The sequence below is a fragment of the Mycobacterium sp. NPDC006124 genome, assembly GCF_040614235.1.
Lineage (GTDB): Bacteria > Actinomycetota > Actinomycetes > Mycobacteriales > Mycobacteriaceae > Mycobacterium.
In genome coordinates, this window is sequence record NZ_JBEXUA010000005.1 from 274741 (window position 1) to 331242 (window position 56502).

At 69.1% G+C, this 56502-nt stretch carries 57 protein-coding genes (1 of these 57 only partly in view); 17 read left to right on the top strand and 40 right to left on the bottom strand.

Features of this window, described 5'->3' with window-relative positions; genetic code table 11:
• Positions 1-6: 6 nt before the first annotated feature.
• The 5 genes from metK to mihF all read right to left on the bottom strand — a co-directional run bounded on the left by metK (position 7) and on the right by mihF (position 3871).
• Positions 7-1218 (bottom strand): methionine adenosyltransferase, encoded by a 1212-nt coding sequence (gene metK, locus ABZ195_RS13300; protein WP_355218550.1) that lies wholly within the window; start codon positions 1216-1218, stop codon positions 7-9.
• A gap of 112 nt (positions 1219-1330) precedes the next feature.
• Complete coding sequence (gene coaBC, locus ABZ195_RS13305; RefSeq protein ID WP_355218314.1) at positions 1331-2587, bottom strand: bifunctional phosphopantothenoylcysteine decarboxylase/phosphopantothenate--cysteine ligase CoaBC; 1257 nt, start codon at positions 2585-2587, stop codon at positions 1331-1333.
• A gap of 15 nt (positions 2588-2602) precedes the next feature.
• Positions 2603-2899 carry a DNA-directed RNA polymerase subunit omega gene (gene rpoZ / locus ABZ195_RS13310; RefSeq protein WP_355218316.1) on the bottom strand — a complete coding sequence of 99 codons (297 nt, stop codon included), beginning with the start codon at positions 2897-2899 and terminating at the stop codon, positions 2603-2605.
• 49 nt (positions 2900-2948) lie between these two features.
• Entirely contained in the window at positions 2949-3518 is a 570-nt protein-coding gene (gene gmk / locus ABZ195_RS13315; RefSeq protein WP_355218318.1) for a guanylate kinase, read from the bottom strand.
• 29 nt (positions 3519-3547) lie between these two features.
• Positions 3548-3871 (bottom strand): integration host factor, actinobacterial type, encoded by a 324-nt coding sequence (gene mihF, locus ABZ195_RS13320; protein WP_057165041.1) that lies wholly within the window; start codon positions 3869-3871, stop codon positions 3548-3550.
• Between the two features lie 626 nt (positions 3872-4497).
• Between mihF and ABZ195_RS13325 the strand changes: the two genes are divergently transcribed.
• The gene (locus tag ABZ195_RS13325; RefSeq protein ID WP_355218320.1) at positions 4498-4848 is read left to right on the top strand and encodes a hypothetical protein; all 351 of its coding nucleotides are present in this window, start codon (positions 4498-4500) and stop codon (positions 4846-4848) included.
• Positions 4849-4909: 61 nt separating this feature from the next.
• Here ABZ195_RS13325 and pyrF read toward each other — a convergent pair whose 3' ends face one another.
• From pyrF to pyrR, 7 genes are read right to left on the bottom strand one after another with little or no spacing between them, the layout of a single operon-like run.
• Positions 4910-5725 carry an orotidine-5'-phosphate decarboxylase gene (pyrF, locus tag ABZ195_RS13330; protein ID WP_355218322.1) on the bottom strand — a complete coding sequence of 272 codons (816 nt, stop codon included), beginning with the start codon at positions 5723-5725 and terminating at the stop codon, positions 4910-4912.
• A complete protein-coding gene (carB, locus tag ABZ195_RS13335; RefSeq protein WP_355218324.1) occupies positions 5722-9069 on the bottom strand; it encodes a carbamoyl-phosphate synthase large subunit in 3348 nt (1115 codons plus the stop codon). Before carB ends, pyrF begins: the two co-directional genes overlap by 4 nt.
• Positions 9069-10199, bottom strand: coding sequence for a glutamine-hydrolyzing carbamoyl-phosphate synthase small subunit (gene carA / locus ABZ195_RS13340; RefSeq protein ID WP_355218326.1), 1131 nt, complete (start codon positions 10197-10199; stop codon positions 9069-9071). Before carA ends, carB begins: the two co-directional genes overlap by 1 nt.
• Positions 10196-10696 carry a transporter gene (locus tag ABZ195_RS13345; protein ID WP_355218328.1) on the bottom strand — a complete coding sequence of 167 codons (501 nt, stop codon included), beginning with the start codon at positions 10694-10696 and terminating at the stop codon, positions 10196-10198. The genes carA and ABZ195_RS13345 overlap by 4 nt, the downstream gene beginning before the upstream one ends.
• Positions 10693-12006, bottom strand: coding sequence for a dihydroorotase (locus ABZ195_RS13350; protein WP_355218330.1), 1314 nt, complete (start codon positions 12004-12006; stop codon positions 10693-10695). The genes ABZ195_RS13345 and ABZ195_RS13350 overlap by 4 nt, the downstream gene beginning before the upstream one ends.
• A complete protein-coding gene (locus tag ABZ195_RS13355; RefSeq protein WP_355218332.1) occupies positions 12003-12959 on the bottom strand; it encodes an aspartate carbamoyltransferase catalytic subunit in 957 nt (318 codons plus the stop codon). The genes ABZ195_RS13350 and ABZ195_RS13355 overlap by 4 nt, the downstream gene beginning before the upstream one ends.
• Before the next feature lie 31 nt (positions 12960-12990).
• On the bottom strand, positions 12991-13566 hold the full coding sequence (pyrR, locus tag ABZ195_RS13360) for a bifunctional pyr operon transcriptional regulator/uracil phosphoribosyltransferase PyrR (RefSeq protein ID WP_355218333.1): 576 nt from the start codon (positions 13564-13566) through the stop codon (positions 12991-12993).
• 115 nt (positions 13567-13681) lie between these two features.
• On the opposite strand from pyrR, the gene ABZ195_RS13365 reads away from it, so the two are divergent.
• The gene (locus ABZ195_RS13365) at positions 13682-14890 is read left to right on the top strand and encodes a serine hydrolase domain-containing protein (protein WP_355218335.1); all 1209 of its coding nucleotides are present in this window, start codon (positions 13682-13684) and stop codon (positions 14888-14890) included.
• 10 nt (positions 14891-14900) lie between these two features.
• On the opposite strand, the gene ABZ195_RS13370 is transcribed toward ABZ195_RS13365, so the two are convergent.
• Positions 14901-15593 carry an SDR family NAD(P)-dependent oxidoreductase gene (locus ABZ195_RS13370; RefSeq protein WP_355218337.1) on the bottom strand — a complete coding sequence of 231 codons (693 nt, stop codon included), beginning with the start codon at positions 15591-15593 and terminating at the stop codon, positions 14901-14903.
• 179 nt (positions 15594-15772) lie between these two features.
• Here ABZ195_RS13370 and ABZ195_RS13375 point away from each other — a divergent pair, with 179 nt between their 5' ends.
• Positions 15773-17185, top strand: coding sequence for a DUF222 domain-containing protein (locus ABZ195_RS13375; RefSeq protein ID WP_355218339.1), 1413 nt, complete (start codon positions 15773-15775; stop codon positions 17183-17185).
• 16 nt (positions 17186-17201) lie between these two features.
• Here the strand turns inward: ABZ195_RS13375 and ABZ195_RS13380 are convergent, their stop codons facing one another.
• Genes ABZ195_RS13380 through ABZ195_RS13395 form a run of 4 tightly spaced genes read right to left on the bottom strand, consistent with a single transcriptional unit; the run spans position 17202 to position 19732 of the window.
• On the bottom strand, positions 17202-17507 hold the full coding sequence (locus tag ABZ195_RS13380) for an SDR family NAD(P)-dependent oxidoreductase (protein ID WP_355218341.1): 306 nt from the start codon (positions 17505-17507) through the stop codon (positions 17202-17204).
• Positions 17508-17551: 44 nt separating this feature from the next.
• Positions 17552-18052, bottom strand: coding sequence for a transcription antitermination factor NusB (gene nusB / locus ABZ195_RS13385; RefSeq protein WP_355218343.1), 501 nt, complete (start codon positions 18050-18052; stop codon positions 17552-17554).
• 2 nt (positions 18053-18054) lie between these two features.
• The gene (efp, locus tag ABZ195_RS13390) at positions 18055-18618 is read right to left on the bottom strand and encodes an elongation factor P (protein ID WP_355218345.1); all 564 of its coding nucleotides are present in this window, start codon (positions 18616-18618) and stop codon (positions 18055-18057) included.
• A gap of 22 nt (positions 18619-18640) precedes the next feature.
• The gene (locus ABZ195_RS13395; RefSeq protein ID WP_355218347.1) at positions 18641-19732 is read right to left on the bottom strand and encodes a Xaa-Pro peptidase family protein; all 1092 of its coding nucleotides are present in this window, start codon (positions 19730-19732) and stop codon (positions 18641-18643) included.
• A gap of 33 nt (positions 19733-19765) precedes the next feature.
• Here ABZ195_RS13395 and ABZ195_RS13400 point away from each other — a divergent pair, with 33 nt between their 5' ends.
• Positions 19766-20401, top strand: coding sequence for a B-4DMT family transporter (locus tag ABZ195_RS13400; RefSeq protein WP_355218349.1), 636 nt, complete (start codon positions 19766-19768; stop codon positions 20399-20401).
• On the opposite strand, the gene aroQ is transcribed toward ABZ195_RS13400, so the two are convergent.
• The 11 genes from aroQ to ABZ195_RS13455 form a co-directional block, all read right to left on the bottom strand.
• Entirely contained in the window at positions 20398-20829 is a 432-nt protein-coding gene (gene aroQ, locus ABZ195_RS13405; RefSeq protein ID WP_355218351.1) for a type II 3-dehydroquinate dehydratase, read from the bottom strand. The genes ABZ195_RS13400 and aroQ overlap by 4 nt on opposite strands.
• Positions 20829-21908, bottom strand: coding sequence for a 3-dehydroquinate synthase (aroB, locus tag ABZ195_RS13410; RefSeq protein WP_355218353.1), 1080 nt, complete (start codon positions 21906-21908; stop codon positions 20829-20831). Before aroB ends, aroQ begins: the two co-directional genes overlap by 1 nt.
• Positions 21901-22542 carry a shikimate kinase gene (locus ABZ195_RS13415; RefSeq protein WP_355218355.1) on the bottom strand — a complete coding sequence of 214 codons (642 nt, stop codon included), beginning with the start codon at positions 22540-22542 and terminating at the stop codon, positions 21901-21903. Before ABZ195_RS13415 ends, aroB begins: the two co-directional genes overlap by 8 nt.
• Entirely contained in the window at positions 22542-23738 is a 1197-nt protein-coding gene (gene aroC / locus ABZ195_RS13420; protein WP_355218357.1) for a chorismate synthase, read from the bottom strand. The genes ABZ195_RS13415 and aroC overlap by 1 nt, the downstream gene beginning before the upstream one ends.
• Before the next feature lie 42 nt (positions 23739-23780).
• Entirely contained in the window at positions 23781-24275 is a 495-nt protein-coding gene (locus ABZ195_RS13425; protein WP_355218359.1) for an N-acetyltransferase family protein, read from the bottom strand.
• A gap of 34 nt (positions 24276-24309) precedes the next feature.
• Positions 24310-24741 (bottom strand): A24 family peptidase, encoded by a 432-nt coding sequence (locus tag ABZ195_RS13430; protein WP_355218361.1) that lies wholly within the window; start codon positions 24739-24741, stop codon positions 24310-24312.
• Between the two features lie 9 nt (positions 24742-24750).
• Positions 24751-25542 carry a shikimate dehydrogenase gene (locus tag ABZ195_RS13435; protein WP_355218363.1) on the bottom strand — a complete coding sequence of 264 codons (792 nt, stop codon included), beginning with the start codon at positions 25540-25542 and terminating at the stop codon, positions 24751-24753.
• Positions 25539-26792, bottom strand: a complete 1254-nt coding sequence (gene mltG, locus ABZ195_RS13440; RefSeq protein WP_355218365.1) for an endolytic transglycosylase MltG — start codon at positions 26790-26792, stop codon at positions 25539-25541. The genes ABZ195_RS13435 and mltG overlap by 4 nt, the downstream gene beginning before the upstream one ends.
• Positions 26785-27300, bottom strand: coding sequence for a Holliday junction resolvase RuvX (gene ruvX / locus ABZ195_RS13445; RefSeq protein WP_355218367.1), 516 nt, complete (start codon positions 27298-27300; stop codon positions 26785-26787). The genes mltG and ruvX overlap by 8 nt, the downstream gene beginning before the upstream one ends.
• Positions 27301-27305: 5 nt before the next feature.
• Positions 27306-30002: an alanine--tRNA ligase gene (alaS, locus tag ABZ195_RS13450; RefSeq protein ID WP_355218369.1), complete on the bottom strand. Its 2697-nt coding sequence runs from the start codon at positions 30000-30002 to the stop codon at positions 27306-27308.
• Between the two features lie 97 nt (positions 30003-30099).
• The gene (locus ABZ195_RS13455; protein WP_355218552.1) at positions 30100-30489 is read right to left on the bottom strand and encodes a secondary thiamine-phosphate synthase enzyme YjbQ; all 390 of its coding nucleotides are present in this window, start codon (positions 30487-30489) and stop codon (positions 30100-30102) included.
• 123 nt (positions 30490-30612) lie between these two features.
• Here ABZ195_RS13455 and ABZ195_RS13460 point away from each other — a divergent pair, with 123 nt between their 5' ends.
• Positions 30613-30900 carry a GlsB/YeaQ/YmgE family stress response membrane protein gene (locus ABZ195_RS13460; RefSeq protein ID WP_355218371.1) on the top strand — a complete coding sequence of 96 codons (288 nt, stop codon included), beginning with the start codon at positions 30613-30615 and terminating at the stop codon, positions 30898-30900.
• 63 nt (positions 30901-30963) lie between these two features.
• Here ABZ195_RS13460 and ABZ195_RS13465 read toward each other — a convergent pair whose 3' ends face one another.
• The 3 genes from ABZ195_RS13465 to ABZ195_RS13475 are packed head-to-tail and all read right to left on the bottom strand — an operon-like array spanning position 30964 to position 33599.
• Positions 30964-32292, bottom strand: a complete 1329-nt coding sequence (locus ABZ195_RS13465; protein ID WP_355218554.1) for a replication-associated recombination protein A — start codon at positions 32290-32292, stop codon at positions 30964-30966.
• Positions 32293-32321: 29 nt separating this feature from the next.
• A complete protein-coding gene (locus ABZ195_RS13470; protein WP_355218373.1) occupies positions 32322-32723 on the bottom strand; it encodes a TM2 domain-containing protein in 402 nt (133 codons plus the stop codon).
• A gap of 39 nt (positions 32724-32762) precedes the next feature.
• Entirely contained in the window at positions 32763-33599 is an 837-nt protein-coding gene (locus tag ABZ195_RS13475; RefSeq protein WP_355218375.1) for a DUF3097 family protein, read from the bottom strand.
• A gap of 111 nt (positions 33600-33710) precedes the next feature.
• Between ABZ195_RS13475 and ABZ195_RS13480 the strand changes: the two genes are divergently transcribed.
• Together ABZ195_RS13480 and ABZ195_RS13485 are read left to right on the top strand one after the other, a co-directional pair.
• On the top strand, positions 33711-34193 hold the full coding sequence (locus tag ABZ195_RS13480) for a MerR family transcriptional regulator (protein ID WP_355218377.1): 483 nt from the start codon (positions 33711-33713) through the stop codon (positions 34191-34193).
• Complete coding sequence (locus ABZ195_RS13485; RefSeq protein ID WP_355218379.1) at positions 34186-35211, top strand: aldehyde reductase; 1026 nt, start codon at positions 34186-34188, stop codon at positions 35209-35211. Before ABZ195_RS13480 ends, ABZ195_RS13485 begins: the two co-directional genes overlap by 8 nt.
• Here the strand turns inward: ABZ195_RS13485 and ABZ195_RS13490 are convergent.
• The 5 genes from ABZ195_RS13490 to ABZ195_RS13510 all read right to left on the bottom strand — a co-directional run bounded on the left by ABZ195_RS13490 (position 35208) and on the right by ABZ195_RS13510 (position 44158).
• Positions 35208-36269 carry a putative zinc-binding metallopeptidase gene (locus ABZ195_RS13490; protein WP_355218381.1) on the bottom strand — a complete coding sequence of 354 codons (1062 nt, stop codon included), beginning with the start codon at positions 36267-36269 and terminating at the stop codon, positions 35208-35210. The two genes, ABZ195_RS13485 and ABZ195_RS13490, sit on opposite strands and share 4 nt — an antisense overlap.
• The gene (locus ABZ195_RS13495; protein ID WP_355218383.1) at positions 36262-37173 is read right to left on the bottom strand and encodes a transglutaminase family protein; all 912 of its coding nucleotides are present in this window, start codon (positions 37171-37173) and stop codon (positions 36262-36264) included. The genes ABZ195_RS13490 and ABZ195_RS13495 overlap by 8 nt, the downstream gene beginning before the upstream one ends.
• Entirely contained in the window at positions 37170-39815 is a 2646-nt protein-coding gene (locus ABZ195_RS13500; protein ID WP_355218556.1) for a circularly permuted type 2 ATP-grasp protein, read from the bottom strand. The genes ABZ195_RS13495 and ABZ195_RS13500 overlap by 4 nt, the downstream gene beginning before the upstream one ends.
• A complete protein-coding gene (locus ABZ195_RS13505) occupies positions 39815-43177 on the bottom strand; it encodes a transglutaminase family protein (RefSeq protein ID WP_355218385.1) in 3363 nt (1120 codons plus the stop codon). Before ABZ195_RS13505 ends, ABZ195_RS13500 begins: the two co-directional genes overlap by 1 nt.
• A gap of 75 nt (positions 43178-43252) precedes the next feature.
• A complete protein-coding gene (locus ABZ195_RS13510; protein ID WP_355218387.1) occupies positions 43253-44158 on the bottom strand; it encodes a DUF389 domain-containing protein in 906 nt (301 codons plus the stop codon).
• Positions 44159-44308: 150 nt separating this feature from the next.
• On the opposite strand from ABZ195_RS13510, the gene ABZ195_RS13515 reads away from it, so the two are divergent.
• From ABZ195_RS13515 to ABZ195_RS13550, 8 genes are read left to right on the top strand one after another with little or no spacing between them, the layout of a single operon-like run.
• Positions 44309-45124, top strand: a complete 816-nt coding sequence (locus ABZ195_RS13515) for a DeoR/GlpR family DNA-binding transcription regulator (protein WP_355218389.1) — start codon at positions 44309-44311, stop codon at positions 45122-45124.
• Positions 45125-45135: 11 nt separating this feature from the next.
• Positions 45136-46641 carry an FGGY-family carbohydrate kinase gene (locus tag ABZ195_RS13520; RefSeq protein WP_355218391.1) on the top strand — a complete coding sequence of 502 codons (1506 nt, stop codon included), beginning with the start codon at positions 45136-45138 and terminating at the stop codon, positions 46639-46641.
• Positions 46642-46657: 16 nt separating this feature from the next.
• On the top strand, positions 46658-47974 hold the full coding sequence (locus tag ABZ195_RS13525; RefSeq protein ID WP_355218393.1) for a sugar ABC transporter substrate-binding protein: 1317 nt from the start codon (positions 46658-46660) through the stop codon (positions 47972-47974).
• 44 nt (positions 47975-48018) lie between these two features.
• Positions 48019-48870 (top strand): sugar ABC transporter permease, encoded by an 852-nt coding sequence (locus tag ABZ195_RS13530; protein ID WP_355218395.1) that lies wholly within the window; start codon positions 48019-48021, stop codon positions 48868-48870.
• The gene (locus ABZ195_RS13535; RefSeq protein WP_355218558.1) at positions 48864-49682 is read left to right on the top strand and encodes a carbohydrate ABC transporter permease; all 819 of its coding nucleotides are present in this window, start codon (positions 48864-48866) and stop codon (positions 49680-49682) included. The genes ABZ195_RS13530 and ABZ195_RS13535 overlap by 7 nt, the downstream gene beginning before the upstream one ends.
• Before the next feature lie 22 nt (positions 49683-49704).
• The gene (gene ugpC / locus ABZ195_RS13540; RefSeq protein WP_355218397.1) at positions 49705-50796 is read left to right on the top strand and encodes a sn-glycerol-3-phosphate ABC transporter ATP-binding protein UgpC; all 1092 of its coding nucleotides are present in this window, start codon (positions 49705-49707) and stop codon (positions 50794-50796) included.
• Positions 50793-51566, top strand: a complete 774-nt coding sequence (locus ABZ195_RS13545; RefSeq protein WP_355218399.1) for an SDR family NAD(P)-dependent oxidoreductase — start codon at positions 50793-50795, stop codon at positions 51564-51566. Before ugpC ends, ABZ195_RS13545 begins: the two co-directional genes overlap by 4 nt.
• A 46-nt stretch (positions 51567-51612) precedes the next feature.
• A complete protein-coding gene (locus ABZ195_RS13550; RefSeq protein WP_355218401.1) occupies positions 51613-52434 on the top strand; it encodes a BtpA/SgcQ family protein in 822 nt (273 codons plus the stop codon).
• On the opposite strand, the gene ABZ195_RS13555 is transcribed toward ABZ195_RS13550, so the two are convergent.
• A complete protein-coding gene (locus ABZ195_RS13555) occupies positions 52431-52898 on the bottom strand; it encodes a helix-turn-helix domain-containing protein (RefSeq protein WP_355218403.1) in 468 nt (155 codons plus the stop codon). The two genes, ABZ195_RS13550 and ABZ195_RS13555, sit on opposite strands and share 4 nt — an antisense overlap.
• A gap of 97 nt (positions 52899-52995) precedes the next feature.
• Here ABZ195_RS13555 and ABZ195_RS13560 point away from each other — a divergent pair, with 97 nt between their 5' ends.
• On the top strand, positions 52996-54180 hold the full coding sequence (locus ABZ195_RS13560) for a thiolase family protein (protein WP_355218405.1): 1185 nt from the start codon (positions 52996-52998) through the stop codon (positions 54178-54180).
• Between the two features lie 83 nt (positions 54181-54263).
• On the opposite strand, the gene ABZ195_RS13565 is transcribed toward ABZ195_RS13560, so the two are convergent.
• From ABZ195_RS13565 to ABZ195_RS13575, 3 genes are read right to left on the bottom strand one after another with little or no spacing between them, the layout of a single operon-like run.
• Positions 54264-54626: a hypothetical protein gene (locus tag ABZ195_RS13565; protein ID WP_355218407.1), complete on the bottom strand. Its 363-nt coding sequence runs from the start codon at positions 54624-54626 to the stop codon at positions 54264-54266.
• 52 nt (positions 54627-54678) lie between these two features.
• Complete coding sequence (locus ABZ195_RS13570) at positions 54679-55128, bottom strand: nitroreductase family deazaflavin-dependent oxidoreductase (protein ID WP_355218409.1); 450 nt, start codon at positions 55126-55128, stop codon at positions 54679-54681.
• A 5-nt stretch (positions 55129-55133) separates the two neighbouring features.
• Entirely contained in the window at positions 55134-56084 is a 951-nt protein-coding gene (locus ABZ195_RS13575) for a TIGR03564 family F420-dependent LLM class oxidoreductase (protein WP_355218411.1), read from the bottom strand.
• 90 nt (positions 56085-56174) lie between these two features.
• Here ABZ195_RS13575 and ABZ195_RS13580 point away from each other — a divergent pair, with 90 nt between their 5' ends.
• On the top strand, positions 56175-56502 hold the 5' portion of the coding sequence (locus ABZ195_RS13580; RefSeq protein WP_355218413.1) for a LysR family transcriptional regulator. It continues 584 nt past the right edge of the window; the window shows 328 of its 912 coding nt (coding positions 1-328); its start codon is at positions 56175-56177; its stop codon lies beyond the right edge, outside the window.

Below are 56502 nucleotides of genomic sequence, written 5' to 3' on the forward strand. Positions count from 1 at the left end.
ACGTCGTCAGACGGACGCCTTGAGCTCCTCGACCTTGTTCGTCCGCTCCCACGGCAGGTCGACGTCGGTGCGGCCGAAGTGACCGTAGGCAGCCGTCGGCGCGTAGATCGGGCGCAGCAGGTCCAGATCGCGGACGATCGCCCCGGGGCGAAGGTCGAAGACCGAGGTGATGGCCTTCTCGATGCGGGCGGGGTCGACGGTCTCCGAGCCGAACGTCTCGACGAACAGGCCGACGGGGGCCGCCTTGCCGATGGCGTAGGCGACCTGCACCTCGACGCGCTCGGCCAGGCCGGCCGCGACGACGTTCTTGGCCACCCAGCGCATCGCGTACGCCGCGGAGCGGTCCACCTTCGACGGGTCCTTGCCGGAGAACGCGCCGCCGCCGTGACGGGCCCAGCCGCCGTAGGTGTCGACGATGATCTTGCGACCGGTCAGACCCGCGTCGCCCATGGGGCCACCGAGCACGAACTTGCCGGTCGGGTTGACCAACAGCCGGTAGTCCGAGGTGTCCATCGACTCGTGGTTCAGGTCGGCCAAGACGGTGTTGACGACCTTCTCGCGGATGTCGGGGGTCAGGCCGGCCTCGAGGTCGATGCCGTCCGCGTGCTGGGTGGACAGCACGACCGTGTCCAACCGGACCGGGGTGGTGCCGTCGTACTGCACGGTGACCTGGGTCTTGCCGTCGGGACGCAGATAGTCGAGCACGCCGCTCTTGCGGACCTCGGTCAGCCGGCGCGCCAAGCGGTGTGCGATCGCGATCGGCAGCGGCATCAGCTCGGGCGTGTCCTTGATGGCGTAGCCGAACATGAGCCCCTGATCGCCGGCGCCCTGGGAGTCCAGCGGATCACCGGCACCCTCCACGCGCGCCTCGTGGGCCGTGTCGACGCCCATCGCGATGTCGGGCGACTGCGCGCCGATCCCGATGTTCACGCCACAGGTCTCGCCGTCGAAGCCCTTCTCCGAGGAGTCGTAGCCAATTTCGAGGATGCGCTCGCGCACCGTCTTCGGGATGTCGGCGAACGCCTCCTTGGCCGTGGTGGTGACCTCGCCGACGACGTGCACCTGACCGGTGGTCACCAGGGTCTCCACCGCGACGCGGGACTTCGGATCTTGCGCCAGCAGCGCGTCGAGCACCGAGTCGCTGATCGCGTCGCAGATCTTGTCGGGATGTCCCTCCGTCACCGACTCACTGGTAAACAGCCGACCTTTGCTCACGATGTCATCCCCTTCTAAAGCTTAGTTGTGCGAATCATATCGATACCTTGCTGCAGCCAAGCGTGCGCACCGGAGGGCCGCAACCCTTACGCGCAGGGTGCCTACGACGAGTCCGTCACTCCGCCCGGTCTCCGAGGAACGCAGCGATCGCGTCCACGATACGGCTAGACATCAGCGTCTTCGAACCGTGCTCCAGTGCGACGTCGTTGCCGTCGGCCGCCAGGAGCCATCCGTCGTTGTTGTCGACCTCGAAGGCCTTGCCCTCGCCGACGGCGTTCACGACGAGGAGGTCACAGCCCTTGCGCTGCAGTTTCGCCCGCGCATGGAACAGCACGTCGCCATTCGCGTCGCCGGTCTCCGCGGCGAATCCGACGATGGCGGCCATGTTGGGCAGTTGGCCGTCCGCGCGGGCCCGGACCACACCGGCCAGCACGTCATCGGTCCGGGTCAATTCGATGACGGGCGCCGAGGCGGCACCGGGCTCGTGGGACTTCTTGATCTTGCTGGTCTCGACGTGGGTGGGCCGGAAGTCGGCGACGGCGGCGGCCATGACGAGGACGTGGGCGTCGGGCGCGTGCTTGGAGACCGCGTCCTGGAGTTGGTGGGCCGAACCCACGTGGACGACGGAGACCCCGGCGGGGTCGGCCAGACCGGCGGTGTTACCCGCGATCAAGGTGACCTCGGCGCCGCGCTGAGCGGCGACGCGGGCGACCGCGTACCCCTGCTTGCCCGAGCTCCGATTGCCGATGAATCGGACCGGGTCCAGCGCTTCGCGGGTGCCGCCGGCCGTGACGAGCACCTTGACCCCGGCAAGGTCGTAGGGCAGGGCGTCGGGGCGGTCGAGCAGGAGCTGGGCCAGCGTCGTGATCTCCTCGGGCTCCGGCAGGCGACCGGCGCCGGTGTCGGCTCCGGTGAGGCGGCCGGACGCCGGTTCCAGGACGACGTTTCCTCGGCGGCGCAACGTCTCGACGTTGGCGACCGTGGCGGGGTGGAACCACATCTCGGTGTGCATGGCCGGCGCGAACACCACGGGACATCGGGCGGTCAGCAAGGTGGCCGTGAGGAGGTCGTCGGCGCGACCGGCCACCGCGCGGGCCAGCAGGTCCGCGGTGGCAGGCGCGACGACGACGAGGTCGGCCTCCTGCCCGATGCGAACGTGCGGCACCTCGTCGACGTCTTCGAAGACGCCGGTCCGTACGGGTTGTCCGGAAAGCGCCTCGAAGGTGGCGGCCCCGACGAACCGCAGCGCGGATTCGGTCGGTACCACCCGGACCGAGTGCCCGGCCTCGGAGAGCTGACGGATCACCGTGCATGCCTTGTAGGCGGCGATGCCGCCTGCGACACCCACGACGACCCGTTTGCGCTCGGCCATGTCGAAGCCGGTGACCTAGTGTTCGCCCTCGGTGTGCTCGAGCAGGTCGCCGTGGATCTCGCGCATGGCGATCGACAGCGGCTTCTCCTGCAGACCCGGTTCGACGAGCGGTCCGACGTACTCGAGGATGCCGTCGCCCAACTGGTTGTAGTAGTCGTTGATCTGGCGCGCCCGCTTGGCGGCGTAGATCACCAGTGCGTATTTGCTCGACGCGCGGGACAGCAACTCGTCGATCGGCGGGTTGGTGATGCCCAGCGGCGTGTCGTAGGCGTTGGCGGCGTCGGAGTCGGTGCTCTCGACAGGGATTGTCACGAAGTTATCTCCTGGCGTTTTCGCTGGGGCCGTGCTGTCTGATGACTGGTCACGCCGGATCCGGCGTGTGGCCCATCAGCAAGGATACCAATTCTGAACAGGCAAATTCCAATTGCGCGTTGACCACGACCACGTCGAAGTCGTGCTGGGCGGCCAACTCGTCGCGTGCGGTGGCGAGCCGGCGCTCCCTCACCTCGGGGCTTTCGGTGCCGCGGCCGACCAGTCGGGACTCCAACACCTCCCAGCTCGGCGGAGCCAGGAAGACCGATACGGCCTCCGGCATGGCGGCCTTCACGGAGCGGGCACCGGCGAGGTCGACCTCGATGAGGACGGGTCGGCCGGCGCGGGCGGCGGCACGGACGGGTTCGGCGGGCGTGCCCGATCGGTGCAAGCCACGGTGGATCTCGGCCCACTCCAGGAGCGCGCCGTCGTCGATGAGCTGCTGGAATTGAGGGGCGGTGACGAAGGTGTAGTCCACTCCGTCGACTTCGCCGGGCCGGGGCGACCTCGTCGTCGCCGAGACGCTGAAGTAGAGATTGGGCACCCGATCACGCAGGCACCTGACGACCGTCGACTTGCCGACGGCCGAAGGACCGGACAGCACCACGATTCGACTCATCGCCGACGCCGCCCGGTCCTCCGTCGGCACTAATCTGCCGTGAAGTCGAACTTTTCCAGCAGGGCCTTGCGCTGACGATCGCCCAGACCGCGCAACCGGCGGGTGGGAGCGATCTCGAGCTCGGTCATGATTTCCTGCGCCTTGACCTTGCCGACCTTCGGCAATGCCTCGAGCAAGGCGGAAACCTTCATCTTGCCCAAGACCTCGTCGCTCTCAGCGTCCTTGAGGACCTGCTTGAGGTTGGTGCCGCCACGCTTGAGTCGATCCTTCAGTTCAGCTCGCGCTCGACGTGCGGCGGCAGCCTTCTCCAACGCTGCCGCGCGCTGCTCGTCGGTCAACTGGGGAAGGGCCACGGGTTCCTCCGTCTCTCGCCATCTTCGTACTGGCCATCATCTTCTTGTGTCTTGACTGGTTGGAGAACCAGCCAGCGACGACGACCGTACCCACGGCCGCTGACGAAAGCTAACCCCACCCCCCGGGTCTCCGGGTCAAAAGCGCAGCGTGTAGGGCAATCGGCGGATTTTCGCCGATCCTGGCCGCCGGTCCGGCTCGGCGACCCCGCAGACCGCGTCGTGCCTGTACAGCGGGTGTTTTCGGCCCCGAATCGAGTGTCGCGGGCAAGGGGCGCGGCGGACGCGTCGAACGGGCCGTCGCTCGCCGGTGCCCGATTACTGAGAATTTCCCTGGTCACCGCATGTCGGGCGTGTCGGAGACGTCCCGGCGCCCGCCCGAGCAGACCACGACCGTCACTCGGGTTGCGTCCGCCCCGTACGTCACTCCCCTGCCCGGAAGACGCCCGCCGGACCGGTGTCGGACCCATTGGTCCCGCCATCGCCCCGTGAGCAAACGGTGCTCGACCCGTTACCGAACGCACAGCCCGCGCACACGCTCGCCTGGGATCGCACCCATGTCGGCTTCGTAGCGTCGTGTCCGTGAGTCGAACACGTCTCACGGACACGTGACGAGCAGAGAGATTCTGATGACCTTCAAGCGAACCATCTACGCGTCGACGCTGGCCGCCGGAGTCGGACTGGCCGGGTTGCTCGGCGTCGGCCTCGGAACGGCGTCGGCCGATCCCGGCCAGTGCAACATGCCGGGTCAACCGGCGTGCGGACCCAACCAACACGACAACGGTCGCGGCGGCTACGACAACGACAATCGGGGCCCGAACGGCGGCGGGGCCCCCGTCGACTGGCAGCACCGCGGAGTGGACCAGGGCCGCCAGGACCACCAGCCGTTCAACTGGAACGGTCAGCAGGTCACCCCGATGCCGGCCGGCAACGGACAGGGCTGGGGCTTCTGGTTCGGCCCCGTCTGGATTCCGCTGTAGCCAGCCCGGTTCGACGCGGCGGGTCACCGGCAAACGGTGACCCGCCGCCGTCGTCTGCCGGTCAGCCCGCGAGGTGGGCGACGGCGTCGCGCATGCGCTCCGCGGCCGCGCGCACGGCACCCACGTCGGGTCCGGCCCGGAGCACCTCGCGCGAGACGGCGGGCAGCAGCGTGCCCGGCGCCGCACCACCGAGGCCGCTCAGCGCGTCGGGGCGTCCGCCCTGGGCACCGACGCCGGGCAGCAGCACGGGCCCCCCGAGGCCGCTCAGGTCGGGAACCTCCGTCAGCGTGGCGCCGATCACCACGCCGACCGACCCGGCTCCCGCCGCCCGGTTCTCGGCGCCGACGTCGTCGACGATCGACTGCGCGACCGTCCGACCCTCCGTCATCGCGCGCTGAATGCCCGCGCCCTCGGGGTTGGACGTCGCGGCGAGGACGAACACGCCGCGGTCGTGCCGGGCGGCGGTGTCCATCAGCGGTCGCAGCGATTCGAAGCCGAGATACGGCGAGGCGGTGACGGCGTCGCACGCCAGCGGCGAGTCCCCCGCCCACGCGACCGCGTATGCCGCCATCGTCGTGCCGATGTCACCACGCTTGGCGTCGGCGAGCACCAAGACGCCGGCGTCGCGCAACTCCGCGACCACGGTCTCCAGCACCGAGTAGCCGGCCGCACCGTAGCTCTCGAAGAAGGCGACCTGCGGCTTGACGATCGCAAAGCCCTCGTAGGCCCGCACGCAGACGTCGCAGAACGCGGTGAGCCCGGCCACGTCGACCGGCAGGTCCCAGGCCCGCAGCAGCTCGGGATGCGGGTCGATGCCCAGACACAGGGGGCCGCGATCGGCCATGGCCGAGGCCAGCCGGGCCCCGAAACCGGTCACGTCGCCGTTCCGCCGAGCCGACTGTGCAACTCCTGCAACGACATCACGCCGATGTCGCCGCGGATGCCCGCCTCGATCCCCTGCACCGCCGCGGACGCGCCCTGCACCGTCGTGACGCACGGAATGTTCATCGCGACGGCCGCCGACCGGATCTCGTAACCATCGACGCGTGGACCGGAGTTGCCGTACGGGGTGTTGATCACCATGTCGACCTCACCGGCGCGGATGGCGTCGACGGCGGACGCCGCCGGACGGTCGGGGCTGGGCGTCTCGAAGTGCTTGCGGACCGTGTCGCACGGAATGCCGTTGCGACGCAGCATCTCGGCGGTGCCCTCGGTGGCCAGCACCCGGAATCCGAGGTCGGCGAGCCGTTTGACCGGGAACACCAGCGAGCGCTTGTCGCGGTTGGCCACCGAGACGAACACCGTGCCGGCGGCCGGCAGCGATCCGTAGGCCGCCGTCTGGCTCTTGGCGAACGCGGTCCCGAAGTCCCGGTCGATGCCCATCACCTCGCCGGTGGACTTCATCTCCGGCCCCAGCAGCGAATCGACCTGTGAACCGTCGGCCTTGCGGAACCGGTTGAACGGCAGGACCGCCTCCTTCACCGCGATCGGCGCGTTGGGTGCGACGTCGGCGCCGTCCCCGGTGGCGGCCAGCATGCCCTCCCTGCGCAACTCGGCGATGCTGGTGCCCAGCATGATTCGCGCACACGCCTTGGCCAGCGGCACGGCCGTGGCCTTGGAGACGAACGGTACGGTGCGGCTGGCCCGCGGGTTGGCCTCCAGCACGTAGAGCACGTCGTCCTTGAGCGCGTACTGCACGTTGAGTAGCCCGACGACGCCGATGCCGTGGGCGATCGCCTCGGTCGCGTGACGTACGGCGGCGATGTCCTGCTTGCCGAGCGTCACCGGCGGCAGTGCGCACGCCGAGTCGCCGGAGTGGATGCCCGCCTCCTCGATGTGCTCCATCACGCCGCCGATGTAGACCTCGGACCCGTCGCACAGCGCGTCGACGTCGATCTCGATGGCGTCTTCGAGGAAGCGGTCGACCAGCACGGGATGCTCGGGCGAGAGTTGGGTGGCGCGGGTGATGTAGTCGCGCAACGTCTCGTCGTCGTAGACGATCTCCATGCCGCGGCCACCCAGCACGTAGGACGGGCGTACCAGAACCGGATAGCCGATGTCGGCGGCGATTCGGCGGGCCTGTTCGAAGCTGGTGGCCATGCCGAACCGGGGCGCGGGCAGACCGGCGTTCTTCAGCACCTCGCCGAACTCACCACGGTCCTCGGCCAGGTCGATCGCCTTGGGGCTGGTGCCGACGATCGGTACGCCGGCGTCGGCGAGCCGTTGGGCCAGGCCCAGCGGGGTCTGACCACCCAGTTGCACGATGACTCCGACGACGCCGGGACCGCCGGCGCCGGAGGCGGATTCGGCGTGATAGATCTCGAGAACATCCTCGAAGGTCAGCGGTTCGAAGTAGAGCCGGTCGGCGGTGTCGTAATCGGTGGACACCGTCTCGGGGTTGCAGTTCACCATGACCGTCTCGAAGCCGACCTCACTGAGCGTGGTCGCGGCGTGGACGCAGCTGTAGTCGAACTCGATGCCCTGACCGATCCGGTTGGGCCCCGATCCGAGGATCAGCACCTTCGGCCGGTCGGTCTGCGGAGCGACCTCCGTCTCGGCCGCCGGGTCGATCTCATAGCTGCTGTAGTGGTACGGCGTCTTGGCCTCGAACTCCGCGGCACAGGTGTCGACCGTCTTGTAGACCGGGTGCACGCCCAGTCGCCGACGCAGCGTGCGTACGCCGTCCTCACCGGCGAGTTCGGGTCGCAGGGCCGCGATTTGCCGGTCGGACAGGCCGCTGTGCTTGGCGGTGCGCAGCATGTCCTCGTCGAGAACGGGCGCCGAGCGCAACTCGTCCGCGAGGTGCACCAGGCCGTCGATCTGGTCGACGAACCAGGGGTCGACGCCGGAGGCCTTGGCGACCCGGTCGACCGAGGCGCCCTGCCGGAGGGCTTGCTCGATGTCGTAGAGCCGGCCGTCGGTGGGTGTCCTGAGCCGCTCCAGGAGTTCCTCGACCGACAGCTCGGGGTCGGTGCCGGTCCAGAAGCCGCTGCGGCCCGTCTCCAGTGAGCGCATCACCTTGCCGAGGGCCTCGATGAAGTTGCGGCCCAACGACATCGCCTCACCGACGGACTTCATGGTGGTCGTCAGGGTGGGATCGGCGCCGGGGAACTTCTCGAACGCGAACCGCGGCGCCTTGACCACGACGTAGTCGAGCGTCGGCTCGAAGCAGGCCGGGGTCTCCTTGGTGATGTCGTTGACGATCTCGTCGAGGGTGTAGCCGATGGCCAGCTTCGCGGCGATCTTGGCGATCGGGAAGCCGGTGGCCTTGGAGGCCAGCGCACTCGACCGCGACACGCGCGGGTTCATCTCGATGACGACGAGCCGACCGTCGGCCGGGTCGATCGCGAACTGGATGTTGCAGCCACCGGTGTCGACGCCGACCTCGCGCAGGATCGCGATGCCGAGGTCGCGCATCGTCTGGTACTCGCGGTCGGTGAGCGTCATCGCCGGGGCGACGGTCACCGAGTCGCCGGTGTGCACGCCCATCGGATCGAAGTTCTCGATCGAGCAGACCACCACCACGTTGTCGCGGTGGTCGCGCATGAGTTCGAGCTCGAATTCCTTCCAGCCGAAGATGGATTCCTCGATGAGCACGTTGGCGGTGGGTGATGCGGCGAGCCCGTCACCGGCCATCCGCTCGACGTCCTCGACCGAGTGGGCCATGCCCGAGCCCAGTCCGCCCATCGTGAACGAGGGGCGCACGACCACGGGCAGGCCGAGGTCGGCGACCGTCTCGCGGACCTCGTCCATCGTGTAGCAGACCGCCGACCTGGCCGACTCGCCGCCGACCTTGGCGACGATGTCCTTGAACTTCTGCCGATCCTCACCGCGCTGGATCGCGTCGAAGTCCGCGCCGATCATCTCGACGCCGTACTTCTCCAGTACGCCGCCCTCGTAGAGCTTGACGGCCGTGTTCAGGGCGGTCTGCCCGCCCAGGGTGGCGAGGACCGCGTCGATCTTGTTCCCGCGCGCCTCCTGCTGGGCGAAGATCTTCTCCACGAACGCCGGGGTGATGGGTTCGACGTAGGTGTTGTCGGCGTACTCGGGGTCGGTCATGATCGTCGCCGGGTTGGAGTTGACCAGGGTGACCTGCAGTCCCTCGGCACGCAGCACGCGGCATGCCTGCGTCCCGGAGTAGTCGAATTCGCAGGCCTGTCCGATCACGATCGGCCCCGAGCCGATGACCAGTACGTGCTTGAGGTCCTCGCGACGCGGCATTAGCGCTCCTCCCCTGCCATCAACTCGACGAATTGGTCGAACAGGTATGCGGCGTCGTGCGGTCCCGCCGCCGACTCGGGGTGGTATTGCACCGAGAACGCCCTTCCGTCAACGAGTTTGATGCCTTCGACGACGCCGTCGTTGGCGCAGGTGTGGCTGACGACGGCGCGGCCGAATTGCGTGTCGAACTCCTCGCCAGCCTCACCCTCGAGGGCGAAGCCGTGGTTCTGCGAGGTGATCGCGACCCGCCCGGTGGTGTGGTCGACGACGGGGATGTTGATCCCGCGGTGGCCGAAGGTCATCTTGTAGGTCGAGCGGCCCAGGGCCCGGCCGAGGATCTGATTGCCGAAGCAGATGCCGAACAGCGGGATGCCCGCCTCGAGCACCTTGCGGGTCACCTCGACGACGTGGTCGGCCGTCGCCGGGTCACCGGGGCCGTTGGAGAGGAACACCCCGTCGGGTGCGATCGCGGTGAGTTCGTCGAAGACGGTGTTCGAGGGCAGCACGTGGGTCTCGATGCCCCGCTTGGCGAAGTTGCGCGGTGTGTTGGTCTTGATGCCGAGGTCCAGTGCGGCCACGATGAAACGCCGTTCCCCTTCGGCGGCGACCACGTAGGCCGAGTCGGTGCTCACCTCTCCGGCGAGGTCGGCGCCCAGCATCGACGGCTGGCTGCGCACCCTGGCCAGCAGTTCGTCGACGTCGGCCAGGGCGTCGCCCGAGAACACCCCGGCCTTCGTCGAGCCCACGGTGCGCAGGTGCCGGACGACGGCGCGGGTGTCGATGCCCGCGATCCCGACGACGCCCTGGCGGACGAGTTCGTCGTCGAGGGTGCCGGTGGCCCGCCAATTGGACGCGCGCGGCGAGGGATCGCGTACGGCGTATCCCGCGACCCAGATCTTGTCACCGCGACTCTCGGCGTCCTCGCCGTTCCAGCCCGTGTTGCCGATCTGTGGTGCGGTGGCCACGACGATCTGGCGGTGGTAGCTCGGATCGGTGAGAGTCTCCTGGTAGCCGGACATTCCGGTGGAGAAGACGGCCTCCCCCAGGGTCTGCCCGACCGCGCCGAACGCGGTGCCGGTGAACACCCGTCCGTCGTCGAGCACCAACATGGCCTTGTCCTTCAGCCTCATGCGACCTCCCCGGTCCAGTTCGCGAGTTCGCGGCGGTCGTCGCCGCGGAACCCGGTGTCGATCTCCGTGCCCGAGGGCAGCTGCCAGCGGATGGCGAGAATTCCGTCGTGCGTCAGCGCCTTGCCGGCGATGCCCCGTTCGGTGCGAATCGCGGTGATCGACTCGTCGGGAATCCAGATGGGGCCGGTCCCGCTGCGCTGCAACATGATTCCCTCGGGATAGCGGGTCAGCACCGCCTTGGTCCGGAATCCCAGGTCACCGACGGCGATGCGATTCTGCCAGCTCGGCGCGATCGTGCTGCCGACGTAGAGACCCTTGGTGGGCGGCACGATCGCCGGGCCGACGCTGTCGGGCAGCGGGGGTAGCGCACCGATCATCTCGGCCTGCCGCTGCGCCCGGTGCACCCAGCCGCGCAGCATCTGACGGATGAAGAACGCGATCAGCAGGGCCAGCAGCGCGGCGATGATCAGCAGGGCGATCAGCGTGGGGGTGTTCATGCCGGTGCCGATCCCCCGGTCGCCGGGCTGCTGCCGTCTCGCGCAGTCACCTTGCCGCGCAACGTCGTCAGGGTCACCGTGGCCGGCAGCGTCATCGCCTCGAACGGCGTGTTGTCCGACCGGCTGGCGAGGTCGGCGCCGGTGACGGTCCAGGTCGCGTCGGGGTCGACGACGACCAGGTTGGCCGGCTCCCCCACCTCCAGGGGCCTGCCCTGGTCCGGCAGGCCGACGATGGCCGCCGGGGCCTCGCTCATCACCCGCGCGACGTCGCGCCAGGACAGCAGTCCGGGGCGCACCATGGTCTCGACGACCACCGACAGGGCGGTCTGCAGACCCAGCATGCCGGGCCGGGCGACGGCGAACTCGCACGCCTTCTCGTGGTCGGCGTGCGGCGCGTGGTCGGTGGCCACGCAGTCGATCACGCCGTCGGCCAGTGCTTGACGCAACGCGACCGCGTCGCCGGCCTCGCGCAACGGCGGGTTGACCCGGTTGCGCCCGTCGTAGGATTCCAGCACCCCGTCGTCGAGCAGCAGGTGGTGCGGCGTCACCTCTGCGGTGATCGAGATGCCTTGCTCCTTGGCCCATCTCAGCAACTCGACGGTGCCCGCCGTGGAGGCGTGGCAGATGTGCACCCGCGCCCCGGCGTCGCGGGCCAGGATGGCGTCACGCGCGACGATCGACTCCTCCGCCGAGCGCGGCCAGCCGGTCAACCCGAGTCGGGCCGCGTTCGGCCCCTCGTGGGCGACCGCGTCGACGGTGAGCCGCGGCTCCTCTGCGTGCTGCGCGATGAGCACCCCGATGCCGCTGGCGTACTCCAGCGCCCGCCGCATCACCAGCGGATCATCGACGCAGAGGCCGTCGTCGGAGAACATCCGCACCTTGCCCACGCCGGCGGCCATCAAGCCCATCTCGGTGAGCTGGGCGCCCTTCAGCCCGACGGTGACCGCGCCGACCGGATGCACGTCGACCAGACCGACCTGCTGGCCGCGGTGCCATACGTGATCGGTCACCACGACGCTGTCGGCGACGGGGTCGGTGTTGGCCATCGCGAAGACCGCGGTGTACCCGCCCAGAGCAGCTGCGGCCGAACCGGTTTCGATGTCCTCGGCGTACTCGCGTCCCGGCTCGCGCAGATGGGTGTGCAGGTCGACGAAGCCCGGTAGCAGGATCCTGCCCGCGGCGTCGACCACCTCGGCGTCGTCGGGAATCTCGACGTCGGTGCCGATCTCGGTGATCTGGCCGTCGGCGACGACGACGTCGACGGGATTACCCTCCCCGTAGAGCAGGACGCCCTTGATCACGAGACTCATGCACTCACCTCCGCACCCGCACCTGCGCCGACGAGCAGATGGAACAGCACCGCCATCCGAACGTGAACTCCGTTGGAAACCTGTTGCAGCACCGCCGATTGCGAGGAGTCGGCCACCGACGACGCGATCTCCATGCCCCGCAGCATCGGTCCGGGGTGCAGCACGACCGCGTGCTCGGCGAGGCGGGCCGCCCGCTTCTCGGACAGACCGTAGAGCACCGAGTACTCCCGGGCCGACGGGAAGAACCCGCCCTTCATCCGCTCGGCCTGCACCCGCAGCATGAGTACCGCGTCCGCGCCGGGCAGTTCGGCGTCCAGGTCGTGCGACACCGTCACCGGCCACGTCGAGACGCCGGTCGGCAGGAGCGTGGGCGGCGCGACGAGCACGACCTCCGCGCCCAGGGTGCTCAGCAGTCGCACGTTGGAGCGCGCGACGCGGCTGTGCAGCACGTCGCCCACGATCACGACGCGCTTGCCCTCGACCGAACCCAGCCGCTGGCGGATCGTCAGCGCGTCGAGCAGGGCCTGAGTCGGGTGCTCGTGGGTTCCGTCTCCGGCGTTGATCACCGAGGGGCCCGAGTCGTGGGGTTCGGCCGTCCACTCCGCAAGTCGTTGCGCCGCACCGGAAGCCGGATGCCGGATGATCAGGGCGTCGGCGCCGGCGGCACGCAGCGTCAACGCGGTGTCGCGCAGCGACTCACCCTTGGCCACCGACGAGCCCGAGGAGCTGACGTTGATGACGTCGGCGCTCATCCACTTGCCGGCCACCTCGAACGACACCCTCGTCCGGGTCGAGTTCTCGTAGAACATCGTGATGACGGTGCGGCCTCGTAGCGTCGGCAGCTTCTTGACCTCGCGACCCAGCAGTGCGTTGCTGAACCGGTCGGCGTCGTCGAGGATCGCTGTCGCCTCCTCGCGTGTGAGGTCGTCGGCGCTGAGTAGGTGCCTGGTCATCGCTGAAACTCTCTGCTCTTCGCGCGAGCGCTCATCGCTGGGGCCCTCCGTACGGTGCGATGGACACCCCGTCGACGCCGCCGTCGTCCTCGGCCAGCCGCACCTTGACGTTCTCGTGTCGCGAGGTCGGCACGTTCTTGCCCGCGTAATCGGCGCGCAACGGAAGCTCTCGGTGTCCGCGGTCGACCAGAACGGCCAACTGCACCGCTCTCGGGCGACCGATGTCGCGAAGTGCGTCCAGGGAAGCCCGCGCCGAGCGACCGGTGTAGAGCACGTCGTCGACGAGGATCACCAGAGCGCCGTCGACGCCACCCTCGGGGATCGAGGTCTCACCGAGCGGGCGTGGCGGCTTACCCGCCAGGTCGTCGCGGTAGAGCGTGATGTCCAGGGCACCCTGGGGCACTGTCACACCGCAGAATTCGTGCACCTTCTCAGCCAGGCGGGCGGCGAGGGTGACACCGCGGGTGGGAATGCCGAGCAAGATCACGCGAGGCGCGTCGGCGCCGTCGAGTGCGGTCTTTTCGATGATCTGGTGCGCGATGCGCGAAATCGTCCGGCTCACGTCCGCGGCGGACATCAATTCCCGGTCGGAGCTGGCGGCAGCCATGACTGACCCGGACCTCCTTCTCCGCCTCTCGGGACGGATCGTTAAAGGACGTCGAACTTCCGCGGCAGCTTAACACCCACCGGGCTTCCACATCTTGGCTGGTTAGGCTGGCCAGGTGAATCTCGACGGCAATCAGGCGTCCATCCGCGAGGCGATCGACGCCGGCCTGCTAGCCGGTGCCGTCACGCTGGTCTGGCAGGCCGGCAAGATCCTGCAGGTCAACGAACTCGGCCACCGCGACGTCGACGCGGGATTGCCGATGCAGCGCGACACGATCTTCCGGATCGCCTCCATGACCAAGCCGGTGACGGTGGCCGCGGCCATGTCGATGATCGAGGACGGCAAGCTTGCCCTGACCGATTCGGTGGACCGGTGGCTGCCGGAATTGGCCGACGCGCGGGTGATGGCCGATCCGGCGGGGCCGCTGGAGGCGACGGTGCCGCTGCGACGCCCCATCACCGTCGACGATTTGATGACGCACCGCAGCGGCCTGGCCTACGCGTTCTCGGTGGGGCCTCCACTGTCGCGGGCGTACGGCAAGCTGATGTTCCGCCAAGACCAGGACCGCTGGCTGGCCGAATTGGCGAAGCTGCCGTTGGCCCACCAACCCGGTGAACGATTGACCTACAGCCACTCCACCGACGTGCTGGGCATCGCGCTGTCGCGGATCGAGGGCAAGCCGCTGGCCGACGTGCTCGCCGAGCGCATCCTGGACCCACTTGGGATGTCCGACACGGGGTTCAAGGTCAGCGCCGAAGGCCGCCGGCGCGCGGCCACGATGTATCAACTCGACGAGAACGGTCGGCTGCGCGACGACGTGATGGGTCCGGCGCCGGTGACGCTGCCGACGTTCTGCACCGGCGGTGCGGGGCTGTGGTCGACCGCGGACGACTATCTCGCCTTCGCCCGCATGTTGCTCGCCGGCGGCACGGTGGACGGCGTGCGGGTGCTGTCCGAGGAGTCGGTCCGGTCGATGCGCACCGATCGACTGACCGACCAGCAGAAGACCTATCCCTTTCTGGGCATGCCCTTTTGGCGCGGTCGAGGTTTCGGACTGAACCTCTCGGTGGTGACCGACGCAGCGCAGTCCCGCCAGCTCTACGGTCCGGGCGGGCTCGGCACCTTCAGTTGGCCGGGCGCCTACGGCACGTGGTGGCAGGCAGACCCGTCGGCGGACCTGATCATGTTGTATCTGATCCAGAACCTGCCCGACCTGAGTTCGGAGGCTGCCGCCGCCGCGGTGGCGGGCAACACCTCACTGGCGAAGTTGCAGGCCGCCCAGCCGCGATTCGTCCGGCGGACGTATCAGGCGCTGGAGTCCTGAGTCGGGTCGCTCACCAGGGGACGACGGCGTTCTCGTAGTCGAGGAACTGCAGTCCACCGTCACCGGCATGGGCGATGAGGACGTCGACGACGCCGGGGACGGTGTCGTCCACGGTGAGCTTGGCGCCCGCTCCGCCGAGTTCGGTCTGAACGTGGCCGGGATTGATCAGCAGCAGCGTCCTCGGGTCGCCGGCATGGCGTGCGGCGAAGCTGCGGAAGAGTTGATTGAGCGCCGACTTGCTGGCCCGGTACACCTCGTGCCCACCCCGGGTGTTGAGCGAGATGCTGCCCTGCCGCGACGACATGACGCCTATCGTGCCCGTCTCGGGCACCAGGTCCTTCACGGCCTCGACGACCCGCAGGGGGCTGAGTGCGTTGGTGACCATGACGTCGACGAAGCTCTCCGTGCTCACCTCGGCGACCGGAACGTCGTCGTGCGCGATCCCGGCGTTGACGAACAACAGATCGAGACGCCGACCGGTCAGCCGTTCGCGCAGTCCCGCGATCTGCTCGGCGACGGTGACGTCGAGTGTCTCGATCTCGAGGCGCCCGGACCCGTCGAGTTCGTGGAGCGCGGTCGGATTCTCACCACGGACGGTGGCGATCACGTGCCAGTCGCGCCGGAGGAACTCGGCCACCATCGCAAGCCCGAGGCCCTTCGACGCTCCGACGATGAGTGCGGTGTGGATGTGGTTGTCAGCCATGTCGATGTTCAGCGGTGATCCGCGTCGATTTCATTCCCCGCGTGTGAACGTGTGGCGGCTCTAGCATGCGCCCCCGACATTCCTGATGCCGTTGGCGGGGTTGTCCACAGTCTGGTGTTCATCCACAGAACGCTTGTAGCAGAACGACTTTCGTCAGACGTGCGCCATAGACTGGACTCATGTTCGATCAGTTGGTGGACGCCACGACCGGCACCCGCGGTGCCGGAACCCTGTCGGCGTGGGCCCGGGTGGAGAACGCCGCCTGCGCCCGCCGCGTCGCTGCGATGGCCGCCATGCTCGACGAGGCGCACGCACTGTCCGGGGCGGCTGATCGGGACCAGTGGTGTCTGGACAATTTCGACGCCGTCGCCGCGCATGTCGGCGCCGCACAGAGAATCACGTCTGGTGCGGCCAGTCACCAGCTATTGGTCGCGGTCGCGCTGCACGAACGGTTCCCCAGGGTGGCCGACGTCTTCGCCGACGGGCTCATCACCTACCAACTGGTCCGCACCGTGGTGACACGGGCCGCCCTGGTCGTCGACCCCGACGCCCTGAGGGCTCTGGACGCATCGTTGGCCGATGCCTTTGGTTCGTGGGAGCCGATGTCGGTGGACAAGACCGAGAAGACGATCGACGCGCTGGTGGCGCAGGTCGACCCGCAAGCGGTCCGGCGGACCGAGACCAAGGCGCGGAGTCGATCGGTGGAGATCACCATCGACGAGGACGGCAGCGGCCTTGCCACCCTGTACGCCACCCTCTTCGCCCACGACGCCAAGACGTTGCAGGCCCGACTGCGAGCCCTGGCCGCCACCGTGTGCCCCGCCGACCCGCGGACCGCTGATCAACTCCGCGCCGACGCCTTCGGCGCTGGCGGGAACGACCGCATGGCCTGCCTGTGCGGCACCGACGACTGCCCGGCCGCGCAGAACCCACCGGCCACCGGGGTGGTGGTCTACGTGATCGCGTCAGAGGACACGATCAGCGGCCCGGCACCCGAACCCGAGACGCCCGCACCGACACCCGAGACCCCCGCACCGACACACAAGACCCCGCCCCCCGACGAGCGCGCCGCCCTCGACGGCGACCACCCACCCCTGTTCGACAAGCCGCTACGCGACCTCACCCTGACCGCGGCCCTCACCCCGACACCCGGCGCGCTGGCCAACCTGCGCCCCGCAGCGATGATGGGCGGCCAGTTCCTCCCCGGCTGCCGCATGCCCGCCACCCAGACCGACATAGACCACACCATCCCGTGGCCGCATGGTCCGACCGCGGCATCCAACCTCAAATGCCCATGCCGTCGACATCACTTGCTCAAGACGTTCTGGGGTGGCGAGAATGGTTGGCGCGACAGACAACTCGACGACGGCACCGTTCTGTGGACTGCGCCGGATGGCCGTGAACACCTCACCACACCGGGCAGCCGACTGCTCTTCCCCGAACTGTCCGCACCCACCACCACGGTCACGATCACGGGCAGACCCACACCGCACACCACCGGCCTCACCATGCCCCGCCGTAGAACCACCCGCGCCCACGACCGGACCGACCGCGTCCACCGCGAACGCATGATGAACGACACGGAGGGCTAGCAGACCGTCGGACGGCTCAAGCGACGGCGCGGACCGTCGAGGCCTCGGCCCGGACGATGGTGTCCATGACCCCGAACCGCTCGGTGACCCGCTGCACGATCCGCGCCCACTGCCGATGATCGGCAACGTCGCCCACGATCGCCAACACCCGCTGGGCAGGATGACCGTGCGTCACGCGGACCAGACTCTCGGCGTGGTGACCAATGACCGCCACACGGCATCCCTCGGCGAGCAACCTGCAAGCGAGCTGATTGCCGGCGTGGGTGTCCCCGTCCAGAACGACGACGACAGTGCCTGCACGAGAGGTGATTTCGCGACTCATGTGCTCAGTCAACGCCACGAGCCTAGGTCTCAGATGTGCGTGACCTACGGAACGTCGGTGCGTTCCTGCGCGGCCTCGGGCTCGGCCCGTACCGCAGCGGCCGCCGCCCGGATCTGCGGCGTCACCAGCATGACCTGACCCAGCACACCGTTGACGAAGGCCGGCGACTCGTCGGTCGACAGGCTCTTGGCCAGCTCCACGGCCTCGTCGACCGCGACCGGCTCCGGCACGTCGTCGGCGTACAGGAGCTCCCACACCGCGACCCGCAGCACGGCCCGGTCCACCGCGGGCAGCCGATCCAGCGTCCACCCCTGCAAATGCGCGGAGATCAGGTCGTCGACGTGGGCGGCGTGCTCGGTCACACCGTTCGCCACCGTGACGGTGTAGGGGTTCAGGGTCGACATCTCGGCGTCGCCCTCGGCCATCGTGGCCCGGCCCTCGGCGATCTCGGAGGCAGTCAGCCCACGCGCCTCGGCCTCGAACAGCAGATCCACCGCACGCTTGCGCGCCTGATGGCGACCCCTGTCCCCACGACGGTCAGGCATGGTCAGCCATTCACTCGGCCCAGGTAACTGCCGTCGCGCGAGTCCACCTTCAGCTTGTCGCCGGTGTTGATGAACAGCGGCACCTGGATCTCCGCACCGGTCTCCATGGTGGCCGGCTTGGTGCCCGCACTGGAGCGGTCGCCCTGCAGGCCCGGCTCGGTGCTGGCGACGAGCAGTTCGACGGTCACGGGCAATTCCAGGTACAGCGGCACGCCGTCGTGGAAGGCGATCTGCACCGGCATGCTCTCCAGCAGGTAGTTGGCGTTGTTGCCCACCAGCGTCTCGGGCAGCGGGTGCTGCTCGTAGTCCTCGGAGTCCATGAAGACGAAGTCGCTGCCGTCGCGGTACAGGTAGGTGGCGTCGCGGCGGTCGACGGTCGCGGTCTCGACCTTGACGCCCGCGTTGTAGGTCTTGTCGACGACCTTGCCGGACAGCACGTTCTTGAGCTTGGTACGCACGAACGCGGGGCCCTTGCCCGGCTTGACGTGCTGGAACTCGGTGATCTGCCACAGCTGGCCATCGATCTGCAGGACGAGCCCATTCTTGAAGTCGGCGGTCGATGCCACGGCGGTACTACTCCTAGCCTCTTTAGAGAATTGCCAGTTCCTTGGGGAACCGGGTCAGCAACTCGGGGGTGGGTTTGTCGTCACTGCCCACGACCAGCGTGTCCTCGATGCGGACACCGCCACGGCCGGGCAGATAGACCCCGGGCTCCACGGTGACCGCAGAGCCAGCAAGCAGTGTACCGGCGGATGACGCACTGATTCCCGGCGCTTCGTGGATCTGCAACCCGACCCCGTGCCCCAGACCGTGCCCGAACTGCTCGGCGAACCCGGCGTCCGCGATTACCTGCCGCGACGCCCCGTCCACGCCGGACAGCGACACGCCCGGGGCCAAGGCCTCCCGACCGTGGCGTTGAGCCGTCGCGACCAGGTCGTAGACGTCGAGCTGCCACTGGGCCACCGGCGACAACACGAAGGTCCGCGTCATGTCCGAGTGGTAGCCGCCCACCAACGCGCCGAAGTCGATCTTGACGAAGTCGCCCGCCGCGAGCACGGCGTCTGTCGGTCGGTGATGCGGAATCGCCGAATTGGCACCCGCGGCGACGATCGTCTCGAAGGACACTCCGTCGGCGGCGCGGTCGAGCATGCGCGACTCCAGATCACGCCCCACCTCCCTCTCGGTGCGCCCGGCCCGCAAGCCGCCCGCGGCGACCAGGTCGGTCAGCGCGGCGTCGGCGGCCTCGCAGGCCAACCGCAGAAGGGCGATCTCCCCCGCGTCCTTGACCTCGCGCAGCGCCTCCACGGCGCCGGCGGCACGCACCAACTCGACCTCACCGGCGGCCTTCACCAACACGGCGTGGTTGTCGACCGTCACGACGTGGCTCTCGAAGCCGAGCCGTCGCACCCCCAGCCCAACCGCCGCGGCCGCCAGATGCGGCGCACACGCACGTTCGATGACGACTTCGGCGTCTGGCGACTGCTGCGCGGCCTGCGTGATGTACCGACCGTCGGTTGCGAGCAGCGGAACCTCGTCGTCGGCGCGGACCAATAAGGCGGCGTTCGAACCGGTGAATCCAGACAGGTATCGGACGTTCACCAGGTCCGTTACCAACATCGCGTCCAAATTTGCGGCGGCCAGTCGGCGACGCAGGCGCGCCCTGCGCTGGGAAATCGTCACAGCGCCTGACGGTACTCGCTACGCTGTGCCCCCATGAGTAAGTGGTTGCTGCGCGGACTGGTGTTCGCCGCCCTGATGGTCATCGTCCGCTTGCTCCAGGGAGCCCTGATCAATCTGATGGAGAGTCAGGCACTCTGGATCAGCATTCTGCTGGTCTCCGTGTTCGCCATCGCCGCATTCGTGTGGGGTCTGACCGACGGTCGCGCCGACGCACGCGCCAACCCAGACCCCGACCGCCGGGGCGACTTGGCGATGACCTGGCTGCTGGGCGGACTCTTCGCCGGCATCGTCAGCGGCTTCGTGGCGTGGTTCATCTCACTGTTCTACGAGAACCTCTACGCCCAGGGTCTGATCAACGAGGTCACCACGTTCGCGGCGTTCACTGCGCTGCTGATGTTCGTCTTCGCACTCGCCGGCGTGGCGCTGGGACGCGCCCTCGTCGACCGCAAGGCCCCGCCCGTACAGCGCCGTGGCGAGGACGGCGACCGCGCCGACACCGACGTCTTCGCGGCGGTCAACGCGGGCAACCACCCCGACGACGACCGGTCCGCGTCGGCCGAGGGCACCGAGGCGGTGCGGACCGAGAGCCTCACCTCGACCGTCACCGAGCCACGCGAACACGAAGCGTCCTCCGAGGCCACGACCGAGCGCGGCCGCGAGCAGTCCTAGTCGCTGCCGGCCAGGTACCGCAGGGCCAGCGCGTAGCCCTGCACCCCCAGACCGACGATGACGCCGGTGGCCACGCCACTGAGATACGAGTGGTGCCGAAACTCCTCGCGCGCGTGCACGTTGGAGATGTGCACCTCGATCAGCGGGGCCGTCAGCTCCGCACACGCATCGCGTAGCGCCACCGACGTGTGGGTCAGCGCTCCGGCGTTGAGCACGACGGGTTCCTTCGCGTCGGCGGCGTCGTGCACCCAGCCCAGCAGTTCGGCCTCGCTGTTGGTCTGCCGGACGACGACGTCGAGGCCGAGCTCGGCGGCTTCCCGCTCGATGAGTGCGACGAGGTCGTCGTGGGTGGTGCTGCCGTAGACCTCGGGTTGCCGCTTGCCCAGCCGACCAAGGTTGGGACCGTTGAACACGTTGACCTTGGCCATCAGCGGGTTCCGATCTCGGAGTAGGCGGCCGCCAGCAACGCCGGGTCGGGACCCTCCAGTCGGCCCGGCTTGGCCAGCCCCTCGAGCACCACGAAGCGCAGCACCCCCGACCGGGTCTTCTTGTCCCCGGCCATGTACTCCAGCAGCTGCGGCAGCGCATCCGCGTCGTAGGTCACCGGCAGCCCCAGCGCCGTCAGGATCGACCGGTGACGGTCGGCGGTCTCGTCGTCGAGGCGTCCTGCGAGCCTGCCCAATTCGGCGGCGAACGCCAACCCGACCGACACGGCGGCACCATGGCGCCAGCGGTAGCGCTCACGCCGCTCGATGGCGTGAGCCAGCGTGTGGCCGTAGTTGAGGATCTCGCGTAGCGCGGACTCCTTCTCGTCGGCCGCGACGACCTCCGCCTTGACCGCCACGGAGCGGCGGATCAGTTCGGGCAGAACCGAACCCGTCGGATCAAGCGCCGCCTCGGGATCGGCTTCGATCAGGTCGAGGATCTTCGGGTCGGCGATGAAGCCGGCCTTCACGATCTCGGCCATCCCGGCCACGATCTCGTTGCGTGGCAACGACTCCAGGGTGGCGAGATCGACCAGCACCGCAAGCGGCTGATGGAACGAGCCGACCAGGTTCTTGCCGGCCTCGGTGTTGATGCCGGTCTTGCCGCCGACGGCCGCGTCGACCATCGCGAGCAAGGTCGTCGGCACGTGCACCACGTCGACGCCGCGCAGCCAGGTGGCCGCCGCGAACCCGCTGACGTCGGTGGCCGCGCCGCCGCCGAGGCTCACGATGGCATCCTGGCGCCCCACGCCGATGCGGCCCAGCACGTCCCAGATGAAGCCGACGACCGGCAGTTCCTTGCCATCCTCGGCGTCCGGGATCTCGATGCGATGCGCGTCGATCCCCTTCTCCGCCAAATGGTTTCGGATCGACTCCGCGGTCGCGTTCAACACCGGCTGGTGCAGGATCGCGACCCGGTGCCGACCCTCGAGGACCCGGCCGAGGTCCTCGAGCAACCCCGTTCCGATGATCACCGGGTACGGCCGGTCGACGAGGACGTCGACGGTCACGGGTTCAGTCATTACGCGCCTCTGCTCGACGGGCCAGCGCCGCGGGACTGGGCGGCGCTTCGGTGGTGGGTGCTGGGTTCAGGACGGTGGGCAGCCGGCGCCACGCCGACCGACGCCGGCGCCGCTGTTGACGCTCGCCACCGGCCGACTCCATCCGCTGCACGATCTGGCGGACGACGGCACCGGGGTTGCGACGGTTGGTGTTGATGCGCAAAGTGGCCGCCTGGCGGTACAGCGGCACCCGCTGGGTCATGAGTTCGCGGAAGCGCTCGCCGGCGTCGGCACCGGCCAGCAGCGGCCGGGTGGTGCCGCCGGAGGTACGCCGAACGCCTTCGGCCGCACTGATTTCCAGGTAGACCACGGTGTGTCCGGCCAACGCCTCGCGCACGCGTGGTGTGGTGATCGCACCGCCACCGAGGGAGACGACGCCGTCATGCTCGGCGAGCGCCGCGCACACCACGTCGGCCTCGATGCGACGGAACTCCGGCTCACCGTCGCGGAAGATGTCGGCGATGGCGCGGCCGGTGGTCTCCACGATCTTGGCGTCGGTGTCCAGCAGCGGCACGTCCAACGCCTTGGCCAGGCGGCGCCCGATGGTGGACTTGCCCGAGCCAGGCATGCCCACCAGCACGGCCACCGGCGCCATCAGCCCGACGCCCGAGCCTGGTCTCGGGCGGAGATGGACGCCAGGTAGGCGTCGACGTTGGCCATGGTCTCGGCCAGCGAGTCGCCGCCGAACTTCTCCAGGGCGGCCCGCGCCAGGATCAGCGCCACCATCGACTCCACCACGACACCGGCTGCTGGGACGGCGCACACGTCGGAGCGCTGGTGGATCGCGACGGCTTCTTCGCCGGTGGACATGTCGACCGTCGCCAACGCCCTCGGCACCGTCGAGATGGGCTTCATCGCGGCGCGCACCCGCAGCGGCTGACCGTTGGTCATGCCGCCCTCGAGACCGCCGGCACGGTTGGTCGAGCGGACCGCGCCGTCGGGACCGGGGTAGATCTCGTCGTGCGCCACACTGCCGCGCCGGCGCGCAGTCTCGAAGCCGTCACCGATCTCGACGCCCTTGATGGCCTGAATGCCCATCACGGCCGCCGCGAGCTGGCTGTCGAGACGGTTGTCGCCGCTGGTGAACGAGCCCAGACCGATCGGCAAGCCCTGCACGACCACCTCGACGACACCGCCGAGGGTGTCGCCGTCCTTCTTGGCGGCCTCGATCTCGGCGATCATCGCCTTCTCGTAGGCCTCGTCGAACGCGCGCACCGGGCTGTCGTCGATGCGAGCCAGGTCAGCCGGTTGCGGAGGCGGTCCCTGATAGGGCGCCGACGCACCGATCGAGACGACGTGGGAGAGCACCTCCACCCCGAGCGCCTGGCGCAGGAACGCCCGCGCGACGGTGCCGGCGGCCACCCGGGCGGCGGTCTCGCGGGCGCTGGCTCGCTCCAGTACTGGGCGGGCGTCGTCGAAACCGTACTTGAGCATGCCCGCGTAGTCGGCGTGCCCGGGACGCGGCCGCGTCAGCGGCGCGTTGCGCGCCCCGTCGAGATCGGACTGGTCGACCGGGTCGGGGGCCATCACCGTCTCCCACTTGGGCCATTCGGTGTTGCCGATCTCCACGGCGATGGGGCCGCCCAGGGTCACGCCGTGGCGCACGCCCGTCAGCACCGTCACGGCATCGGCCTCGAACTTCATCCGCGCGCCTCGGCCGTAGCCGAGTCGGCGCCGCTTCAGTTCGGCGGCGATGTCGGCCGTCGTGACCTCCACGCCGGCCACCATGCCCTCGACCATCGCCACGAGTGCTCGGCCGTGTGATTCACCAGCTGTGGTCCATCGCAACACGCGTCCCATCTTCCCACGGCCCCCCCGACCTGAGGTAATCCGTCATGCGAGGCCGAGCTGCAGCAACACCGTGTCGACCCGTCGACCGTGCTTGACGCCGACGCCCACGAGGCGGCCGGCGTCGGCGAAGCCGAACCGCCGATGCAGTTCCACCGAGGCGGGATTGCCGGTGTCGGCGATCACCGCGATGACCTCGCGGAGCCCCGCGGCGCGACAGGCGTCGAGGAGGTCGCCGAGCAGCTCGGTGCCGCAGCCCCGCCCGACCGACGACGGCGAGACGTAGACGGAATCCTCGACGGTGCCGGCGTAGGCGGGTCTGGTCTTCCACGGCGCGCAATAGGCGTACCCGGCGACCAGGTCGTCGCGTTCGGTGACCAGGAACGGCAGCCCCGCATCGACGATCGCGTCGAAGCGGCGCCGCCACTCGACGTCGTCGGGGGGCTCGAGTTCGAAGGTCGCGACGCTGGTCCGCACGTAATGGGCGTAGATCTCGGCGACTGCGACCAGGTCGTCGGGTGTCGCGGCGCGGGTCGGCATCGCTTCACGGTAGGGCCTCGGATCGGGTGCGGGTTCAGACGATCACCAACGCCACCGCGGCCGCCGTCGCCACGCACATCGACGGCCCGTGCGGCACCGTGACCCGCGCCCCGTGCCGCGGAAGCACCACCAGTCCCCAGGCCGCGGTCAGCAGCGGCGCCGCCACTGCGGCGAGCACCCAGGCGTCCACGCCGAACGCACCGCTCAGCCCGCCGACGCCGAGGGCCAATTTCACGTCCCCGGCACCCATGGCGGCCGGGACGATCAGATGCACGATCAGGTACGAAGCGGCCAACGCCAGCGCCCCGAGCAGTGCCGCCTGCCCGCGGCCCTCGACCGCCGCGCCGGCCAGCACCGCCACCGCACCGGGCAGGGTGAGGGCATTGGGCAGCCGCCGCTGCGTCACGTCGTAGAACGTCAGCGCCGTCAACCACGACAGCGCCAGCACCACCGCGGCCTCCCCCACTCGACGAGCCTAAGGTCGTCCCAACGCCGCGGTCATCGCCTCTTTTGGCGCAGGCAGGCCGGTGAACCGCTCCACTTGCGCGAAGGCCTGATTCAGCAGCATCTGCAGACCGTTGACGACGTGGCCGCCCTCGGCCGCGACGGCCACGGCGAGCGGCGTCGGCCACGGGTCGTAGATCGCGTCGAGCAGCACCGGGGCCGCGGCAACGGTGTGGACGAAGCGGGCGGCCACGTCGGCGGGAATCGTGTTGACCACGACGTCGACGGCGGGCAACGGCTGGCCCAGCTCGACCCAGCGCGTCGCCATGCCGCATTTCGTACCGAGCTCGACGAGCGGGGCGGCCCGCTCGGAACTACGGGCGACGACGGCGACCTCGCGGGCGCCCAGCTCGGCCAAGGCCACCAGCGCGGCCGGCGCGGTGCCGCCCGATCCGAGCACCGCGGCCGTCGACGGCGCCGAAAGTCCGCCCAACGCGCCGATCACACCGTCGACGTCGGTGTTGTCGGCCAGCCAGCCCGACGCGGTCCGGACCAAGGTGTTGGCGGAGCCGACGAGATCGGCGCGGGCGGTCCGCTCGTCGGCGAACCGCAGCGCGGCGAACTTCCCCGGCATCGTGACCGACAGGCCAACCCACTCGGGTCCCATCCCGCCCACCAGGGCGGGCAATCGATCGGCGGTGCACTCGATGCGCTCATAGGTCCAATCGAGCAGTCCGAGCGCGCGGTAGGCCGCCAGGTGCAGCTGCGGTGAGCGGGAGTGCGCGATCGGCGAGCCCAGCACCGCCGCGCGGCGGGCCGTCATCGCGAGCTGTCGAGCACACCGTTGCGTCGGGCCACTTCGATGTTGGCCAGGTGCTGCTGGTAGTCGCGTGTGAACAACGTGGTGCCCTGCATGTCGACGGTGACGAAGTACAGCCAGTCCCCCGGCTCCGGGCTCTCGGCCGCAGCGAGTGCGGGCTGGCCCGGTGCGCAGATCGGCGTGGCCGGAAGACCTTCGCGCACATAGGTGTTCCAGGGCGTGTCCCTGCCCCGATCGGCGTCGGTGGTGGCGATCTCCTGGCGGTCCAGTGAGTAGTTGACCGTGGAGTCGAACTCCAGGCGGCGGTGGTCGGGGGCGATCAGCCGGTTGTAGATGACCCTGGCGACCTTGGCGAAGTCCTGCGGCTTGGACTCGCGTTGCACCAGCGAGGCGACGATCAGGACCTGATACGGCGAGAGATTCTCGGCGTTGCCGGCGGCCAGCAGACCGTTCTGCTCGTACTGCGTTGCGCTGGCACCGATCAGCGTGGCCAGGATGCTCGTGGCCGGTGCCGACGGGTCGATGTTCCAGGTGCCCGGTGCGATCAAGCCTTCGAGGCGCCGGTGGTCGGCACCCATCGCCTTGACGGGGTCAAGGGCCCAGGCGGGGACGGTCAGCGCGGCGAGCTCGGCGGCGCCCGCCGCGTCTTTCAGCGCGTCGGCGTTCACGCCGCAGGTCCTGTCGCCGTCCAGGTCCACGCAGGTGGCGTCGGCGATCAGCGAGAAGACACCCTTGGTGACGGCACCGGACTTCACGTCGGCGATGTCGTCGAGTTGGCGGCCCTCGGGGATGGTCAGCCGGCCGACGCGATTCTCGGGATCGACGAGCCGGGTGACGGCGTTGGCGGCGGGAATCTCGGTGCGCATCTTGTAGAACCCCGGCTGAATGGCCGAGATGGACGAATTGCCCGCCGCCGCGTCGACGAAGGCCTGTGACGTCGCCACCACGCCGCCGTCCTGCAGGGTCTTGCCGATGGCCGTGGTGGTGTCACCGTTGTGCACCTGCACCACGACGTCCTTGACCCCGTCACCGGAGTAGTCGTTGGGCGTACCGACTATTCCGTGCCACACCTTGGAGCCCAGGACCCCGACGCCGACGACCACGGCGACGAGCACCACGACCGACAGCACGGTGAGGTTGCGGCGCCGCCGGCGGTTGCGGTTGGCCCGCGCCCGCTCGGTGCGACTCATCGTCCGGCGGGGCCGTCCCACCGCTTCGGGCGCCGGCCGGTCGCGGCTCCAGTCGTCAGGCATCGGATGCTCCGCTGCTCTTTGCGAGGACGTCTCGCCGTTGGTCCAACCAGGTCTGCAGGATGCCGACGGCGGCCACCTGGTCGATCATCGATTTCTGTCCCTTCGCGCGGACGCCGGCCTCTCGCAGCGACCTCTGGGCGGTGACGGTGGTGAGTCGCTCGTCGGACAGTCGCACCGGGATCGGGGCGATCTTGGCGGCGAGGGCGTCGGCGACGGCGATGGCATCCAGCGCCGAGGGACCGGTGCGGTCGGCGAGGGTGCGGGGCAGGCCGACGACGACTTCCACCGCGGCCAGTTCGTCGGTCAGTTGGGCGAGCCGGCGAATGTGCCTGCCGGTCACGTCCCGTCGGTCCCGGGCCACCGTTTCCACGGGCGTCGCCAGGATCCCGTCGGGATCGCTGGTGGCGACGCCGATCCGCACCGTGCCCACGTCGACGCCGAGCCGTCGTCCTCGTCCGGGGTCGTCACCACCTGGCCGGTCGGGCTGACGGTGGTCGGTGTCGGTCAACCGAGTCAGCTCCGGGCGATCTCGGCGAGCAACGCCGACAGTGCCGCGTCGACGTCGGCCGCCCCGCTGCCCGAGCCTTGGGCCAGGTCGGCCTTACCGCCGCCTCGGCCGTCGACCGTGGAGCTCAGTACCTTCACGAGGTCGTTGGCGCTGAGACCGAGATCCTGCGCGGCGGCGTTGACCGCGACGACGTACGGCACGGCCCCGCCGGTGTCGGCCGGATCGGCGATCAGGGCCACCACACCCGGTTCGGAGCCGAGCTTGCCCTTGACGTCACCGACGAGGCTGCGCAGGTCCGCGGCCGAGACGCCGCCGGCGATGCGCTGTGCCACGACCCGCACCCTACCCACCTGTTCCGCCCCGGCTGCGGCGTCTGCCGCGGCCGCACGGGCCCCGGCGAGCCGGGCCCGGTCGAGTTCCCGTTCGGCGACCTTGAGGCGTTCGACGAGGGTGGCGACGCGGGCGGGCACTTCCTCGGACGGCACCTTCAGTGACGACGCCAGGCCCGCGAGCAGCGCGCGCTCCTTCGCCAGGTACCTGAAGGAGTCGAGGCCGACGTAGGCCTCGACGCGTCGGACGCCCGATCCGACCGAGGACTCGCCGAGGATCGTCACCGGTCCGATCTGAGCGGAGTTGTGTACGTGGGTGCCACCGCAGAGTTCGAGGGAGAACGGCCCGCCGATCTCGACGAGGCGGACGTCCTCGGGGTAGGCCTCGCCGAACAGCGCCATCGCGCCCATGGCCTTGGCCTTCTCGAGCTTGGTGTACATGGTGTTGACCGCGTAGTCGGCTTGGACGGCCTCGTTGGTGACGACCTCGATCTGCTCGCGTTGGTCGTCGCTGAGTGCGCCCTGCCAGTTGAAGTCGAAGCGCAGGTAGCCCGGCCGGTTCAGCGATCCGGCCTGAACGGCGTTGGGACCCAACACCTGTCGCAGTGCGGCGTGCACCATGTGGGTGCCGGAGTGGCCCTGGGTGGCACCGTGGCGCCACGACGGGTCGACGCTGGCGACGATCGCGTCACCCTCGACGAATTCGCCGGACTCCACGTTGACGCGGTGCACGAACAGCGTCTTGGCGATCTTCTGCACGTCGGTGACGGCGGCCTTCGCCGCAGCGCTCGAACCCGTCCCGGTGATCGACCCCACGTCGGCGATCTGCCCGCCGGACTCGGCGTAGAGCGGAGTGCGGTCCAAGACCAGCTCGACGCGCTCGGCGGACGCTCCGTCGTGGGCGACGACGGGCACTCGCCTTCCGTCGACGAAGATGCCGAGAATCCGTGCCTCGGAGGACAATTCGTCGAAGCCGGTGAACTCGGTGGCACCGGCGTCGACGAGCTCGCGGTACGCGGACAGGTCGGCGTGGGCGTGCTTGCGGGCGGCGGCGTCGGCCTTGGCGCGCTGACGCTGTTCGGCCATCAGGCCGCGGAAGCCCTCCTCGTCGACGGTCAGCCCCGTCTCGGCGGCCATCTCCAGGGTCAGTTCGATCGGGAAGCCGTAGGTGTCGTGCAGCGCGAACGCGTCGGCGCCGGAGAGCACGGAGGCCCCGGATGCCTTGGTGGACGCGGCCGCATCCTCGAACAGTCGTGACCCGGAGGTCAGCGTGCGGTTGAACGCCGTCTCCTCGGCGATGGCGATCCGGTTGATCCGGTCGAAGTCGCTGACGAGTTCCGGATAGGACGGTCCCATCGAGTCGCGGACGCACGCCATCAGCTCGCCGATGACCGGGGTGTCGATGCCGAGCAGCTTGGCCGAGCGGATGACCCGGCGCAGCAGCCGGCGCAGCACGTACCCGCGGCCGTCGTTGCCGGGGGTGACGCCGTCACCGATGATGATCGCCGCGGTGCGGCTGTGGTCAGCGATGATGCGGTATCGGACGTCGTCTTCGTGGTTGCCGGCGCCATAGGGCCGAGGCGCGCGGACCGACACGAGGTCGATGACGGGCCGCATCAGATCGGTCTCGTAGACGTTGTCCACGCCTTGCAGCAGGCACGCGACGCGCTCCACGCCCATGCCGGTGTCGATGTTCTGGCGCGGCAGAGGGCCAAGGATCTCGAAGTCGGACTTGCCCGTGCCCTCGCCCCGCTCGTTCTGCATGAAGACGAGATTCCAGATCTCGATGTAGCGGTCCTCGTTGGCCTCTGGGCCGCCGTCGACGCCGTACTCGGGTCCGCGGTCGACGTAGATCTCCGAGGACGGACCGCACGGACCGGGAATGCCCATGGACCAGTAGTTGTCGGCCATGCCACGACGCTGGATGCGATCCAGTGGCAGCCCCGCCACTTCCTGCCAGAGGGTGATCGCCTCGTCGTCGTCGAGATAGACCGTCGCCCATAGCGTTTCGGGGTCGAAGCCGTACCCGCCCTGATCCTGCGGGTTGGTCAGCAGGGTCCAGGCGAACTCGATGGCGCCCTTCTTGAAGTAGTCGCCGAAGGAGAAGTTGCCGGCCATCTGGAAGAAGGTGTTGTGGCGAGTGGTGATGCCGACTTCGTCGATGTCGGGGGTGCGGATGCACTTCTGCACGCTGGTCGCACGATCCCACGGCGGCTTCTGCTGACCCAGGAAGTAGGGCACGAACTGGACCATGCCTGCGTTGACGAACAGCAGGTTCGGATCGTCGAGGATCACCGATGCGCTCGGCACCTCGGTGTGGCCCGCGTTCACGAAGTGATCGAGGAAGCGCTTCCTGATCTCGTGTGTCTGCACGTGCTGCCGTCCTTGATCACTCGGTGTCTGCCCCTGCGCCGATTCTCGACCGCATCACACTACCGGCCCATCACGATCAACCCGGCAAGGGCGCGGCTCAGCCCTGCACGAAGCTGATGCGCACCGAGCGCCGCGGGTTGTCCACGTTCAGGTCGACCAGCACGACGCTCTGCCAGGTGCCGAGCAGCGGCTCACCGCGCTGGACCGGAATCGTCACCGACGGCGCGACCAGACCCGGCAGCACGTGGTCGGCGCCGTGCCCCGGCGAGCCGTGCGCATGGCGGTAGCGGTCGTCGCGAGGCAGCAGTCGCTCGAGGGCGTCCACGAAGTCGGCGTCCGAGCCGGCACCGGTCTCGAGGATCGCGACACCGGCCGTGGCATGCGGGACGAAGACGTTGCACAGGCCGTCACCGCGCGAGGCGCAGAACGACCGGACGGCATCGGTGAGGTCCACGGTGCGGCGACGGGAGGTGTCGACGTCGATCACTTTCGAGTTCACGACCCGAGATTACGTGGCACGGTAATTCACGGCGACGTTTATTGACGCCCCTCGGGGGTACTTCTGTTCCAGCTCAACGCACCTCGCACCCCTCGACGGAAGTGACCTCCCATGACACCCACAGGCATCATCACCGCAATCGTCATCGGCGCCATCATCGGCCTGCTTGGACGACTGGTCCTGCCCGGCAAGCAGCCCATCGGGTTGCTCGTCACGATCGTCGTCGGCATCCTCTCGGCGCTGATCGGCACCTGGCTGGCCCGCCAGCTCGGAATCCCGACCGCCACCAACGGCGTCGACTGGATGGAACTGCTCGTCCAGGTCATCGTCGCCGCGGTCGGCGTGGCCCTGGTGGCCGGCCTCATGGGCCGTCGCCGCACGGGCACGTTGCGCCGCTAGTCCCCCAGAAGACCACTCAGGGCTGCGATCCTCGGATCGCAGCCCTGAGTGCGTGTCGAGGGCCTACCGCCGTCGGCGAAGAATGGCCCGCAGCTTGTCGAGGCGCCCGGCGATGTCGCGCTCGGCGCCGTGGGTGGTCGGCCGGTAGTAGTCGACACCTACCAGTTCGTCGGGCGCATACTGTTGCGGCACAATGCCATCCGGGTCGCCGTGGGGGTAGACGTAGCCCTGGGCATTGCCCAGGGCCGCGGCCCCCGAGTAGTGACCGTCGCGAAGGTGCGGCGGGACCAACCCCGCCTTGCCCGCCTTGATGTCGCCCATCGCCGCCGACAGGGCGGTGGTCACGGCGTTGGACTTCGGGCAGGTCGCCAGGTGCACGGTGGCATGGGCGAGCGTGAGCTGCGCCTCCGGCATGCCGATCAGGGCCACGGTCTGCGCGGCGGCAACGGCCGTCAGCAGCGCCGTCGGATCGGCCATCCCGACGTCCTCGCTGGCGAGGATCGTCAGCCGTCGGGCGATGAAGCGCGGGTCCTCGCCCGCGGTCAGCATGCGAGCCAGGTAGTGCAGGGCCGCGTCGACGTCGGAGCCGCGGACCGACTTGATGAACGCGCTGACGACGTCGTAGTGCTGGTCTCCGTCGCGGTCGTAGCGCACGGCAGCCTTGTCCAGTGACTGTTCGACCACCTCGACGGTCACCGAACCCGCCACTCCCGCCGTCTCGGACGCGACCTCCAGCGCGGTCAGCGCCCGGCGGGCGTCGCCCGCGGCCAGCTGCACCAGCAGTTCGACCGCGTCGGGTTCGACGGTCACCGAGCCGTCGAGGCCCCGCGGGTCGGCGACGGCGCGCTCGACGACCGTGCGCACCGCGTCGGCGCCCAGGGGTTGCAGCTGCAGGATCAGCGACCGCGACAGCAGCGGTGCCACCACGGAGAACGACGGGTTCTCGGTGGTCGCCGCCACCAGCAGGACGACGCGGTTCTCCACGGCCGCCAGCAAGGCGTCCTGCTGGGTCTTGGAGAAGCGGTGCACCTCGTCGATGAAGAGGACGGTCTGCTTGCCGTGCACGGCCGCCCGACGGGCGACGTCGATCACCGCGCGCACGTCCTTCACCCCCGCCGAGAGCGCCGACAACGCCTCGAATCGGCGCCCGGTGGCCTGGGATATCAGAGACGCCAGCGTCGTCTTCCCGGTGCCCGGTGGGCCGTAGAGGATGACCGATGCTGCGCCGGAACCGTCGACCAGCCGGCGCAGGGGCGAGCCGTCGCGCAGCAGGTGGTCCTGTCCGACCACCTCCTCGAGGCTGGCGGGACGCATCCGCACGGCGAGCGGAGACGACGGTCCCCCACCCGGAATGCCCTCACCGTCACCCGGCTCGGGCGTCACGTCGAACAGACCATCAGCCACGGGACAGGCTTACCACTTCACTCGCGCAAGGGACGTCCGCTGGGGTCCTGCACCTTGCCGATCAGGATGAGGATGCCGTCGACGAACGGCCAGATCGCACCGATGCCACAGGTCAGCAGGCTCACGGCGAGCTGGGCGATGGCAATGCCGTTGTAGCCCAGATAGAACCGTCCGATGCCGAAGGTGCCCAGGAACAGCTGCAGCAGTCCGGCCACCAGCTTGCTCTTGTCCGACAGTGGCCGGCCCCACGCGTCCACCCCGTACTGGCCGAGGTACGGCGGCGGATAAGCCCCGTACGGCGGAGGAGGCGGTGGCGCGCCGTAGTCACCGACGGGCGGCGGCAGGGACGGATCAGCACCGTACGGAGGCGGCGGATACGCAGGATTGGAGTCGGACGGCGGTGGCGGAGGCACGGACATGCCACGGATGATGGCCCATGAACGGGTCGGCGTCCACCACTATCCCGTGGTGACGAAGTCGATGAGTTCCTCGACGCGGCCGATCAGCGCGGGCTCCAGGTCGTTCCAGTCGCGGACCGTGCCGCGGATGCGGCGCCACGCCGCGGCGATGTCGGCCTGGGTGGCATGCGGCCAACCCAGCGCGTCGCAGATCCCGTGCTTCCACTCGACGTCGCGGGGAATGACCGGCCACCGTCGAAGTCCCAGCCGGGCGGGCTTCACCGCTTGCCACACGTCGACGTAGGGGTGACCGACCACCAGGGTCTGCTCACCACCGCGGCCGCGCCGGACGGCCTCGGCGATGCGGGCCTCCTTCGAACCGGCGACGAGGTGGTCGACGAGCACGCCGAGCCGGCGACCGGGGCCGGGATCGAAGTCCGCGACGATGGCGGCGAGATCGTCGACGCCGCCCAGGTATTCGACGACGACGCCCTCGATGCGGAGGTCGGCGCCCCACACCTGCTCGACGAGTTCGGCGTCGTGGCGACCCTCGACGTAGATGCGGCTGGCGCGGGCGGTGCGCGCGCGGGCGTGCGCGACGGCGACCGAGCCGGACGCCGTGCGGGTGGGTGCGGCGGGCGCCGTGGCCTTGGGCGGGGTCAGGATCACCGGCTTGCCGTCGACGAGGTATCCAGGTCCGACCGTGAAGGGTCGTCGGTGACCGTCGAAGTCCTCCAGCACCATCCGGCCGTACTCGACGGCCACGATGGCTCCGACGTAGCCGGTTTCGACGTCTTCGACGACCAGGCCGACGTCGGCCGCCATCTCGGTGGAGCGCACCCGCCGCGCAGCATGCGGATCTCGGGACAGGATGTCGGAGCCGTATCTGTCGTTCACGGAGCCGAGCCTAGGAATGATGCCGGCCTCCGGGGGCTGCCGCGCCGACGCCGTAACCGATCGGTGACCGAGACTTGACTTGAAGCGCTTCAAGTTCGGCAGAGTGGAGCCATGACCACCGACGCCGTCGCGACTGCCGATCGCGACCTGACCATTCAGCAAGTCTCGCGCCGCACCGGCCTGGCCGAGTCCACCCTGCGGTACTACGAACGCATCGGTCTCATCGAGGCCGTGCCCAGGGACCCCAGCAGCGGCCACCGGCGCTACCCCGCCGACCTGGTCGGCGCCGTCGAATCGCTGAGTTGCCTACGCGGAAGCGGCATGTCGGTCGCCGACATCCGGCGCTACGTGGCCAACACGCGTCGCGGCTCCGAGGCCATCGCCGATCAGCGCGCGCTGTTCGAGGCGCACGCCGCGAGATTGCGCGACGAGATCGCCCGGCTGCGCCTGCGGGAGCGCTACGTCGAGGCCAAGGCGCAGATGTGGGCGGCGAGGGAGACCGGCGACGTGGCCGCCGAACGAGAGATCATCGAGACGGTCCTCGACCTCGGGGCCCGCTTGCTGGCCGACGAGGGGGCGGGCAGCGATGTCTGAGCGTCGCGGGCTGGTCCTGGTCACCGGCGGCTCGGGATTCCTCGGCGGACACGTCATCCAGCGCCTGCTGGCAGGTGGGTACCGCGTGCGCACGACGGTCCGGTCCCCCGGCCGGGAATCGTCCGTACGAAAGGCGCTGGGCCTGGCGCCCGACGACGGCTCGCTCGAATTCGCCGTCGCCGACCTGACCGCCGACGACGGCTGGGCGTCAGCCGTCGATGGTTGCGAAGCAGTGCTGCACGTCGCGTCGCCGTTCCCGGCCCGCCAGCCGGAGAACGAGGACGACGTCATCGTGCCGGCCCGCGACGGCACCCTGCGGGTGCTACGCGCCGCGAAGGCCGCCGGGATCCGCCGGGTCGTCCTCACGTCGTCGTTCGCAGCCGTCGGTTACAGCCCCAAGTCGTCGGGGGCACCGTACGACGAGAGCGACTGGACCGACGCCGCAGCGCCCAACTCTCCCTACGTGAAGTCCAAGACGCTCGCCGAGCGCGACGCGTGGGAGTTCGCCGCCACCCACGACCTGCAGCTGACGGTGGTCAACCCCGTGGGCATCTTCGGACCGGTGCTCGGTACGGATCTGGCGACGTCGGTGCAGATCGTCAAGGGACTCCTGCAGGGACGGCCGCCGCTGCTGCCCCACGCGTCCTTCGCCGTGGTCGACGTCCGCGACGTCGCCGATCTCCACGTCATGGCGCTGGAGGATCCGCGGGCGATCGGCGAACGATTCCTGGCCGCGGCCGGCCAGCCCGTGTCGTTTCCCGAGACCGCCGCGACGTTGCGGTCCCGACTAGGTCCCGCGGGGCGCCGAGTGCCCCGGCTGACGGCGCCCGACTGGCTGGTGCGGGTGGGCGCCCGATTCGTCCCCGCGTTGCGCGAACTTGCCGGGCTGCTCGGCGAGCCGAAGCGCATCTCGGCGACCAAGGCCACCGAACTGCTCGGCTGGCACCCCCGTCCGGTGGCCGACACATTGGTCGACACGGGCCGGAGCCTGCTGGAGGGCGGGCTGGTCGACCGCTAGGCCGTGCCCCTGGCGGCGGCCAACTTGGCCGGGTCGGAGGTGATCTCGTCGATCACGGTGTGGATGAAGCGCATCTTCTCGAGCACCTTCGCCGGCAGCACGAACGGGTAGAGGTCGTCGTGTCCCATCGACCTGTTGACCATGTTCAGCGCCCACGACAGCGGCAGCCACAGATCGATGATCGAGTCGAATCCGCTGGGGCCCAGGTTCCTCCGTTCGAACGTCGCCCCGGCCGGGGCGAAGCTGAACGCCGCGGCGGTGTCCAGGGTGTCGCGGATGTGGAGGTAGTGCGCGAAGGTCTCAGCCCAATCCTCGGCCGGGTGCATCGTGGCGTAGGACGACACGAAGTCGCGTTCCCATCCGGGGGGCGCGCCCTCGCCGTAGTGGCGGTCCAGGGCGGCCTGGTAGTCGGATTCGGCGTCGCCGAACAACTCTCGAGCCCGCTGCTGGTATTCGGAGGCGACACCGACCAGTCGGTAATAGTAGTAATGCCCGATCTCGTGGCGAAAGTGCCCGAGAAGCGTCCGGTACGGCTCGGCCATCGCGATCCGCAACTGCTCGCGATGCACGTCGTCGCCCTCGGCGAGGTCGAGGGTGATGACGCCGTTCTCGTGTCCGGTGAACACCTTCTCGAACTCGCTGGACAACAGGTCGAAGGCCAGGCCGTAGTTGGGGTCGAGGTCGCGCCCGACGATGGGCAGCTTGAGGTCGACCAGTTCGACGATCAGCCGGCGTTTTGCCTTCTCGGCGACCGCGAAGGCCGTCATCGCCGGCTTGTCGGCGTCGTTGGGTCGCATCCGAGTCAGCGCGCACGAGGTGCACAGCTGCGGCACGGGTGCCACCTTGACCAGCCAGTTGCATTCGGCGGCATGGAGATTGGCGCACAGCCGGTACTCGCTGGCGTCGACTGCGCCGCCGTGTTCGCTGCCCTCACCGGTGGCGATCACCAGGAAGGCCATGTCGTCCAGGGAGAACCCCAGCCGGCTGCGGCACGACAGACACACCGAGTTCTCGAAGGCCAGATGCTGTCCGCAGTTGGGACAGATGAAGTCACGCACCGGTGGCACCGCCGGTCAGCGGAGCCACGTCGACCGACACGTCGATCTTGCTGCTCTCCGAGTCGGTGTAGATGATGCCGCGCAGTGGTGGTACATCGACGTAGTCACGACCGAAACCCGCGACCACGTAGCGCTCGTCGACCAGTGCGTCGTTGGTGGGGTCGAACCCGAACCATTGATTCTGCGGTGTCCACACCGACGCCCAGGCGTGCGTCGCGTCGATCCCGACCATGCGTTCCCTTCCAGGAGGTGGGTCCGTCGCGAGATAGCCGGAGACGTAGCTGGCGGCGAGACCGTTGGAGCGCAGGCACGCGATCGCGAGCCTGGCGAAGTCCTGACATACCCCCTCGCGTGCCACCAAAACTTCGGCGACCCTGGTGGACACCGTCGTCGACCCCGAGCGGTAGGTGAAGTCGTGGTTGATCCGGGCGTTGAGGTCACGCAGCACGTCGACGAGGGGACGGCCGGGCTCGAAACTGGGCGCGGCGTAATCGCGGACGGCGTCGGTGATCTCGGGCTGCTGCAGATCCAGGGTGAATTCGACCGCCAGAGCACCCTCGGTGCCGACGGGACGGGAGATCTCCCACGGCGCGAGTGCCGAGCCGCCTTCGTACAACCCGGGCGGCGGCGGGTCGACCTCGACCACCGAGCGGCTGGTGATGGTCAGCGCCCGGTGGCGTTCGGTGACGTGAAAGTACGAGCTGACGTTTCCGAAGGCGTCGCGGCTGGTAGAACTGTCGGCCGCCTCGGGGTCGATCTGCAGCTCGTGCGACAGACACCGCTGCCTGGTCGAATTACGCGGGGTCAAGAAGCCCCGACCGTAGGAGCTCGTCACGTCGTCGGAGTAGTGGTACATGGTCCGATGGGTGATCTCGTAGGCCCGGGTGCCCACCGTCGCGGTCACGGCATGACCCGTCGCTGGTCCGGGCCCCAGATCGGTTGCATTCCGCCGGGCAGCGAGAGGTGGGTCGCGGTGATGCGACGGGACAGCTCGCGAAGATCGTCGTGGATGCCGCCGAGCAGGCCGTCGAGTTCGGGCCTCGTGCCGTCGGTCACGTCCTCGAGGTCGGCGGGGTCGAGCCGACGCAGCCGGGCGGCCACCTCGTCGACGAGGCGTTCGGGGCCGGTGGATCCCGAGGAGGACGGCAGCGCCTTGAGGTTCATCCGCAGCCGGTCGAACTGGTAGGCCAGGGAGCGCGGATTCTCGCCGTCGAAGAGCAACAGGTCGGCCACCGCCGCGACGCTGACCTTGCCGAGGGTGCGTCGGCGGTAGATGACCGACGATTCGCACGCCACCAACGTCGACTCGGTGATGGTCTGCTCGGCCCCGCGACTGCGCACCGTCGTCAGCGTGGCCCGCATGAGGGCCGCCAGCCAGATGCCGCGCTCGATGCGCTTGCCGATGTCCATCATGGTCCAGCCGACGTCGCGGACCATCGACTCCGACGCCACGCCGGACATCGCCAGCATCCCGGCCAGGGTCTGGCTGTGCGCGGTGGCCAGATAACCGTCGCCTTCGGCCAGGGAGTCCGGTGGCGTCGTCGAATGCCGAAGCACGGCACGGTCGACGGCGGCGAGCACCATCCACGTGTCGTTGGACATCTGGTCGCGAACCGCGCGGGCGGAGGACCCGAGCCGCTCGACCGATTGAGCCAGAGATCCGGCGCGGCGGCGGTCCGCGGTCAGCGACCAGAGCGTCGTCGGCGCGATGGCGATCATCTCGGCGGCGTCGCCGGCGGCACCGGTGTCGGTGCCGGTGATGAGCCCGAGTGCGGTCAGCAGCACGGGTACGCATTCACTGCCGGGAATGTCCTGGCGGTAGCGGAATTCGTGGTACCGCTCGCGGGTGACGCCGAGCAGACGCGCCATGTTCTCGGCGCGCTCGCCGTAGCGGCCGAGCCAGAACAGATCCGACAGCACGCGCGGCGAACTGACCGCGCGGGTCGGGCTCGGGTTGATGGCAGGTAGGTCGACCGAGGGGGCGGGCGTCCGTTCCGCGGTCACCCGTGTCGGCGAGCGCACCCAGACGTCCTTGGCGGCAAGGGTGTTCATCCGGTAGGCCGCGTCGCCCTGTTCCAGGAGGTAACCCAGTCCGCCCTCCATCGGGGCGTACCCGCCGCGCTGTGCCACGGTGAACAACCGCATGCCGGTGCTTCCCGGGGACAGCCCGTTGGGCGAGTGCGCAGTGGGCGCGGAGGAGAACTGCGGCAACTCCTGGCCGACCCACTGCCACGGGGTCGCGCCGATCCGCGCCGCCAGGTCGTCGAGATCCCCGCTGGACAGCGTGGGTCCGACGATGGGTTCGCCGCCGGTGACCGGCCGGATCAGCAGCGTCGCCAGGTGGCTCAGCAGATGCGAACGCTCCACGTCGATACCGCCCCAGTACATCGGCGCTGCGGCCAATTGCGGTGTCTCACCGACGAGGAGTTCGGCCAGCTCCGGCAGGAAGCGTTGCAGCCCGGGGCTTTCCAGGATTCCACTGCCGAGGGTGTTGACCACGGTGACCGCGCCGCGTCGCAGCACCTCGACCAATCCGACGACGCCGAGACGTGAATCGGCCCGCAGATCCAGCGGGTCGGCGTAGGCGGCGTCGACGCGGCGCAGCACCACGTCGACGCGCTTGAGCGTGCCGAGGGACCGCATCCACAGCTTGCCGTCGCGGACCACCAGGTCGGCGCTCTCCACGAGGGGGAAGCCGAGAACGCTTGCGAGGTAGGCCTGGTCGAAGGCCGTCTCGGAGTGGGTGCCCGGGCTGAGCACGACCACCACGGGCTCCTCGGCGGCCTCCGGAGCGGAGTCGATGAGGGCGAGCCTCAGCGCCTGGGCCCACGGTGAGGCCGGTCGGGGTGCGATGCGTTCGTAGAGTTCGGGAAACGCGTGCGCGACCACCCGGCGGTCGGCCAGGGCGTACCCGGCCCCGGACGGCGCCTGGGTCCAGTCGGCGTTGACGCGGAACTCGCCGGATTCGTCGCGGCTGACGTCGACCCCGTGGATGAAGAGCTGATGTCGCCCGGGCACCTCGATGCCGCGGGCGGCGCGGACGTACCCGGGGTGGGCGAAGAGAAGCTGCGGGGGCAGGACCCCGCTGGTGATCGACCGGCGCGCACCGTAGAGGTCGGTCAGCACGGCGTCCATCAGTCGCGAGCGTTGAACCAGACCGGCTTCCAGGGTCTCCCAGTCCGACGAGGAGACGACGACGGGCAGCGGGTCCAGGAGCCAGGGGCCGGGAACCTGGGTGCCGTCGCCGTGGGTGACGGCGTCACCCACGGCGGCGGGATCCACCTGAACGAAGGTGATGCCGTCGTCGTCGACGAGGCTGCTGACCACCGACCGCAACCGTTCCAGGCCGTAGGGGCCGCGCTCGGCGACGCACTCGGCCAGTTCGCGCCAGGCCGGCCGGACCGTGCCGGACGGGTCGACGAACTCGTCGTAACCGTTGCCGGCGCGCTCGTCGAACAGCGAGTCCTGCGGCCGGGCGTCGCGGTACTTCGCGAGCAGGCTGACGGCGGGTGTGGGCTCCGGGGGGCCGCTGATGCGTAGGACCATCACCGCAGCACGGTACGTACCCGACGCAGATCCAGGATGCCCGGCGCGCCCGCATCGGTGGACTGACGGGCCTGCTTCTCCCGGATGTCGGAGACGTCCACCTGACCCGGGGTGAATCCGGTGGCCTCGAATCGCCGACCGCGGCGCGATTCCGCTTCGACGGCGTTCACGGGAGGGTTGTCATATGACCGGCCGCCGGGGTGGCTGACGTGGTAGGTGCAGCCGCCGCGCGAGGTCCCGGTCGCGACGTCGACGAGCTCGAAGCGCAGCGGGTCGTCCACGGTGATGGTGGGGTGCAGCGCGCTGGGGGGCTGCCAGGCCCGGTAGCGCACCCCGCCAACCTGCACGTCGCCACTGTTGGTCGCGAGCAGCGGTATCGGATGGCCGTTGGCGGTGACGACGTAGCGGTCGCGGTCGGCCCCGATGAGTCGGACCTGGAGGCGCTCGACGGAGGAGTCGACGTAGCGGGCGGTGCCGCCCGCGGTGGACTCCTCCCCCAGGACGTTCCACGGCTCGATCGCGCCGCGCAACTCGATCTCCACGCCGTCGAACACCGCGGTGCCCACGCGCGGGAAGCGGAATTCGGTGAAGGGGTCGAGCCAGCTGGTGTCGAAGGCGAGACCGTGCGCCCGAAGGTCGGCCGCAACCTCGGCGATGTCCTGGATGATGAAGTGCGGCAACAGGTATCGACCGTGCAGATTGGCACCGTGGCGGATCAGCGGCGCGCGAAGCGGCTGATCCCAGAACAGCGACACCAGGGAGCGCACCAGCAGCGACTGGACCATGGCCATCTGGAAGTGCGGCGGCATCTCGAAGCCGCGAAGCTCCAACAATCCCAACCGCCCGCGCGCGCTGTCGGGGCTGTAGAGCTTGTCGATGCAGAACTCCGCGCGGTGGGTGTTGCCGGTGATGTCGGTGAGGAGGTGGCGCAGGGCTCGGTCGACGATCCACGGAGCGGAGCCTCCGGAGCGACCCTGTTCCGGAGCAGAGCCCGCCTCGTCCTCGGACGGCTCGACTTCCCTTGTCAGACGGTCGATCTCGGCGAAGGCGATCTCGAGTTCGTAGAGTGCCTCGGTGCGCCCCTCGTCGACCCGGGGCGCCTGGGAGGTGGTGCCGATGAAGCGGCCGGAGAACAGATACGACAGGGCGGGATGACGCTGCCAATAGGTGAGCATCGACACCAACACGTCGGGGCGTCGCAACATCGGCGACTCGGCGGGCGTGATACCGCCAAGGGTGATGTGGTTGCCGCCGCCGGTGCCGCCGTGGGTGCCGTCGACGTCGAAGGACTCCGTCGACAGGCGGGCGAGTCGTGCTTGCTCGTAGAGGGTTTCGAGCTGCTGGCGCTGTTCGGCGAAACTGGCGGTCGGGGCGACGTTGACCTCGATGACACCCGGGTCGGGTGTCACCGACATCGACGTCAGCCGTGCGTCGGCCGGGGGTCCGTACCCCTCCAGCACCAGCGCGCAGTTGGCCGCGGCGGCGGCCGCCTCCAGCCGGGTCACCACGTCGACGAAGTGCTCGAGCTCCTCGGTCGGAGGCAGGAAGACGTACAGCACGCCGTCGCGGACCTCGGCGACCATCGCGGTGATCGGCGCGCCGCTGGCCTCCTCGATCTCGGCGCCCTCGTCCTCGGAATCCTCGGGCAGTTCGCCGCGGGCGGCGAGCGGGTCGGCGTCGAGCGTCGCCCGGGGTGGCTTCCAGCTGATGGCGTCCAGCGGCAGGCGCAGGCCGGCTGGCGAGTCGCCGGACAACAGCACGATGCGGCCGCGCCGGAGTTGCCAGTCCGCGCTGGCCCAGCCGGTGTCGTCCTCGCGACGATGCAGCGGCAGCACGTAGGCGCTCGGCTCGGTGACCGACTCGTCGAGCCGGGTCAGCAGGTTCGTTCTGGCCTCGGGCGTGTCGGTGACCAGGTCGTCGCCGGCGGCGACGGGTTCCCCGGCCGGCTGCCGAACCGCGGTGGCCAACTTGGCCAGGGCGTCCTCGTAGGCGGGGCGCACCTGGGTCTCGGGCAGACCGAGTCCGGCGGCGATCGCGTCCAGGACACGCCGTCCCGAATCGGGTGGGACGGGGTCGGCGGGAGACTCCGCCCACGGGTCGGCCAGCAACGCCGCGTCGTTCCACAGCGGCTTTCCGTCGGCGCGCCAGTGCAGCATGATCTGCCAGCGCGGCAGGGGCTCTCCCGGATACCACTTGCCCTGCGAGCGCTGCACCACGCCCTCTGGGGCCCAGATCTCCTTGAGCCGCGCGGCCAGCGCCGAAGCCCGTTGGCGTTTGTGCGGCCCGTCGGCGTCGGTCGTCCACTCGGGGTCGACTTGGTTGTCGATCGAGACGAAGGTCGGCTCGCCGCCCATGGTCAGCCGGACGTCGGCCGCGGCCATCCGCGCGTCGACCGCGGCTCCCAGGTCGACGATCGACTCCCAGGCGGCCGGGGTGTAGGGCAGCGTCACGCGGGGGTCTTCGTGCACCCGCGTCACCAGGTTGGAGAAGTCGAGGGTCACCCCACACGGGTCGGTGGCCCCCGTGATCGGCGCCGCCGAGGCCGGGTGCGGCGTCGCCGACAGCGGGATGTGGCCCTCACCCGCGAACAGGGCCGAGGTCGGGTCCAGTCCGATCCAGCCCGCACCCGGGATGTACACCTCGGTCCAGGCATGCAGGTCGGTGAAGTCCGCGGCCGGTCCCGACGGACCGTCGAGCGCCTTGACGTCGGAGGTCAGCTGGACCAGGTACCCGGAGACGAATCGAGCGGCCAGACCCATCTGACGCAACACCGAGACCATCAGCCAGGCTGAGTCCCGGCAGGATCCGATGGCGGTCTGCAGGGTGTGATCTGGTGTTTGCACACCGGCTTCCATGCGGACGCTGTAGCCGACGTCGGCGTTGATCGCCCCGTTGAGGGCGACCAGGAAGTCGATGGTGCGGGTGCCCGGGCGCACGTGGAAGTTCCGCACCCAGTCGCGCGTCAGCTCACCGGGCCCGGAACCCTCGCCGTCCTCGTCGACCGGCCGCAGGTACGGCTTGAGATCCTCGAGCAGCGCCTTCGGGTACTCGAACGGCCAGGTCTCGGCGAATTCCTCGATGAAGAAGTCGAAGGGGTTGATGACCTTGAGGTCGGCGATCAGGCCGACCGTGATGGTCAATTCCCGCGTGCGGTTGGGAAACACCAGCCGGGCCAGGAAGTTGCCGAACGCGTCCTGCTGCCAGTTGACGAAGTGGTCGGCGGGCTCGACCTGCAGCGAATACGCCTCGATCGGAGTGCGCGAATGTGGCGCCGGACGCAGACGGACGACGTGTGGATGGACTTTCACCAGCCGGTCGAACGTGTAACTGGTGCGATGCTCCAGCCCCACCTTGATTCCCATAGGCGTTGATCCCACCACACCCGGCTGGGGGGTGCATCGCCGAAGGGGTCGGCCACGTTCGCCGTCCGCGCGAGGTCAGGGTGCCTTGGGGCGCAAAACCAGAACGAGGACGCCGGCGACGACGATGCCGACCAGGTTGACCACGAGCTGCAGCGCCGACTTCGCGGCGACGTCCCAGTCCCCGAGAATGGCTGCCACGGCGGCGAATCCGGCCGCCGGCACGGTGGTGACGGAGATGAACACGCCGACGAGTGCCGAGGACTTGGCGGACACCAGCGACAGCATGCCTGCGGCACCCGCGAGCAGCGCGACCACCAGCGAGACGGGTCCGACCTGGAAGATGAAGTCCACCTCGGTGAGTCGTCTCACGGTGTCGAGGCTGACCCAACCGAGGGCTTCACCGGCCAGGGTCCCGAGCGCGGTGATGCCGACCGCGATCGGAAACCCGACCACGAGGGCGAGGAGAGCACGCCGCGCCAGGTCCCAGCGCCTCTGGACGATGGCCACCGCCACCGCGGCGAGCGGCCCGAACTCGGGGCCCAGGACCATGGCACCGACCACGGTGACGGTGGAGTCGGTGACGGCGCCGATGGCCGCGATGAGACACGCCAGGGTCAGGAAGAGCACGAACGTGAAGGACAGCGTGGCTTCCTCGCGGGTACGTCCGATCAACTCGTCCCACACCAGCGCGTCGGCGGGATCGCCCGCCGCGTCGTCCTCGGCCCGGTGGGCCCGGGTGGACAGCACCGTGTCGAGCACTTCGAGGGTGATGGCGCCCCGGTGCTGCACGTCGAGCGCCTTGAGCTGACGGATCAGTCCGTTGGCGCATTCGCGCGCCACGTCGGCGGTGATCTCGTCGCCGGCGGGGTCGAGCGCCGCCCCGGGGTGCAGCAGCAGGTTCGCGACGCCGACTTCGCCGCGGAGGATGCCGATCACGTCGTCACGGAGGTCCTCGGGCGCGATGACGCGCAAGTGCAGCACGAGCGCACGGTAACGCGATCCGGAGAATTCCGAATCGACTGCCGCGAAATGTGGGCACTCCACACGAACCTGTTGTAAATTCACAGAACCAAGGGGATCTGACCCGTCGACATCCAAATCGGAGACATTTGCTGTGAATTTTCCACAGGCGTGGGTCTGATCGTGGACGCCAAGGCACGTCGGCGCCGCATCGAGGAACGGGTCCGCGCCGAACGCGAGGTCGGATACGCCGACCTCGCCACCGACTTCGACGTCTCCGAGATGACGATCCGCCGCGACATGGAGGCGCTCGAGACCCTCGGCGTGGTTCGCCGGGTGGTCGGCGGCGCGATCGCCTTGAAGGGCAAGGACACCGAACCCGCCTTCGAGACCAGGGTGGCCGACGCCGCGGTCGAGAAGCGCCACATCGCCGACGCGGTCGCCGACCTCGTCAGCCGCGGCGAGACCTTGATCCTCGACTCGGGCAGCACCGCCTTGGCCGTCGCACAGTCACTGCGGGGGCGCCAGCTCGGCTTGACGGTGTTGACGCCCAGCGTGCTGGCGGCGCTGGAACTCGTCGACGAGGAGGACACCACCGTCGTCCTGACCGGCGGCGAACTGCGCCCCGGCGAACTCAGCCTCATCGGCCCGGCTGCCGAGGACACCCTGTCCAACTACAACTGCGACACGTTCGTCATGGGGGTGGCGGGCATCGACGCGCTTCGCGGCATCTCCGACTACCACCAGGCCGACAGCCGGGTGAAGCGCGCGGCGAGCAATCGTGCCGACCGCGTCATCGTCGCGGCCGACCAGAGCAAGCTGGGCCGGGTCACCTTCACCAGCATCGCGGCGCTGGCCGAGATCGACGTCATCATCACCGACGGCGATCCCCAGCATCCGGCCCTCGTCGCCGCGCGCGCGGCCGGCGTCGACGTGATCTGCGTGGCCGGGGTCGACGTCGAGACGGGACGGGCCGAATCCCTGTGATCCGAAGAGCGATGAGCACCCACACCATTGGCGTCGACGTCGGAACCACCGGTACGAAGACCGTGCTGTTCGACACCCAGCGCGGCATCGTCGCCCAAGCCGTCCGCGACACCACCCTGCACTCACCCGGTCCCGGCTTCGCCGAGGCCGACACCGGTCAGTGGCATGCCAACGTCGTCGAATCCATTCGAGAGGTGTTGCAGTCCAGTGGCATTCAGCGCGAGTCGGTGGTCGCGGTCGCGGTGTCCGGCATGGTCCCGGCCGTGGTCGCACTCGACGCCAACCGCCGCCCCCTGCGCCGCGCGATCCTGCAGAACGACGCCCGGGCCACCCGCGAGGTCGGTGAACTCGCGCGGCTGCTGTCCGACGTCGACCTGGTGACCATGACCGGGTCGGCCCTGACCCAGCAGTCCGTGGCACCCACCACGGCGTGGCTACGCACCCACGAACCGGAGGTCTACGCCCGCACGGCGCACTACGTCGGCTCCTACGACTGGGTGCTGACCGCCCTGGGATCCGATGTACACGTCGAACGGAACTGGGCCCTGGAATCGGGGCTCTACACCGTCGACGGCGACGTCGCAGAACCCGTGTTGCGCGCAGCAGACCTGGAGCGCACCGTTCTGCCTCCGGTGCACGCCCCGGGCACCAAGGTCGGCGAGTTGAGTACCGCCGCAGCGGATTCGACCGGGCTGGCGGCTGGTACCGCGCTGGTCGTCGGCGGGGCCGACCACGTGCTGTCGGCCTTTGCGGCGGGGGTGAACGGGCCCGGTGACGCCCTGGTCAAGCTCGGCGGCGCCGGTGACATCCTGGTCGCCAGTGACACCCGCGTGGTCGACGAGCGCCTCTATCTCGACGCCCATCCCGTGCCAGGGCACTGGTTGCCCAACGGCTGCATGGCCACCAGCGGCAGCCTGATCCGCTGGTTTCAGGCCTTGATCGGTGGCGCCGGAACCGTGCCGCTGACCACCCTCGACGAGGAGGCCACCGGGACCGCTCCGGCCGAGGTGCTGTGCCTGCCGTACTTCCTCGGCGAGAAGAGCCCGCTGCACGACCCCGAGCTGCGTGGCGTCTTCGCTGGCATGCACCTCGGCCACGGCCGCGCCGACCTGTACCGCTCGGTGCTGGAGGCCATCGCGTTCGGCTTCCGCCACCACGTGGACGTGTTCACCGAGATCGGAATTCCGCCACGCCGGGTGATGATCACCAACGGAGGATCCAAGTCCACCCTGTGGAAGCAGATCCACGCCGACGTCCTCGGACTCGAGATGCGCCCCGTGCGAGGACATCCCGGTGCGTCGCTCGGGGCCGCGGTCATCGCGGCGATCGGCGTCGGCGCACTCGACGACTGGTCGGATGCCGCGCGTTTCGTCACCCTCGAAGCGCCGATCGTGCCCGACCCGACGCGACGGGCGATCTACGACGACGCCTATCAGACCTGGCGGGACCTCGGCGCCGCAATGACCCCGATCTCCCACCAGATGGCACGACGCGTTCGACAGGAGTCCGACAAGTGAAGGGAACGTGCGGTACATGACGACGATGGAGAAGAAGACCAGGCGGCGGCGGTTAGCGCCGCCGATGGTGGCGGTATGTGCAGCGCTCACACTGGTTCTCAGTGCTTGCGCAGGCAGCGGAGGACCCGAACAGACCCAGGCGACCGGCACCGGCGAGGTGGCCAAGGACGTCTCCGGCACCGTGCGGATCCTGATGGAGAACGTGCCGGACACCGACGTCGTCAAGTCGATGGTGCCCGAGTTCAACAAGGACTATCCGAACGTCAAGGTCGACATCGAGACGCTGACCTACGACCAGATGCGCGACAAGCTCGTGTCGTCGTTCCAGTCGTCCTCGCCCACCTACGACCTGATCATCGTGGACAACCCGTGGATGGTCGACTTCGCCAAGGCGAACTTCCTGCAGCCGTTGGACTCTCGCATCGACAGCACCCCCGGCTACGACGACGCGGACTTCTTCAAGCCGCTGACCGACATCGCGACCGTCGACGGCAAGAAGTACGGCGTGCCGTTCTACAACTACGCGCTGGGCTACCTGTACGACACCGACGACCTGGCCACGGCGAAGCTGCCCGTGCCCACCACGCTCGACGAGTTGGTCAGCACGTCCAAGGCGCTGAAGGTCGGCGACCGCGCCGGTATCGCGATGCAGCCGCAGCGCGGTTACAAGATCTTCGAGGAGTGGGGCAACTGGCTCTTCGCCGCGGGTGGTTCGATCTACGGGCCCGACGGCAAGCCGACGCTGAACACCCCGCAGGCCAAGCAGGCGCTCAACGCCTACATCGACACCTACAAGACCGCCGCGCCGCCCAACAGTCTCAACTGGGCCTTCGACGAGGCGTTCCGGTCGGTGTCGAGCGACCAGGCCGCCTCCATGATCAGCTACAACTGGAATCTGCCCGCGCTCAACGCGCCGGGCTCCGGACCGTCGGCCGGCAAGTTCAAGCTCGCGGAGATCCCCGGCGGCAAGCAGGTCCTGGGCTCGTGGAGCTGGGCCATCCCCGCCAACTCCGGATCGTCGGACGCCGCTTGGGCGTTCGCGTCGTGGCTGACCTCCAAGGCACACGACGTCGAACGCACCGAGAAGGGTGGCGCCGCGATCCGCCAGAGCACGCTGAAGGATCCGGCCGTCCTCAAGGGGCCGTTGGGCGCGGAGTACTACCAGACCGTCGAGAAGATGCTGGGCAACGCCGCACCCCTGAGCCAGGGACCCAGCGGCGAGGAGATGATCCAGGCCGTCGGCACCGAGCTCAACGAGGCCGTCGCGGGCACCAAGAGCGTCGACGACGCCTTGGCCGCCGCGCAGGCCGCCGCCGAGAAGATCCAGGGCTAGCCCCGCATGGAACCGACCACCCCGAGAAGGGAGCGATGCGAGTCATGACGTTCAAGCACGGCATGGTCGCGCCCCTCGTCGCGCTCTTCATCGGGGTGGTCGGCTTCCCCCTGGGATATGCGTTCTACCTCAGCGTCACCGACTACAAGCTGACCAGCCGCGGGGCGCCGCGGATCGTCGGCGCGGACAACTACGTGGCCACCTTCGGCGGCGCCGCGTTCTGGCAGTCCTTCGGCACCACCGCACTGTTCGTCTCGGTGGCGGTGGGACTGGAACTGCTCATCGGGCTGGCCATCGCGCTGGCACTGCAAAAGCAGCGCTGGGCAAGCGATCTCACCCGCTCGATGCTGCTGGCGCCGATGTTCATCACCCCGATCGCGGTCGGGCTGATCTTCCGGTTCCTGCTCAACGACCAGATTGGGGCCATCCCCCGGTTGTTGCAGACCGTGGGCCTGGACTACGACTTCTTCGGGCCGGGCAAGGCGATCTTCACGCTGGCGTTCATCGACGTCTGGCAGTGGACGCCGTTCATGGTGCTGCTACTGCTGGCCGGTCTGGAGTCCATTCCCAAGCAGCCGTTGGAGGCGGCCAGGGTCGACGGCGCCAGCGGCTTCTACGTGTTGCGCCGCGTGACGTTGCCCTTGCTCGCCCCGGTCCTCGTCGTGGCGATCCTGCTGCGGTGCCTGGACGCGATGAAGGTCTTCGAATACGTCTTCGCCACCACCCGCGGCGGCCCCGGCACCGAGACCCAGACGCTGCAGTACTTCGTGTACCAGACCGGGATTCAGTTCTTCCGCCTCGGATCTGCGTCGTCGATGGCGTTCGTCGTGCTCGTGGTCGTGCTGACCGTGATCGTCGTCGCGTTCCGCCGGATGGAGAGGGCCAAGCGATCGTGAAGAATTCGCCCGTCCTCACCGTCTGCCGGGTGGCCTTACTGTGGGCCGCGGCCATCTGCGTGCTGTTTCCGGTGGTCTGGATCGCGCTGGCCAGCGTCAAGAGTCCCGAGCAGCTCAACGAACCGTTCCTCCTGACCTTCTCGCCCACCCTGGACGCGTGGCGCAACGTGCTGGACTCCGGGATCCTGGAGGCCGCCGGGCGCAGCGCGATCGTCGCGCTCACCACCGTCGGCATCAGCATCGTCGTGGGCAGCATGGGCGCCTACGCCATCGCCCGCTTCCGGGCCGGCGGCACGGCCACCCGATTCGGCATGCTCGCCGCGCAGGTTCTCCCGCCGGCCGTGTTGGTGTTCCCGTTCCTCACCATGGCCTACGCCCTGCGGCTCAACGACACTCTGGTCCCGGTGATCTTCGCCCACCTGAGTTTCGTTCTGCCCGTGGTGACCTGGTTCCTGATCGGGTTCTTCGAGGCCGTTCCCCGGTCCCTGGAGGAGCAGGCGCAGGTCGACGGCTTCACGCGCTTCGCCGCGTTCCGGTTGGTGGTGCTCCCGCAGGTGTTCCCCGGCATGGGGGCCGCCGCGATCTTCGGCTTCACCCTGTCGTGGAACGACCTGTTCTACGGCCTGATCCTGGCGCCGGGCAAGGCCGCCATCCTGCCGGTGGCCATCGCCGGCTTCAACACGTTCCGTGGCGTTCAGATCGGCTCCATGAGTGCCGCCATCCTGATCGCCGTCGTCCCCGTCGTCATCGCGAGCTTCTTCATCCAGCGCAGGCTGGTGCAGGGCATCAGCGGTGGCGCGGTGAAGTTCTAGCAGATAGGTCACCCGACTCCTCATGGCAACCGTGCGCTTCGAACGACTCACCAAGTCCTACGGAACGATTCCCGTGGTCACCGACCTCGACCTCGAACTGCCCGACGGGTCGTTCACCGTCCTGGTCGGCCCGTCCGGCTGCGGCAAGTCGACCTCGCTGCGGATGCTCGCCGGCCTGGAATCGGTCACCTCGGGCACCATCCGCATCGGCGACCGCGACGTCACCAATCTGCAACCGCGCGACCGCGACATCGCGATGGTGTTCCAGAACTACGCGCTCTACCCCCACCTGACCGTGCGGGAGAACATCGCCTTCCCGCTGCGGGCGGTGAAGGTGCCCCGCGCCGAGGCACTCGCCAAGGCCGACGCGGTCGCGGAGTCACTCGGTCTCTCGGCGATGTCGGGGCGCAAGCCCAAGGACCTCAGCGGCGGCCAGCAGCAGCGAGTCGCCATCGGGCGCGCCATCATTCGCGAACCGAAGGTGTTCCTGTTCGACGAACCGCTGAGCAACCTCGACGCCAAGCTCAGGGTCGAGACCCGCACCGAGCTACTGCAGATCCAGCGTCGGCTCGGCATCACCTGCCTCTACGTCACCCACGACCAGGAGGAGGCGATGACGCTGTCGGACCGCATGGTCGTGATGCGCGACGGTCGCGCCGCGCAGGTCGGCACGCCGCTGGAGGTCTACGACACTCCGGTCGACACGTTCGTCGCCTCGTTCGTCGGCAGCCCGAAGATGAATCTGGTCGACGGCGAGCTCACCGACGACGGCTTCACACTGGCAGGCGGTTTCGTGCTGTCGGTCTCGCAACGGATCAGCCGGGGCCACGTGACACTCGGCGTGCGGCCCGACGACCTGGTGCCCACCGCCAGCCCGGATGGCCACGCCACCGTGAAACTCGTCGAACTGCTGGGACCACGCGCGATCGTCACCGTGGACGCCGGTGGCACCGAGATGACGTGCGTCGTCGAAACCGCACGGATGGCGGGGATCTCGGAGGGCGCCCGGGTCGACCTGTCGGCCCGACCGGGCGCCGCCCACGTGTTCGACGCAAAGACCGGCCGACGCGTCGTCGGCGATCAGATGACGAAGGGGAACGAACTCCACCCATGACCAAGACAGTCGTAATTACCGGAGCGGGCAGCGGAATCGGCCGGGCCATCGCGATCCTGCTCGCCGAACGCTCGTGGCGCGTCGTGGTCACCGACGTGAACGGCACCGCGGCCAAGGACGTCGCCGATGCGCTGCCGGCCGACGACGGCGTCCGGCACGAATCGGCGGTGCTCGACGTCAGCTCACCCGAGGCCGCGGCGGCGATCGCGACGAACGTGACCGACCGGCTCGGCCTGGACGCCTGGGTGAGCAACGCGGGCATCTCCTTCATGCACGGCTTCCTCGACGCGCCCATCGCGCGCTACGACCAGACCATGGACGTCAACCTCAAGGGGGTCTTCGTCTGTGGGCAGGCCGCGGCCCGGGCGATGGTGCGCAGCGGCACACGGGGGGCGATCGTCAACACCGCCTCGATGGCCGGCAAACAAGGCCGGGTGCCGTTCCTCGCCGACTACGTCGCATCGAAGTTCGGCGTCGTCGGACTCACCCAGGCCATGGCCTACGAACTCGGCGAACACGGCATCACCGTCAACTGCGTGTGCCCCGGGTACGTCGAAACTCCAATGCAGTCAAGGGAATTGGAGTGGGAGGCGCAGTTGCGCGGCTCCACTCCCGACGGTGTCCGCGCGATGATGATCCGTGACACGCCCCTGCAGCGGCTGGAACGACCCGAGGACGTGGCCCGTTCGGTGGCGTTCCTGCTCTCAGAGGACGCACGCTTCATCACCGGCGAGGCGCTGGCCGTCAACGGCGGCGCCTACATGGACTAGCCGAACACTTCATTCACAGCACGACACCACCGAGAAAGGCACCCACGTGACCACCACCTGGCTCGACGAGGTCTTCACCGTCAGAAAGCCCGTCATCGCCATGCTCCACCTGTCCGCACTGCCCGGCGATCCTGCCTACGACAGCACCGGCGGCATCGCCGCCGTCGTCGCCCGAGCCCGCGAGGAACTCGAAGCCCTGCAGGCCGGCGGCGTGGACGGCGTGATGGTGTCCAACGAGTTCAGCCTGCCGTATCTGACCAAGACCGAGCCGATCACCGCCATCACGATGGCCAGGATCATCGGAGAGCTGTTGCCCCACTTCCGGGTTCCCCACGGAGTGAACGTGCTCTGGGACGGCCGGGCGTCGATCGACCTCGCCGTCGCCACCGGCGCGAAGTTCGTCCGCGAGATCTTCACGGGCGTGTACGCCAGCGACTTCGGCCTGTGGGACACCAACGTCGGCGAGGTGGCCCGGCATCGGGCCCGTGTCGGTGGCGCCGACGTCAAGCTCTTCTTCAACATCGTCCCCGAGTCCGCGACCTACCTCGCCGACCGCGACCTGGCCGCCATCACGCGTACGACCGTGTTCGCGACGCTGCCGGACGCGATCTGCGTGTCCGGTGCCACCGCGGGCGCCCCGACCGACGCCGAGGCCCTGCGGGTGGTGAAGTCCGCCGCGGGCGCGGTGCCCGTGTTCGTGAACACCGGCGTGCGGGCCGAGAACGTCGGCGACCAACTCGACATCGCCGACGGCGCGATCGTGGGAACCTACTTCAAGAAGGACGGGGTGTTCGAGAACCGAGCCGACCAGGCGCGGGTCGAGGAACTCATGGGCCAGGCCCGCGCCTACCGCGAACAACTCGTCTAGCGTCTCGCGACACGCACCGCCAGCTCCTCCGGTGGCACGTGGTGGCCGTCGGCACAACGGATTTCGACGGTCACCTCCGCCCCGCAATCCTGGTGCGACAGCCTCAAGGACGTGTCTCCGAAGTAGTTTCGACCCCATTCGAACATGGCCCACACCACGGGCATGAACGCCGTCCCCTGCTCGGTGAGGACGTATTCGTCGCGGCTGCGCTGGCCGGGTTCCCGATAGGGCTGCTTGGCCAGCAGTCCGGCGTCGACCAGTTCGGTGAGTCTGGCGCTGGTCGCCGCCTTGGTGATGCCGACACGGCGGGCGAAGTCGTCGAAGCGCGTGGTGCCGTAGTAGGCCTCGCGCATGATGAGCATCGCCGACTTGGTGCCCACCAGGCCCATCGTCTTCTCGACCGGGCAGCGACCCACCGGCGACCACGAATCGCGGTCGGCGAGTCCGCCTTGCAGGACTGTCATAGACGTCACTCCCTAGCTGGGTTGTTCGTGCTATACCGAGGTGTTACACCTAAGTATAGATAGTAGTACTCAGCGACGAGTCATCGAGGAGAACAACATGGCTGCATACTCGGATCGCGACGCCGTCATCGTCGGCGCCGTGCGTACCCCCGTCGGCAAGGGCAAGGCCAACGGCGCCCTGCACGACGTGCTGCCCGTCGACCTGCTCGCGCACAGTCTGCGCACCCTCGTCGAGCGCACCGGCGTCGACCCAGCCAAGGTCGACGACGTCATCGCGGGTGCGGTCACACAGGTCGGCGACCAGTCGATGAACATCGCCCGCAACGCCTCGCTGGGAGCGGGCCTTCCCGAGAGCGTGCCGGGGACCACGGTCGACCGGCAGTGCGGAAGTAGCCAGCAGGCAATCAGTTTCGCCGCCCAAGGCGTACTGGCCGGGGCCTATGACGTCGTGATCGCCTCGGGTGTGGAGTCGATGTCGCGGGTGGTCATGGGCAGCTCGGTACTCCCGGGCAGCGACCCCTTCGGTCACGGCATGGCCGAGCGGTATCCCGACGGTCTGGTGCCCCAGGGCATCAGTGCCGAGCTGATCGCCGCGAAGTGGGGACTGTCGCGCACCGAGCTCGACGAGTTCTCGGCCAACAGCCACGAGAAGGCGGCCCGCGCCACCAAGGAGGGTCGCTTCGACGCCGAACTGGCGCCGATCGCCGGGCTGTCCACGGACGAGATCATCCGTCCCGGCACCACGGTCGAGACCCTGGCCGGGCTGCGGCCCGCCTTCTTCAACGAGGCCTACTCCCAACGCTTCCCACAGATCACCTGGGAGATCACCCCGGGCAACTCCTCGCCGTTGTCCGACGGCAGCGCCGCGGTCATGATCACCAGCGGTGCGGCCGCCCGCGCGCTCGGGCTGCGGCCGCTGGCGCGGATCCACACCACGACGGTGGTCGGCTCCGATCCGCTGTACATGCTGACCGGAGTCATTCCCGCGACCGAGAAGGTCCTGGCCCGAGCGGGTTTGACCCTGGCCGACATCGACCTCTTCGAAGTCAACGAGGCCTTCGCCCCCGTGGTGCTGGCATGGGCACGGGAGACCGGCGCCGATCTGGCCAAGACCAACGTCAACGGTGGTGCCATCGCCATCGGTCACCCCTTGGGCGCCAGCGGTGCCCGCATCATGACGACGTTGGTCAACGCGCTCGAACAGCGTGACGGCCGGTTCGCACTGCAGACCATGTGCGAGGGCGGCGGCATGGCCAACGCGACCATCATCGAACGGCTGTAGAGGGCTGACGCATTGGTGACGTCGCGCCGGGCGGGGTTTCGCCTGTAAGGGTGCTGGGGAAACCCCGCTGGCGTGAACAACTTTCAACTCGCGAGCCGCGTCGGCCTCCTCGCGGGCTCCGCTTCCATCGTGCTCGCACTGCTCGCGGGCTGCGGCAGCGACGACAAGACCAACGAAACCAGCGTCCCGGCCACGACGCCGGCCAGCAGCTTGCCCGCCACCACCTCGCCCCCGTCGCTGAGTCCCAGCACGTCGATATCGCCGCCTCCGACCACCACGGCCGGCAGCGCCGGCGGTACGGGGGGCGCCGGCGGAAGCAGCATCGCGCCGACGACGGGCGCCGAGGTCACCGGCCCGAGCGCGACCATTAGCGGGGGCAACTCGGCGTCCGCGACCACCGTGCAGACGCCCTCACCGCCGACGGGCAATTCGATGCCGGGCGACAACGCGGGACCGCAGGGCAACCCGGGCAGCCCTGGACGCAACTGACACGACGACTCAGGCGCGCGTCAACTCGAACAACGGGATGGCGCGCGCCGTCTTCGTCTGATACTCCGCGAAGACCGGAGCCACCTCGGTGATCTTCGGGTACGTGGCGTCGCGCTCGTCGTCGGGCAGTTCACGCACCTCGACGTCGTAGGCATCGGTGCCCACCTCGATGCGGGCTCGAGGGTTCGCCCGCAGGTTGTGCACCCACGCGGGGTGCTTCGGCGCGCCCGCGTAGGACCCCACGATGAGCATCCTGCCGTCCACCTCGAGGTACGCCAACGGTGAAAGCCGGGGCTGACCCGACTTCGCCCCCGTGGTGTGCAGCAGCAACAGGTTGCCACCCTCGAACGGGCCACCAACCTTGCCTGCGTTGGCACGAAACTCCTCGACGACACCCTTGTTGAAGTCGTCGAGCGCGGCCGTGTCGGATACCAGCTTGTCCTTGTCGATGTCTGCCATGGTGGTTAGAAGTCTGCCCCAGTCGACGGTATTCCGGCAGCAAGATCGCACACGCGACGCAGTTCGTCTCTGCCCGTCTGCACCGGCATCAGCATCAGGTCGGTCGCGCCCGCGTCGACGTAGCGGGCCAGCCCCCGCGCGATGTGCTCCTCGGATCCGATCAGAGCGAGGTCGACCACGCTGTCGACCCCCTCGCGGGCGTTGATGCGCTGGTAGGAGGGCACCTGGTCGTACATGGCCATCGTCTCGACCGCGACGTTGCGCGCCCGTTCGACGTCCCGGTCGGCCGACCCGGTCACCGCAACGCTGACCAGACCGAACACCCGCGGCGCCGGTCGACCGGCGTCGGCGGCCGCCTTTCCGATCGTGGGCACGATGAACTCCTCCAAGGTGCGCGGGCCGGCGTACGGCAGCGTGCCGTCGGCGAGTTCGCCGGTGACCTGCAAGGTCTTCGGGCCCATCGCGGCGACGTAGACGGGATACGGCACCGCCGACGGCAGGGCCACGGGCATGACCCCGGGGTCGACGGCGGTGACGTAACGCCCATGCAGGTCCACGGTTCCGGTGTCGCGCACCGCCCGAAGCACGGTCAGGTACTCCCGGAGTCGCTCGGCGGCATGGTCGGTCGGAAGCGCGAATGCCCACTGCTCCATCATCGCGACGCCCAGCCCGACGCCGAGACTGAACCGTCCGCGGCTGGCCGACTGTGCGGTCTGGGCGGCGGCCGCCAGGATCAGGGGGTGACGGGGGTTGATCGGCACCACCGACGTGCCGACCGCCAGGCCGGGAACCATGGCGCCGATCAGCCCGGCGACCGCCACCGCGTCGAGGTCCAGTTGCTGCCCCAACCAGACTCGTCGGACTCCGGCGTCGAAGGCCAGCGAGGCCTGTGCCACGGCGTCGTCGACGACGTGGTCGGCACTACGGTCGGGGGTCAGCAACACGCCTGCGGTCATGGCACCCACGGTGCCGCCGACCGGCTCGCGCGTCCAACGCCCATGTCGCAACGCCCGATGCCCCGCAGGCATGAGGTCTAGGCTGACCGGGTGTCCGACGATGGGCTTGCGGTCGACCTCGACCTCCGGGTGGTGCGCTACTTCGTCGCCGTCGCCGAACACGGGCACTTCGGCAGGGCGGCCGCCGCACTGCACATCACCCAGCCCTCTCTGAGCCGACAGATCAAGGGGCTCGAAAGGCAGCTCGGCACGACGCTTCTGCTACGCACCCCGCGGGGTAGCCAACTCACCGATGCGGGCCGGGCGTTCCTGACCCACGCTCAGCCGATGCTCGCCGCCGCAGTCCGCGCCGCCGCGCACACTCGGGCCGCTGCCACCGTGCGTCGCCTCACCGTCGGGTACACCACCAATCTCGTCG

Excerpts from the sequence above, each read along its gene's own strand:
- aroB (WP_355218353.1), bottom strand. The coding sequence starts at position 21,908 with ATGACTGAACCCGTGACCGTCGACGTCCTCGTCGACCGGCCGTACCCG.
- ABZ195_RS13480 (WP_355218377.1), top strand. The coding sequence starts at position 33,711 with ATGACCACCGACGCCGTCGCGACTGCCGATCGCGACCTGACCATTCAG.
- ABZ195_RS13555 (WP_355218403.1), bottom strand. The coding sequence starts at position 52,898 with ATGACAGTCCTGCAAGGCGGACTCGCCGACCGCGATTCGTGGTCGCCG.
- ABZ195_RS13370 (WP_355218337.1), bottom strand. The coding sequence starts at position 15,593 with ATGGCTGACAACCACATCCACACCGCACTCATCGTCGGAGCGTCGAAG.
- coaBC (WP_355218314.1), bottom strand. The coding sequence starts at position 2,587 with ATGGCCGAGCGCAAACGGGTCGTCGTGGGTGTCGCAGGCGGCATCGCC.
- mltG (WP_355218365.1), bottom strand. The coding sequence starts at position 26,792 with ATGCCTGACGACTGGAGCCGCGACCGGCCGGCGCCCGAAGCGGTGGGA.
- gmk (WP_355218318.1), bottom strand. The coding sequence starts at position 3,518 with ATGAGTCGAATCGTGGTGCTGTCCGGTCCTTCGGCCGTCGGCAAGTCG.
- ABZ195_RS13380 (WP_355218341.1), bottom strand. The coding sequence starts at position 17,507 with ATGAGTCGCGAAATCACCTCTCGTGCAGGCACTGTCGTCGTCGTTCTG.
- nusB (WP_355218343.1), bottom strand. The coding sequence starts at position 18,052 with ATGCCTGACCGTCGTGGGGACAGGGGTCGCCATCAGGCGCGCAAGCGT.
- ABZ195_RS13375 (WP_355218339.1), top strand. The coding sequence starts at position 15,773 with ATGTTCGATCAGTTGGTGGACGCCACGACCGGCACCCGCGGTGCCGGA.
- ABZ195_RS13575 (WP_355218411.1), bottom strand. The coding sequence starts at position 56,084 with ATGACCGCAGGCGTGTTGCTGACCCCCGACCGTAGTGCCGACCACGTC.
- ABZ195_RS13520 (WP_355218391.1), top strand. The coding sequence starts at position 45,136 with ATGAGCACCCACACCATTGGCGTCGACGTCGGAACCACCGGTACGAAG.
- ABZ195_RS13485 (WP_355218379.1), top strand. The coding sequence starts at position 34,186 with ATGTCTGAGCGTCGCGGGCTGGTCCTGGTCACCGGCGGCTCGGGATTC.
- carA (WP_355218326.1), bottom strand. The coding sequence starts at position 10,199 with ATGAGGCTGAAGGACAAGGCCATGTTGGTGCTCGACGACGGACGGGTG.
- ABZ195_RS13460 (WP_355218371.1), top strand. The coding sequence starts at position 30,613 with ATGACACCCACAGGCATCATCACCGCAATCGTCATCGGCGCCATCATC.
- ABZ195_RS13415 (WP_355218355.1), bottom strand. The coding sequence starts at position 22,542 with ATGGCGCCGGTGGCCGTGCTGGTGGGCATGCCTGGCTCGGGCAAGTCC.
- ABZ195_RS13400 (WP_355218349.1), top strand. The coding sequence starts at position 19,766 with ATGAGTAAGTGGTTGCTGCGCGGACTGGTGTTCGCCGCCCTGATGGTC.
- ABZ195_RS13470 (WP_355218373.1), bottom strand. The coding sequence starts at position 32,723 with ATGTCCGTGCCTCCGCCACCGCCGTCCGACTCCAATCCTGCGTATCCG.
- ABZ195_RS13425 (WP_355218359.1), bottom strand. The coding sequence starts at position 24,275 with ATGCCGACCCGCGCCGCGACACCCGACGACCTGGTCGCAGTCGCCGAG.
- ABZ195_RS13500 (WP_355218556.1), bottom strand. The coding sequence starts at position 39,815 with ATGGTCCTACGCATCAGCGGCCCCCCGGAGCCCACACCCGCCGTCAGC.
- ABZ195_RS13525 (WP_355218393.1), top strand. The coding sequence starts at position 46,658 with ATGACGACGATGGAGAAGAAGACCAGGCGGCGGCGGTTAGCGCCGCCG.
- pyrR (WP_355218333.1), bottom strand. The coding sequence starts at position 13,566 with ATGGCTGCCGCCAGCTCCGACCGGGAATTGATGTCCGCCGCGGACGTG.
- carB (WP_355218324.1), bottom strand. The coding sequence starts at position 9,069 with ATGCCGCGTCGCGAGGACCTCAAGCACGTACTGGTCATCGGCTCGGGG.
- ABZ195_RS13355 (WP_355218332.1), bottom strand. The coding sequence starts at position 12,959 with ATGACCAGGCACCTACTCAGCGCCGACGACCTCACACGCGAGGAGGCG.
- ABZ195_RS13560 (WP_355218405.1), top strand. The coding sequence starts at position 52,996 with ATGGCTGCATACTCGGATCGCGACGCCGTCATCGTCGGCGCCGTGCGT.
- ABZ195_RS13435 (WP_355218363.1), bottom strand. The coding sequence starts at position 25,542 with ATGACGGCCCGCCGCGCGGCGGTGCTGGGCTCGCCGATCGCGCACTCC.
- ABZ195_RS13325 (WP_355218320.1), top strand. The coding sequence starts at position 4,498 with ATGACCTTCAAGCGAACCATCTACGCGTCGACGCTGGCCGCCGGAGTC.
- ugpC (WP_355218397.1), top strand. The coding sequence starts at position 49,705 with ATGGCAACCGTGCGCTTCGAACGACTCACCAAGTCCTACGGAACGATT.
- ABZ195_RS13350 (WP_355218330.1), bottom strand. The coding sequence starts at position 12,006 with ATGAGTCTCGTGATCAAGGGCGTCCTGCTCTACGGGGAGGGTAATCCC.
- ABZ195_RS13345 (WP_355218328.1), bottom strand. The coding sequence starts at position 10,696 with ATGAACACCCCCACGCTGATCGCCCTGCTGATCATCGCCGCGCTGCTG.
- aroQ (WP_355218351.1), bottom strand. The coding sequence starts at position 20,829 with ATGGCCAAGGTCAACGTGTTCAACGGTCCCAACCTTGGTCGGCTGGGC.
- ABZ195_RS13545 (WP_355218399.1), top strand. The coding sequence starts at position 50,793 with ATGACCAAGACAGTCGTAATTACCGGAGCGGGCAGCGGAATCGGCCGG.
- ABZ195_RS13570 (WP_355218409.1), bottom strand. The coding sequence starts at position 55,128 with ATGGCAGACATCGACAAGGACAAGCTGGTATCCGACACGGCCGCGCTC.
- ABZ195_RS13505 (WP_355218385.1), bottom strand. The coding sequence starts at position 43,177 with ATGGGAATCAAGGTGGGGCTGGAGCATCGCACCAGTTACACGTTCGAC.
- ABZ195_RS13530 (WP_355218395.1), top strand. The coding sequence starts at position 48,019 with ATGACGTTCAAGCACGGCATGGTCGCGCCCCTCGTCGCGCTCTTCATC.